The sequence below is a fragment of the Amphritea atlantica genome (assembly GCF_900111095.1).
GTDB lineage: Bacteria > Pseudomonadota > Gammaproteobacteria > Pseudomonadales > Balneatricaceae > Amphritea > Amphritea atlantica.
Map to the genome: position 1 here is coordinate 1 of NZ_FOGB01000010.1, position 57,671 is coordinate 57,671.

A 57,671-nucleotide genomic window follows, 5' to 3' on the forward strand; every position below is an offset into this window, starting at 1 on the left:
CTACTCTCCTGAGAGAGAGTGGTGGGTCGTATAGGATTCGAACCTATGACCAATTGGTTAAAAGCCAACTGCTCTACCAACTGAGCTAACGACCCGCTGTGGCTCCTCGAGCTGGACTCGAACCAGCGACCAATAGATTAACAGTCTACTGCTCTACCAACTGAGCTATCGAGGAACAACGTTCTCACTATGGCGGAGGGGCAGGGATTCGAACCCTGGGAGGGCTATCAACCCTCGCTGGTTTTCAAGACCAGTGCTTTCGACCACTCAGCCACCCCTCCAGTGAGGTCGCGTATATTAAAGGATTCCGTGTTTGTGTCAATACTTTAGAAGGGAAAAAATTAATTTTTTGCAGAATTTTATCGGATCGCAATCCCGGCAAATATCGTCAGCCATCAGCTCATTCCCAGACTGTACTTCTCACCATAGGTCTCACTGCGCCGATACTCCCCCGGTGTCATGCCGGTCCATTTTTTGAAAGAACGGAAAAACGCCGACGGCTCATCAAACCCCATCAGGGCTGCCACATCATTGATCGACAGTTGCGGCGAGTCCATATAGTTAATCGCCGCTTTCTTACGGCACTCATCCTTAATCTTCTGGTATGAGCTGTTCTCCTCCGCCAGACGGCGGCGCAGGGTTGATACCGACATATTCAGTTTAAAAGCCACCTCTTCCGCGCCGGGCAACTCGCGGCTGAAATCTTTACCCAGCATCGCTTTAACCTGCGAACGCAGACTCTGATCATTATCCACCATGACAATCAGCTGATAGGGGGCTGTTTGCAGAAACCCACGCAGGCTTTCATCACTCTGGATAATGGGATAATCAAGGTAGCGGGCCGGAAACACGATGGCATTGTCGTGCTGACCAAACTTTATCTCCGACTGAAACAGTGTCTCATAATGATAACTGTCGTCCTGCGGTGGAAAGGTAAAGTAAGCCGCCTTCAGATCAAGGCGTGAACCAATCAGCCAACTGATAAAGTGGTGCCACATCGACAGTCCGGTCCGCACTACTCCCGGCGCTTCGTTCTGAAGCATCTCGCGCACCTCTTTTTCGGGTACGGAACTGACCGGTGCAAAGGAGAGCTTGGCGTAGCGCCCCTTGCGCACCAGATAAGGCTTTACCTTAGTGCCGCGACAGATCTCATAAAAAGAGCTGCAGCGATAGATCGCCCGTTCCAGCGTCGGGCAGTGAATAATGGCATGGCACATCATCCGGAAAGTACCATTGGGCACCCGCCCTCCAGACACCATACCAAACGACTCATCCTGAGCAGTCCACATAATTCTCTGGTATAGCTGACCGAATTTGATAGCAGAAAACTCAGTTCGCTGCTCTATTTCAGTTGGATCTATGCCGACGACAGCCAGAAGTTCATCAAGATTATAGCCCTGCTTCTCAACCTGCGTCAGAAGGTAACGGACATAACCTGTTGGAACGGTGATGGTCTTTTCCATCGTTTTATCTCTGCTCTGCTAATATTTTTGTAATTTTAAGAACTTCAGATAGTATTCCTTTAACTTATATCATGAAAAACGAAAAAAATAGCCGAGACATTTTTTGTCAGTGAAAATGACAGCTATTGTTATTGAGCAAACAGGTTGAATTGAAGGATTATCTATTCTGCCTTAATTTCAGATGAAGCAAGCCTGAAGTCTGCAACCCGGTCCGAGGGACGGGCAGGCTGAACAAACAAAAATAACAAGTTACCGAGAAGGTGAACTAAATGGCAAAGAGATCGATAAGGACGTCAGCCCCCTGGCGTGCCACTCCTGTGCGCAATCAACTCGCGCGAAGTGTAACCCTTGCAATGCTGACAGCCTCAATCGCCGGACCGGCATCCGCTGTAGAATTTAACCTTGGAGAGATCGAAGGGCGATTTGATTCTCAACTGTCGGTTGGCTCGAGCTGGCGGATGAGCAACCCGAACGAGGGTCTGATCTCTAAGGCTAACGGTGGTACCAGTGCAGGCTCAGGTTCATACGATGATGGTACCCAGAACTATTCCAAAGGTGATGCCTTTTCGACTGTTCTAAAAGGCGTACATGATCTTCAACTGAGCAAGGACAATGTCGGCGTTTTTATCCGCGGTAAATACTGGTACGACTATGCCCTGAATGAAGGCAATGCGAACCACGGCAATATCCCAAATGGTTATGTGTCAAATACCCCACTGGATGACAACGGCTTTAATGATTATGCTCAGTTTTCCGGGGCAGAAATTCTCGACGCTTACGTTTTTGGCTCATTTGACCTCAGTGATAAGCCTCTCGACATCCGCCTCGGCCGTCAGGTCGTAAACTGGGGTGAAAGCACGTTCATACAGGGCGGCATCAACGTCATTAACCCATTCGACGTAAGTGCATTTCGCCGGGCAGGCGCTGAAGTAAAAGAGGGACTGTTACCGGTTAACATGGCGTTTGCCTCACTGGGTCTGACCGACAATCTTAGTGTTGAGGGTTTTTACCAGCTTGAATGGGAAAAAACCGCGATTGATGGTTGCGGCACATATTTCTCAACTAATGACTTCACCGCTGAAGGCTGTAACGGCATCCGCATCCGCAGTGATAACCCTGCGCTGGCAGCGACGAATAGCCCAGACTCTGTATATTTCAACACCTTTGACGGCAGCCCCCCTTTTAGTACCGATCTGGTGGTAAACAGAGCTGCAGATGGCATCAGAGAAGCCGATGACAGTGGTCAGTTTGGTGTTGCCTTCCGCTATTTTGCCGAAGAGCTAAACAGTACGGAGTTTGGTCTGTATCTGGCGCAATATCACAGCCGGCTACCGCTGATCAGTGGTATTAAGGCCGATCTTGTTTCACTGGGTACACTGGGCCAGCTGGGCGTCTTCCAGTCGCAGTATTTTGTTGAATACCCGGAAGATACCAAACTGATCGGACTTAGCTTTAGCACCAGCCTGGGTGATGTCGCCTGGTCGGGAGAGGTCAGCCATAAGATGGATGTCCCTCTACAAATGAATGGACCGATGCTGGTTGCCGCAATGCTTTCATTAGGTAACCCGGCAGTATCCGGCAACAACCCTGCCAACTCACTGGTAGCTTCAACCGGCTTCGGCGAAGATATTCATGGCTACAGTACTTTTGATATCACTCAGGTACAAACCAGCTTTGTAAAATTTGTTGATCAGGTGATGGGCGCCAGCCGGATGACACTGATTGGTGAACTGGGCTGGACCCATGTGCACGACCTTGATGAGAGTGCAACCGCACTGAAGTATGGTCGAAACGGTATCTTTGGTTATACTCCGGGGGATACTGAAGGTTTTGTAACCCAGGACTCCTTCGGTTACGTTGTCCGGGCAAATCTCACCTACCCGAATGCCTTTGCCGGGGTTAACCTCAAACCTGAAATCAGCTTTAAACATGGTATTAACGGTTATGGCCCTCAACCAGGCGCAGCCTTTAACGAAGGCGAAAAAACAGCCACTATCAGCCTGACCGCCGATTACCTGAACCAGTATCAGGTTCAACTAGGCTATACCAACTTCTTTGGTGGTGACTATAACCCGGTTGACGACCGCGACTTTCTGTCTCTCAGCGCTTCGGTCTCTTTCTAACAGTTAAGGATTACAGGAGAATTTTCTATGACGTTTAAATCGACTGCCCTGATCCTTGGCTCTGCCCTGGGATTAAGTTTAAGCCTGCAGACACTGGCCGCTGTTTCAGACACAGAAGCCGCCAAGCTGGGTGCATCATTAACCCCTATGGGGGCTGAAAAAGCCGGCAACGCAAACGGCACCATCCCTGCGTGGGATGGTGGTTTGCCCGCGGGTGGAGAGCGTTTTAATGACCCTTATGGTGATGAACAACCTCTCGCTACGATTACGGCGGCAAACGCTGCTGAATATAAACAACATCTGACGCCGGGCCAGTTAGCACTGTTTGCCAAATACCCGGACAGCTTCCGGATGAACATCTATCCAACCCATCGCAGTGCCTCCCTGCCCCAGTCTCAGTATGATCACGCCCGTCAAAATGCGGTGCAGTCGGAACTGGTAGACAATGGTAACGGACTGAGTGCAAATACCCTTGAGGGAATCCCTTTCCCAATTCCTCAGAATGGCCTGGAAGTTATCTGGAACCATATGTCCCGTTACCGCGGCGGAGCCCTTGAGCGCACCTTCGTACAGGTGCCGGTGCATGAGAATGGCAACTTTGTGCCGGTGAAGATTACCGAGAAGATGTCCTGGCCCAGCTACCTGAAAGAGGGGCGTACGGAGCAGGATGATAATATTCTGTTTTACTTTGTACAGGAGATTCAGGCACCCGCCCGACTGACCGGCAATGTGTTGCTGGTGCATGAAGCACAGAATCAGATCGCCAAACCCCGTCAGGCATGGATCTACAATGCCGGGCAGCGCCGGGTTCGTCGCGCTCCGCAGATCGCCTATGATGCACCGGGCACCGCTTCAGACGGCCAGCGCACCTCAGACAATCTGGATATGTTTAACGGCGCGCCCGACCGCTACAACTGGAAACTGGCTGGTAAGGAGGAGATCTACATCCCCTATAACAGCTATAAACTGGCGGACCGCAACCTGAAATACAACGATATTCTGAAACCAGGTCATATGAACCCGGACTATACCCGCTATGAGTTGCACCGGGTGTGGAAGGTTGAAGCGACCCTGAAAGAGGGGGCACGACATATCTATGCGAAACGGGTCTTCTATATTGATGAAGATACCTGGCAGGCAGCGATTGTTGACCACTATGATGGTCGGGGTCAGCTGTGGCGCGTCGGTGAAGCTCATGAGATGCAGTATCAGGATGCTCAGGTGCCCTGGTTAACCGCTGAAGCACTCTATGACCTGCAGTCCGGGCGCTATCTGGTGGGCAGTCTGACCAATGAGGAGGGCGATGGATTCGACTTTAAAGCGCGCTTTAAGCACAGCGACTTTACGCCACAGGCGATCCGCCGCATGGGCATTCGTTAATCCGCCTGCAGAAAGTAAAGAAGGAGCCCTCAGGCTCCTTCTTTTTTATTGTTATTATCTGCTGTCTGAACCATTAACCGTGACGATGCAGCGCTCGCGCCTGAACGGCCGCAGCGCTTCTTGCCCCCTGCTGCCAGGCAGCCAGAGCATCTTCACAACCACTGCACACGCCAACATTCAGTTCCCGGTCAACAATAATCCAGGTACATTTGCCATAATCGGTATCACAGCTGTGATGATCATCACAGCCGCAGCCGATACAATGGGCCAGCACCAGCTCACTCTGCTTCATGAGTTTCTCCCACTTTTTTGTTTTTATCCTTACTGCAAGCAGGTAATAATAGATCAAACCCGTTCCACTTTCCGTTCAACTAAGTAGTTAGTTGAGATGAAAAAGAATCAACTGCTGAGAGAATCATTGAACAGATCTACACTTCAGCCACAAAATCATGATCCAGATCAATACCTGTTGTGCGATGCAGCAAATAGCACGAATATTTTAGGGAGAAACCTTTGAACACCATTCCGGACAGTGACTATGCAGGGTACTGAGATCGCCCGCCATTTTGATGAGTATGGCCCGATCTACGTTTACGATGATGGCCCCTATCGTTACATGAGCTTTGGCTCCGGCGGTGAACAGAGCCGGATCGATCGTAGCCGTCCGGAATACCCGGTCTATCAATACCTGCAAGCGATGCTGCTGGGCCTGTTATACCAGCCCGACCCACAACGGGCACTGATGCTGGGTCTGGGGGGCGGATCACTGGTACACGCACTGCTGAGTTATTCATCCAACTTGTCGATCTGTGTTGCGGAACTCCGGCAACAGGTGCTGAATATCGCCTGCGAGCATTTCCTGTTGCCGGACACCGACCGCCTGAGCATCACCATCAGCGATGCCCTGGAATACCTCTGTCAAGCAACCACCCCTTGCGACCTGATCTTTACCGATCTGTTCAGCGATGCCGGTATGCAGCATCAGCAGTTGCAAAAAGAGTACCTTGAACAGTGCTACCGTCTGCTGACGGATCATGGAGTACTGGTGCTCAACCTGTGGGATGAGGGTAACGGTTATCATCCGCTGGCTAACCAGCAACTATCAGACCTGTTTGGTGATAACTGGCTCTGCTGTACCGTCGATAGCGGCAACCTGATCGCCTTTGCTTTCAAGAGCGGCAAGCCGGAATCAAACCCCAGAGTACTGCTTAATGGTGCTAAAAAGCTGGAGAAGCAGCTGGGGTTTCCCGCCCGCAAACTACTGAACCGGCTACAGGAGATCTGAACGGCGGGCGACACAAAAGAAATCCGGAGAAAGGGTTAATTTCCCAGCGTAATACTGGGATAATCGGCGACTATACTATGGTTATTCCTGTTATTTACCCAAGCGAGAGATTCAGACATGCCTCTGCTAGATAGTTTTACTGTTGACCACACCCGAATGAATGCACCGGCGGTTCGTGTTGCTAAAAAAATGACAACACCCGGTGGCGATACCATTACGGTTTTTGATCTGCGCTTCTGTCGTCCGAATGAAGAGATCCTGAGTGAAAAAGGGATCCACACGCTGGAGCACCTGTTCGCCGGCTTTATGCGCGATCATCTGAACGGCAACGGCGTTGAGATTATCGATATCTCCCCTATGGGCTGCCGCACCGGTTTCTATATGAGCCTGATCGGCACCCCGGAAGAGCAGAGTGTCGCTGGCGCCTGGCTGGAATCGATGGATGATGTACTGAAGGTTGAACAACAGAACCAGATTCCAGAACTGAACGAATATCAGTGTGGCACCTACCATATGCACTCTCTGGATGAGGCTAAAGCGATCGCTGACACTATCCGCCAGCGTGGCGTGGGCGTTAACAGCAATGATGAACTGAAACTTGATCCTGAGTTTCTGCAGTCTCACTCCTGATTAGCGCAGATTTCTGATCCGGAACGGAGCCAGGCTAAAGCGAGTATGGCTCCGTTTTTTATTGACTAAGAGGCAACACAAACCATGGCAATGATCGGCCGGTTCAACACTCTGGAAGTAACCAAGCAGGTTAAGTTCGGCGTTTATCTTGATGGTGAAGAACTGGGGGATATTCTGCTGCCTCAGCGCTATGTGCCCGATAACACTCAGCCAGGAGATCGACTGGAGGTGTTTATCTACCGTGATTCCGATGACCTGCTGATCGCCACCACCGAAACGCCAAAAGCACAGATCGGCGAGTTTGCCTGTCTCAAAGTGGTCGACCTGAACCGCACCGGTGCTTTTTTCGACTGGGGGCTGCCAAAAGATCTGCTGGTACCTTTCAGCGAACAGAAGAAAACCGTAGAGAAGGGTCAGGAACAGATCGTCTATCTCTATCTGGATCAGGAAACCGACCGCATTGCCGGCTCCACTAAGCTGAACAAATTTCTCGATAACTACCCGCACCGTTACGAGAAGGGCCAGCAGGTAGACCTGATCATCGAAGAACATACCCACATCGGTTACAAAGCGATTATCAACGGTCAGCACTGGGGCGTGATCTACGATGATGATCTGTTCAAGCCGGTGCGCTATGGTCAGCGCATGAAGGGCTTTATCAAACTGATCCGCCCGGATGGCAAGATCAACCTGAGCCTGCAGCAGTTGGGGTATGGCAAAACCGATGATCTGGGTAAACGTATCATGCACCTGCTGGAAGAGCATGATGGTTATATTGCCGCCAATGACAAAACCTCACCGGAAACGATAAAACGTCTGTTCAGCTGCAGTAAAAAAGCGTTCAAACTGTCGATCGGGCGCCTCTACAAAGAGCGCCGTATTGCGATAGAAGCGGATGGTATCCGCCTGCTGAAAAAGTAGTCAGCGAGGGGGATTCCTCATCTGGCGCTTACAAAATACAGGAAAACCCTGATAAGATAGCCTCCCCGACCCGAGGAGTAGCGCTATGACACAGGCCCTGATAATTGCCGCCGCAAAAACCGTAGATGCTCGCGGCTCTCTGAAGCACTGTCTGGATCTGGAAGCGACCCTGCATCAGCAGGGCATCCGCTTAACTGAGCTGATCATCGACCCGCTCAGCACTCCCTGGCACAGCGCACTGGAACAACATCACTACCGCAGCGGCTGCGGCCCGATTGAAGCACTGGCCGATGCCCGGCAGATGATTATCAGCGGCTCAACCGATGCCGTAGTGATCAGCGGTAAAGATATGCTGCGTAGCGGCTATGAGCGTCAGCAACGGCTTGATCTGATGGCAATTTATGGTGACGACTACCCCCTGACCACTGCCTATAATCAACTGGCGGAACAGTTTATCCACCGCCATGGCGCCGATGCTCAGCTATTTCAGCAACTGGCTCACCACCTGTTTGAAAACTATAAATGCAGTTACCGAAACGTAGTTTCAGACCAGTTATTAGCTGAACAGCTACCCGATGAGCGCTGGTATAACCATATCACTCCCCTGTTCAGAGGGGTCGATTGCGCCAATCCGCTGATCGATTTCTCCGGCCGGTTACTGCTCTGCAGTGCAGCGATCGCCCAACAGCTGGTGCCCCCTGAGGAATGCCTTGAGGTCGCCGGAGTCGGGTTGGGCTTCCTGCCCGCTGATGGTCAGCAGCATGTAGAAGACATTGTCAGTTACACCCATCTTGAAACCGCTTACAAAGCCGCCTGTGAACAGGCAGATACCGACTTCGCCCAACGGTTTCGCAATGGTGATGCCCTGTTGGAGGTTTACACCTGCTATCCGGTGGTGCCGATCGCCTTTTTACTGACCAGTGGGCTGGTCGACCTGCTGGAGCAGGTGCCCGCTTTTCTGGAACAGCATCTGATCACCATCACCGGCGGGATGAACCTGGCAAAAGGCCCGTGGAACAATCCAGCCCTCAACAGTCTGATCGAGATGCATCAGCAGCTCACCGCCAGCCCCGATCATCAGGTTGGCGCGGTTCATGGTAATGGCGGACTGGGGTATAAACAGGGCGTTGCGATACTTAAAAAGTGCCTCTGAAACGTGCAGAGCTGGTGTGAAAAGTTACCCACAGAATCTGTGCATAACCTCTGGGGAAAACTCTGCATAACCCACCTAATGGTTCGCCAGAGCCTGTCAGGCCGGGCCCTTTCAAAGCTGGTCAGGTTCTGGTCAGTGCTCATTGTCAGCTCTGGGATCAACCATCTGCTCAAGCTCAATATCGGCACAGGCGTAGAACAGGCAATCACTGAGCGCAATCGCCGGGTTAGTGGTTATCATAAACAGTTTAAGTTGCTGGGCAGAATAGAGCCCTGATGCCCGGCTGAGGAAATAGTGTGGCAGCAGGTTCTCCCCCGTAGCGCTCTGCACCCGGAATACCGACATCCCCTCAGAACCAAGCCAGCCCAACCGGGTCAGCGCCGGTATCGTACCAAAATTAAACCTCTCCACATCAGGAGGAACGGTCAGATCAGCCCCCGCAACCGGCTGCTCAGCAAAGGCTATCCGGCAACTGGGTAACAACTGCAGTCTCACTGCATCTTTATACAGATCCATTACCAGCCCGGATGGCGGATGTAACACCTGCTCATTGAACAGATATCGTTGTAACCCTTCCTCTGCCACCCGGTCCGACCCGGCTTGTCCGGCACCACCACACTCAATGGTTACGACAGGCATCTGTTGACAACTCAACTCCATCAGAGCCCCTAAACGCAGCTCTGTGACGATCATCCGCTGGGTAAACAGTGCCACCAGCGCTTCATGTTCAGGGTTTTCACTGACCACCACCCCAAAGGCGGGGCTCATGCCGGAGGTGTTATGGATATCCAGCAGAGCTTCTGGCTGATACTGCGCCAGCAGTTCGATGAAGTGCCGGGCAATATGTCCCGGATTATCCTCAAATGGAGGAGCAAAGCAGCGGTTTAAATCCCGCTGTCCCGGCATCTGGCGATGACAGAAAAGCGTCTCATGCAGGGCGGTCTGCACGGAAGCGATCAGGCAGATCAACCGAACCGCAGGACGCTCACCCGTGCGCAGCCATTTAAGCAGAGCTTTAACGCCGGAAGGCTCATTGCCATGCAGCAGGGTAGCAACAGCCCGGCAGCGGCTGTTATCCCGGCCATCCACCACAATCAGAGTGGGGCCACCCAGCCGCCTTAGAAACAGCTCCACCTCCGGTGGCAGAGAAGCCGGGTCTGGATTATGAATAAACTGTATCGGGTGTGATTGTCGTGGCATCAGATATCCTCCCATTCAGCCACCGGACGATTGTTGCCACAGTGATCAATATAGTGTTCCAGCATAGATCGCAACGCCCGTCGTTTTACCAGTGATGCTGATAACCGTTCAAACTGTCTTAACTGCCAGCAGGCGCCATTGGTTTTCGCCTGCAAACGCTGACGGATAATCCTCAGATAGTGATCAGCTTCTGCAGCATCGATTCCCGCCCTCAGTAAGCCTTTCCGGGCCACCGGCAACAGTGCAGCCACAATATCCACCGCCGCACGCCGGGTTAACTGTTCACGGGGGCCGCTGGGCCACATCAGTTGCGCGCCCATACCAAAGCGGGCGGCCTGATAAAAATTATACTCCAGGGTTTTGAAGGGCATCGCCGGAATAATCTCCTCGATGCGGCCACGCAGCCCTTCGGCCAGGCCGATAATCAGCGCCGCATTTGCCATCATATCGCAGGGACTGGGTCCCGCCGGTAATGAACGGATCTCAATACGCAGATGCCCGCCATCAACCGGATCGTACACCGGACGATTCCAGGGCCAGACGGTCCCCTGATGCAGCGTCAGTTCAAACAGAGAGTGGTTATCGGCATCTCCAACGGTCTTAGCAGTACGGCGATGGCCGCTTTCACACACCGGCAGAATTGGCTTATGCAGATAGACGGCTTCGGCAAACAGCTCATGAACCCCATGCCTGACCCAGCCATGACCAAAACTCACGCGCTCAGCCTCTCCGGTTTTCACCGAACAGTTACCGCTGCCATCGATAGCCTGTTTGAACAGTGGTACCCGGGTTTCATGCCAGAGCCGGTTGCCCAGCAGGAACGGTGAATTGGCTGAGATCGCCAGTACCAGAGGGGTGACCAGCTGAATCGCGTTATAGCTATCGGCAAACTGCTGAGGAGTAACACGATAGTGCATCTGCAGCGAAGTATTCGCCCCCTCCAGGGTGACGTCCGAAGCGCGCAGGGAGATCGGATCTTCACCATCGATGCGAATCGCGACGGTCTCTCCCCGCATCTCAGCCAGCGCCCGGGTCAGCGCATGATAACGGGACAGATCGGTCATCGCATGCAGTCCAAAGTCTTTTCGCTGCAGTGTCGGCAGAATACCGATCGGTAGCACCCGGCCATCGAAAGGTTGAGCGAGCTCATTGAGCCGTTCCAGTATTGTACGGATTTCAGCCTCGATAGCTGAAAATGGCCTGCCCTCTATCCCGACCGGGGTCAGATTATATTCAAGATTGTAACGATTCAGCTCCAGTGTCAGCTGCGGGTCTCCCAGTTGTTTCTGGACCTCACTGTTCACCGGTAGCGGCCGCCCCAGCTTATCAACGATGTAGAGCTCCAGCTCGGCCCCCAGGGTAGCCCCCCCCAGACCGAAACCAGGCTCACGTAGTAACTGTGCCAACTCATCCAGATTAGCAAACAGCCTGCGGGTAAAACGCTCATAGTCCTGCCGGGTAAATTCAGATTTCTTAATCTCAAGTCCCATTATCAGTTCCACTCCGGTGCCTGGTTACATTCAGTTAAGACGCAGCCCGGTTATTCTTCAATGTTAATACGCAACGACAGGATCAGTTTTTATCCCCGGTTTCTGTGGATATCCTTTGGGAAAACCTTTGCACAGCAACTTATAACTCCTCTCAGCCCCTGCAAAAACGGCAGTTGTGAGGCCGGGTCAGTTTATAAGCAACAAAACCAACAAATAATATTGATAGTCATTCTCATTTACATTAATATCAGCTCTGTCCGTAAGTACTGGCAGATGACTCTCACCTCACCGGTTATCTGTCTGCGGCGCAGAGACTGATTTGGCCAGTCCCTGCGTCTTGCTTACGGGCAATGATATGCAGCGATGGGATCATGTTTATGGTAAACGCTGGCCTTGCAGCGCTTACCAGCATGCCCGCTGGTAATATCAGGCTCTTGTTAATATTGACCGGGTGCAATCACCCGGTATTTTTTTCTTATCTCTGGCCATTTATTCGCTAATATATAGCAAACTTTTTTCACAGGCCGAGCACCGATGCAACAGGACCCTACCCCCGCCAGTAAACACCTGATCTTAATCGGAGGTGGACACGCCCACGCTATTGCCCTGCTCATGATGGCAATGAACAAGCCCGCTGGAGTGCGCATTACCCTGATCTCTAACCTGGTGCAGACACCCTATTCGGGCATGCTGCCAGGATTAATTGCCGGACATTACAGTTTCGATCAGGTGCATATCGACCTGGGCCGTTTCTGCCGCTATGCCGGAATCGACTTTATCGAAGACAGGGTGACCGGTATCGATCCGCTCAACCGCACTGTGCAGTGCCTTCACCACCCAGATTTCAGTTACGACCTGCTGAGTATCGACACCGGTTCAACCCCCGATCTGAGCACTATTCCCGGCGCAACAGAGTTCACCACCGGGGTTAAACCGGTTAAACCGTTACTGGATTACTGGGACGCATTGCAGAACCGTGTACTGCAGGGGGATGACCAGCAGGATATTCATATCGGCACAGTCGGTGGTGGTGCCAGTGCGGTTGAAGTGATGCTGGCGATGCAGTACAAACTGCACAAGTTACTCAGTAAAGAGCAGCGACGTACCAGCCATCTGCATTTCCATATTATTTGCGGCCCACAGCAGATTCTGACGGGCCACAATAACCGGGTAAAAAAACGCTATCTGAACGTGTTGAAACAGCGAAACATTGCGCTGCACACCGGGTTCCGCGTCGCTCAGGTAAAACAGGGGCGGGTGATCAGTGACACCGGAGAGGTTATCGAACTGGACGAGATAATCTGGGCAACCTCCGCCAGCGGTGCCCAATGGCCTGCCCGGGCAGGACTTGAGTGCTCTGATAACGGCTGTATCCGGGTCAATGACTATCTGCAGTCGATCTCCCATCCAGAGATATTTGCCACCGGTGATATTGCCGATATGGTTAACCACCCGCGCCCCAAAGCGGGGGTGTTTGCGGTACGTCAGGGAGCCCCGCTACTACGCAACTTGCTGGCCGCCCTCGCCGGGCAACCCCTGATCCGTTTCCGGCCACAGCAACAGTTTCTCAGTCTGATCAGCACTGGCGATCGCTATGCAGTTGCCTCCCGTGGGCCCTTCAGTTTTGCTGGTGCCTGGGTGTGGCGCTGGAAAGACCATATTGATCAGAAATTCATGCAACGTTTCAGCGATCTGACGCAACTGCCGGACCAGGTTCCCGGCGCTCAGCTGAAAATCGAAAATCCGGATATGCGTTGTGGTGGCTGCGGCGCCAAAGTGGGCCACAGTATTCTCAACCGGGTGCTGAAACAGCTGCCACCACCGTCCAACGACATTGAGATCGGTCTGAACCGCCCCGATGATGCTGCAGTGATAGCGGTACCGCCGGGCAAGCTATTGGTGCAGTCAGTCGATAGTTTTCGCCAACTGGTCAGCGACGATTATCTGTTTGGTCAGATTGCGGCAAACCATGCGCTGGGGGATATCTTTGCCATGGGGGCTATCCCGCAGAGTGCTCAGGCGATTGTCTGCCTGCCCTATGCCAGCGATGAGATTGTTGAACAGCGGTTGCGCCATCTGTTGCTCGGCGCCAGTAAGGTGTTTACCGAATGCGGCATCGGCCTGATCGGCGGCCACACATCGGAAGGTGCCGAACTGACGCTGGGCTTCACCATTAATGGGCTGGCCGAACGTCAGCAACTGCTCACCAAACAGGGACTGCAACCGGGAGACCGGTTAATCATCACCAAACCCCTGGGCACCGGCACGCTGTTTGCCAGCGACATGCGCAGCCAGGCGCAGGGACGCTGGATAAGTCAGGCGCTGCAACATATGCTGCACTCCAACTACCGCGCCAGCGAAATTCTCACCGCTGCCGGAGCGCATGCCTGTACCGATATCACCGGTTTTGGCCTGTTGGGTCATCTGCATGAGATGCTCGATGGCTCCAGCCTCGGTGCCCGGCTATGGCTGGAGAAGCTGCCGGTCATGGAAGGTGCCCTGGCCTGCCTGCGAGCGGGGCTATTCAGTTCTCTTCACCCTCAAAACCGAAAATTTTCGCCGGTCCTGGATAACCTGGATGAGTTCAGTGGTGACACACTAACTGAGCTGCTGTTTGACCCGCAAACCGCTGGCGGACTGCTCGCAGCGGTCAGTTCAGATCAGGCGGATGCGGTGGTTGCCGAACTCCAGGCAGCAGGCTACCCCGAAGCCTGCGCCATCGGCAGTATCAGACCCGAGGGCAACGGTTCGGTTACCCTGATGTAGAAGGATAAAGGCGTTTAACAGATAGCACGGAACCTAGTGGCGACAGACAATACCCGGATCAGAAATGGTCCCTGATAGACTCCAGTTTCAGCGCTGTAATGTAACGCAGAATCACATCACGATCAGCGGTAAACGCAACCCCCACCTGCTGATCTGCCACCGACAACGACATCACCCTGGAGTGCACTTCCGAGAGTTGCTCATCAAAGGGCAGCTGCAGCCTCAGAATACACTCCTGCTGTTCGCTACGGGCAGTCTGCAACAGTTCAGAATCCTCCAATGAGGTCAGTTTCAGCAGCCCGCCGCCGCTGCTAAAGTTGACCATAATGCCGCTGATACTGTTTTCACCAATCACCAGCTCAGCCGGAATCGCACAGGGATAGCGTGGTTCCTTGCGCAACAGCCGCGACTGAATCTTGTTTGGATAGGTTGTCATCAGCAACCTGCCGCCCTGCAGGAAGAGATCAACAACTTCGGTTTCAAAGGCATAAACCCGACCATGGGAGATCATCCGCATCACCAGCTTTCTTTTACTGGTAAACGTATCCCGGTAGGTCAGTTCATCGGTCCCCATACCGCTTTTCTTCAGCTGCGAGACCGCGGGTAAACGGGTGATCACCACCTTGCCATCAACACCAAAGAAACGGGAGATATATTTAAGACCTCCACCAGCATCACTAACCTGTATCACACATCCCTGTTCAATCGCTGGCAGTTCATCAAGGATGACACTCGCATTTCTACTTGGCATCAGTATTCCATTTATCTTAGTGCTTACAGGTCAATCAATACTACAGCACTGTTCAGGGGTCAAAGCAAACATCACCATTTTGGAATTTTCAGTTTGATTTCATTGCCCGGCGGTAGGCTTAGATCATTCAGTGTTTATGGAGTATTAGAACGATGAGAACAAAGATAGCGGTGTTTCTGGTCGCCCTGACGGGCATAACCGTACTCAGCGTAACCGCCGGTCCGGAGACCGTGGTGCGCGAAGATCTTGAACAACAGGGTCTGAAAGTCGCCACCTTTGCCGGAGGCTGCTTCTGGTGTACCGAAGCGGGCTTTGAAAAACTACCCGGGGTAGTAGAGGCGATCTCCGGTTACGCCGGCGGTCAGGCGATTAACCCAACCTATAAACAGGTCTCCTCCGGCACCACCGGGCACACAGAATCAGTGCAGGTCTATTATGACCCCAAAGTGATTACCTATGCTGGCTTACTGCAGTCCCTCTGGCGTCAGATGGATCCTACCGATGGCGATGGCTCATTTGTTGACCGGGGTAATCAGTACCGTCCGGCCGTGTTCTATCACAACCAACAGCAACGCCTGATTGCAGAAAAGTCGATGCAGGAGCTGGCAGCCTCTGGCCGCTATAGCAAACCGTTAGCAACAGAGCTGACCCCACTGACCCGGTTTTACCCGGCTGAGGAGTATCATCAGGATTATTACAAGCATAATCCCCTCAGGTATAAATACTACCGCTTCCGTTCCGGTCGCGATCAGTATCTGGAGAAAACCTGGGGCGATGACCTGCACCCGGACTTTACTCAGTTCGGCCGTGACCTGCCACAGGCATCAACCCCGATGAAAGATACTACTCAGAAGGCCGCAGTGGCCAGCCGTTTCGCGCAATTCAGAAAGCCCTCTGAAAAGCAGCTGCGCAACACCCTAACCGAACTGCAATATGAGGTTACTCAGGAGGAGGGCACCGAGCGGGCGTTTCATAATGAGTTCTGGAATGAGAAACGGGAGGGGATCTACGTGGATATCGTCAGCGGTGAACCCCTGTTCTCGTCCACAGACAAGTTTAAATCCGGTACCGGTTGGCCCAGCTTTACCCGACCGATCACCTCCACTGCGGTGACGGAGCATACCGATACTAAGTTCTTTATGACCCGTACTGAAGTGCGCAGCCAGTATGCTGATTCCCATCTGGGACATCTGTTCAGCGATGGTCCGCAACCCACCGGGCTGCGGTACTGTATCAACTCAGCAGCACTGCGTTTTATTCCGCGGGAGCAACTGGTTACCGAGGGATATGGTGAACTGCTCAGTCTGTTTAGCGAGTAATACAATGGATAACGCTCAGACAGTGACTATCATAGCTGAGCGATCGATAAAAATAGGATAAACTGCGCTAAAGACCTTCAACAGGAGCAGCAGTTTGTCCCACAGGCAACGGTATACCACGGGTTATCTGTCAGCGCTGGCGTTTGCTATGCTGCTGTCCATCTCCGGATCGGCCATCGCGATGCAACTGACCGATCCGCGATCCGCAGCCGTTTACATCATCAAGCTGCGGCCCCTGATCAACGCCTGCCGGCAGCAGGCTGATGCCAGCAACAATTTAACGACCCTCTGGAACAGCTCTGCCTGCCGACTGTTGTTGAATGAGGAACCCCAGTTTACCCGGGCCTGGCAACTGCTACTGCCGCAAGGCAACATCAACCCCCTCGCCGAGGTCCCTTATTCGTTGCGAAAAACCACTATCGACACCTATTCAGAGTACAAACAACTGGCGGAGCGGATCGCCCAGCTGAACCGCTGAGGGGATTTTTTTTAAACTTTTTTTCCAGCAGACGCTCTGCTCATCGGCTGAATAAACCATGAAATCAGTCAGATAGCCCGACTCATTTTTCTGTCTGAAAAAAAACAAAATTTCAAGTCTTACCTTTGCCTCCCGGATCTCTATAATACGCCCTCTTTTTGCCAGCGGTACCGGGTAATATCTTGATTATTTTCACCATCACCAACACAGTTTCACAACAGGTTTATGTCGGCTCCACCCGAAACGATATCGATAGCCACTGGGAGACATTGCTGATCGCAGCAGAGTCTGGCGTTGAGGCCGAACTTTATAATGACATTCGTAATGCCGGAGCCCACAGCTTCGCACTGAGCGAGTACGGTTTCGCTGAAAACCTCAGCGAGGCCCGCGAGCTGACCGCGGATGCACTGGAAACCTTCAACGGTAAAAGCCTGCAGGGTCTGATCACCAAACCCAAACCCAGCAAGGTGCATCGTCAGAGCGCTGAAGAGCGCAAAGCCGCACTCGCCCTGCTGGAAGAAGCAGAACAGAAAGCCTTGCTGAAAGGCGAGGTCGCCAAGCCCTCCGGTGAAGTTGACCTGAAACTGCTGGCCCAACAGCGGGATGCCGAACTGGAAGCACGCATCGCGCGTGAACGGCAGGAAACCAGGGCGATGAACAAGGTGCTTGCCGCAATGGACTCCCGTAAACGTGGTGGCGGCGCGAAAACAAAAGCAAAAAAAGCCGCCGTAAAGCCGGCCAGTCAGTCCACCGCTCCGAAGCTGGCAAGCGGTAAAGTAGCCTCCGCAAAACAGGAAAAACTGATCCGGGAAAAGATTGCCCTGGAGCGGGAAAATCGCGAAAGCAGCAAACTTTCAAAGCAAAAAGCGGAAGCTCAGGAGATGGCAGCAGTGATGGCGCGTATCGATGCCCGCGCTCAGGGGATGCGTAAAACCGCGCCCAAAACCAAACCCAAATCAGCGATCCGCAGTAGTCTGAGCCTGACACCGAAGAAACCGGCGGAAGCCCTCCGCGATAGCCGGCTGGAACTGGACCGGGATAGCGTTAAAAGTGCCGAAATTGCCCTGTTACAGCAGGAAAAAAATCGCGCTACGACAGCGCTCTCTCTGACACAGAAACAGACCACTCCCGCCCGTCTGAATGCGCGCCCCGGTCTTAACAAAGAACAAAAGATAGCCCATACCATTGCCCGTTACCGCAATACTGCAGAACCTGCAGTTAGCAAAACAGGGCATGGTCAGCAGGAACTGATCAGTACTCTGCAGGCCAGATTAGCCCAGCGCAACCGCTAAAGGGCAGCCAATCTGTCAGTTCCCGGAGTCGATCAGCGGTGATGGGAACTGTTGCACCAGATCTGCAAAAAAGACACTGAAGCCCGCTTCAAACCGGGGATAATGGCGTTCAAGCTCCTCCCCCACTCCGGTAAACTGATTGCTAAACCTGATCCGTCCGGCAATCCGGTCAAGCGCGTAGCTCACCCCGTCCAGGCGCTCATAGCTGCCAAACCAGTCAGACCCGACGATACGCTGGGTGACCTGTTGCATTCGCGGTGGCATCAGCGACTGTCCGGCAATCAGATCGTCATACAGAGTATCGACCACCCGGGTCTTAGACTGAGAGCTGAACTGCTGCCAGTGATTCAGCAGGTAGTGATCGAACAAAACATCCAGTGCGATACCGGCAAACCGACGCCGCTGTCGACTAAACAGACGCTTCATCTGCTGTACCTCAGCATGCTGATCGGTAAACTGATCGACCCGACGATGATTAATCAGCCCCTGCAGAACCTCCGCGGGCAGCATCTGCTGATCGATGCCACGGGCAAAGTCCCCCAGCAGATTGCCTACCCGGGACTCCACCGTTGTGTCAGCCAACACCAGATGCGCGAAAAAATTCAAATAAAAAACCCCGGATCATGTAACACCAGGTCACAGTATCCGGGGTTTTATCAGCAGCGGCAACCACCGCTGCCGCGGTGATCAGTTGAGTCGTTCAAATACGGTCGCGATCCCCTGCCCCATACCGATACACATGGTTGCCAGTCCCAGGCTACCATCATTCTGCTCCATCACATTCAGCAAGGTGGTAGAGATCCGGGTACCGGAGCATCCCAGAGGATGGCCCAGGGCGATGGCGCCGCCATTCAGGTTAACTTTCTCCTCCATCTGATCAATCAGTTTAAGGTTTTTCAACACCGCCAGTCCCTGAGCAGCAAAGGCTTCATTCAGCTCAACATAATCGATATCTTCGATTCGCAGACCAGCCCGTTTCAGCGCCTTCTGAGTAGCAGGTACCGGCCCGTAACCCATGATAGAAGGATCACAGCCAGCCACCGCCATTGAGCGAATCTTCGCCCGGGGCTTCAGACCGAGCGCCTGAGCCCGGGCTGCCGACATCATCAGCATCGCCGATGCACCATCGGAGAAGGCTGAGGAGGTGCCGGCAGTGACGGTACCTACCTTGGGTACAAAGACCGGCTTCAGTGTTGCCAGCGTTTCTGCGGTTGTTTCCGGACGGATAACCTCATCCTGCTCAAGCAGAGATTTGAAACCGTTTTCATCGTGTCCTTCAACGGCCACAATCTCATTATCAAAACGACCTTCACGGCGGGCCTCATCAGCCAGACGATGAGAACGGGCACCAAAGGCATCCTGCTCTTCACGACTGATCATGTTCATCCGCCCCAGCATCTCTGCGGTCAGGCCCATCATCATCGCAGCCTTAGCCACCTGCTTACTCATCTGCGGATTGATATCGATACCGTGAAGAATGTCCAGATGCCCCATGTGCTCAACCCCGCCAACCATAAACAGGTCACCGTTGCCACTCATGATCGCCTGGGCCGCGGTATGCAGTGCCGCCATAGAGGAACCACACAGGCGATTAACAGTCTGCGCTGCCACACTATGGGGCAGCCCTGCCAGCACCGCTGCATTACGGCCGATATTAAAGCCCTGCTCTTTGGTCTGGTTAACACAGCCCCAGATCACATCTTCAATCTCTGCCGGATTGACATTGGGATTACGCTCCAGCAAAGCGTTCATCACCCTGGCAGACAGCTCCTCAGCCCGCACATTACGGAAGGAACCCCCTTTTGACTTGCCCATCGGGGTGCGCACCGCATCGACGATGACTACATCATTTGGATTCAGACTCATCTTCGATTCCTCCTTAGTTAGCGTGCTTGTTTGATTGAGCGTTCAGGTAGGTGGCACCACTGGCCGCCATCTGCTGCATCGTTTCGGTTGGCTGATACAGCGGTCCCAGCTCAGCATACTTATCAGCCATCTCACAGAATGCGGCCAGCCCCATCTCATCCAGGTAGTGGAAGACTCCGCCCCGGAACGGCGGGAAACCGATACCATAGATCAACGCCATATCCGCTTCTGCCGGTGAGGCAACAATCTGTTCCTCCAGACAACGAACCGTTTCGATACACAACGGGATCATCATCCGTTCAATGATTTCCTGATCCTCAAACGACCTGGCACTGCCAACAGCCCCCTGCAGCAACTGATCGACGTCCTCATCAGCAAGCTTGGCAGGTTTGCCCTTGCGATCCAACTCATAACGGTAGAAGCCCTTGCTGTTCTTCTGACCATAACGCTCCAGACTATACATCCGGTCAATCACCGACTCACCTTCGTGCGCCATGCGCTCCGGGAAGCCCGCGGCCATCACCTGATCCGCATGGTGGGCGGTGTCGATACCGACCACATCCAGCAGATAAGCGGGGCCCATCGGCCAGCCAAAGCCTTCCATCACTTTATCTACCTGACGGAAATCCGCACCATCCTGTAACAGACCATTAAAACCGCCAAAGTAGGGAAACAGCACCCGGTTTACCAGGAACCCAGGGCAATCATTCACCACAATCGGCGTTTTCCCCATCGCAGTAGCATACGCCACGGTGCGGGCGATGGTTGCTTCAGAGGTTTTCTCTCCGCGGATCACCTCCACCAGCGGCATCATATGTACCGGGTTGAAGAAGTGCATACCACAGAAGTTTTCCGGCCGTTTGAGCGATTTGGCCAGTTCGGTAATAGAGATCGTTGAAGTGTTTGACGCCAGCACCGCATCGCTGGCGATATGTTGTTCGGTCTCTGCCAGCACCATCCCCTTCACTTTTGGATTTTCAACCACCGCCTCAACCACCAGATCGACGGTGTTGAAATCACCATAGCTGAGGGTCGGACGAATCCGGTTGATCGTCTGCGCCATCTTCGCCGCATCGATGCGACCCCGTTTCAACTGACCACCCAGCAGCTTGTTAGCCTCATCCAGGCCCAGTTGAATCGCCGCTTCGTTGATATCCTTCATCAGAATCGGCACCCCTTTTGAGGCCGACTGATAGGCAACGCCGCCGCCCATAATACCAGCCCCCAGAACAGCCGCCTGGGTCACCTTTTCAGCCTTCGCTTCATAGCCCCGGCTGACTTTTTTCACATACTGGTCCTTCATGAACAGGCCGACCAAGGCTTTCACCACGGGTCCGGAGGCCAGTTTAGCAACGCCCTCAACCTCAGCCTGAATCGCTCTGTCACGATCCATACCGCAGGACTTCTGAATCGTTTTCACTGCCTGTAACGGCGCAGGATAGTGAGGCCCAGCTTTGGCACCAATCATCCCTTTAGCCGTTTCAAAGGCCATCATCTGTTCAATCTGATTCAGTTTCACCGGACTCTGTTTTTCAACACGTCGGGCAGCATAATCGAATTTACCTTCGGCACACTGGCGCAGCAGATCAAGCGCCGCCTCACGTACCCGGTCCTGGGCTACAACCGCATCCACTGCACCATCTTTCAGTGCCGCATCGGCGCGTTTTTCGGCACCGGTACAGATCCATTCATTGGCATTGTCGATCCCGATAATCCGGGGCAGGCGCACAATACCGCCCCAGCCTGGGTTGATCCCCAGCTTCACTTCCGGCAGCCCCACTTTGGCTTTTTCGCCCATCACCCGATAATCGGTGGAGAGGCACAGCTCAAATCCCCCTCCCAGCGCCAGACCATTAATCGCAACAACCGTCGGACAGGGCAGATCTTCCACCGCGTTGAAAATCCCGTGAGTTTCCAGCAGTTTAGCGATCAGTCCCGCCTCACCCTGTTCAAACAGCGAACTGAACTCTGTAATATCGGCACCGACAATAAAACTCTCTTTGGCACTGCTGAACAGCACACCCTTAATGTCTTCAACCGCACTCAGCTGGGTCAGCGCATCTTTCAGCTCCCCCAGGGTGAGTTGATTAAACTTATTCACCGGTTCATTGCTCAGATCAAAACACAGCTCATACAAGCCGTTGTCGATCTCCCGAACCTGAATAGCCTTTCCTTCAAATTGCATGGTGCACTCCATACTCAGGATAATTATTGTTCGTCATAGTAAACATCTGACTCTTTCTCTGTACGCCGGACTGCCAAATCAGAAACAGGGAGATAACACTGCGTACAGTACAGACTTTTTAATACTAGTCGCGGGGGATTTTCCAGCAATAACAAAAATAGCCTTTATCAGTAACAAAATCGTCTATATTTAATTTATATCGTTTAAAAACAAAAGATTACAAGAAACAACTGAATCACAATTATGAGCAAAAAAATGATCGGCTACGGCTTTTATAGTGTTTCTCGATCAGTAATGCGGGACAGCCGCCAACGGACTAAAGGGTTGTTACGTATCAGACAGGGACAATTAACATTACAATAACGTCAAAACAGCGACACTTTCAGATATCTCATGCACTCGACTATTTTTGACAATCCGGTACTACAACCCGCGCTGCGCTGGGTTTCCCGCAAATTTCTGAAGATGAACAAGTGGCAACTGGATTTTAGCGCCATTCAGGGGATCGATAAGTGCGTGCTGATCGGAGCTCCCCATACCAGTAACTGGGATCTGCCCTACGCACTGATGCTGGCGTTCAGCCAGGAACTTCCCATCTACTGGATGGGCAAGGTACAGATATTCAGATTTCCCTTCCGTCACCTGATGATGTGGCTGGGTGGAATTCCCATCGACCGTTCAAAATCCCTCAATGTGGTCTCCCAGGCAGCCGCTCAGTTTGACCATGCGGATCAACTCTATCTGGTGATCGCTCCCGAGGGAACCCGCTCGCAGGTCGACGAGTGGAAAACCGGCTTCTACCATATCGCCCATCAGGCCGGGGTTCCGGTTCTGACCGCCTATCTGGACCTGCGAGCCCGTAAAGCCGGTATCTACTGCAGCTATACAACCAGTGGTGATATCGATAAAGACCTTGAGGAAATTAAAGCTCTGTATGGCGACCTGTTATTACGCCATAAGGGAAATCAGTAAATCATAACGCTTTCGCGTGAACTCACCTGACAGACGCTCCTCAGAAACGGGAAAAATCCGCTTCACGCTTCTCTATAAACGCCTGTAACGCTTCGGCAGCTTCGGCTGAACCCAACCGGGCAGCAAACTGTTCAACCTCCGCCACCATTACCTCCTCCAGCTGAGACTGGGTATAGCTGCGCAGCATCGCCTTACTCTGCCGTACCGCTTCAGGTGCCAGACCCGCCAGCTTCTCCGCCTGCAACATTGCCAGATCCTCTAAACTGTGATGCATAACCACCTGATTGATCAGCCCCAGATCCCGGGCGGTTGCGGCACTGAAAGACTCGCCCATCACTAGCAGTTCAAATGCCCGACGATGCCCCACCAGTTGCGGTATCAGCAAGCTAGAGCCACCTTCAGGCACCAACCCCAAACGGGCAAAGGGCAGCTGAAAACGGGCCTGATCACTGGCGATCACCAGATCACAATGCAGCAACAGAGTAGTACCGATACCGACCGCAGCACCGGGCACCACGGCAATAATCGGCTTTTTCAGGGAAGCGATAGTATGCAAAAACAGCAACGGTATCTTAACGGCATCCGGACGCCCTGCTGCCGCGATAAAATCAGCAATATCGTTACCGGAGCAAAAGCTGTCGCCAGTGGAACCCAGCACGATGACTCTGACATCAGGGTTCTCATCCGCACTGATCAGTGCTGTAGTTAACCCCTCATACAGCGGTAGCGTGAGGGCATTTTTCTTCTCGGGACGGTTCAGGCGAATATGACACAGATGCCCCTGGGTGGTGATACTCAGCAGTTCACTCATAGCCGACTCCTGTATAGTCAGAATCTGATTTCGACAATATTTCAGGCAGCATGACTACCGGGCTTCTCGTTGCGCAACATACGCCGCAGCACTTTGCCCACATTTGATTTGGGCAGCTCATCGGCAAACTCGACGATCTTAGGCACTTTATAAGGGGTCAGGCGCTCTTTACACCAGTCGCGAATCTCTTCGCTGGTGACCTTTTCTTTCGTCACCACAAAAAGCTTTACGATCTCGCCACTGTGAACATCAGGCACTCCCACTGCAGCGCACTCAACCACCGCAGGATGCAGAGTGACGACATCCTCAACTTCATTGGGATACACATTAAAGCCGGACACATTGATCATATCTTTTGCCCGGTCAACGATTCGCAGATAACCATCCGCCTCAATAATCGCCACATCACCGGTAATAAAGAAGCCATCATCGGTAAAACAACTGCGGGTAGCCTGCTCTTTCTGCCAGTATCCCAGCATCACCTGAGGCCCCTTAACACAAAGTTCCCCTGGCTCGCCGACACCCAGAGCCTGGCCCTCAGCGCCGACAATTTTTACCTCGGTCTCCGCCACCGGTGGGCCTATTGTGCCCACACGGATATTTCGCGGCGGGTTCATCGCCACCGCCGGCGACGTTTCCGTCAGGCCGTAAGCTTCCAGCACCTGGCAACCGGTCAGCTTCTCCCAGGCCTTCGCCGCAGCTAAGGTCAGCGCCATACCGCCGGACAGAGTGACTTTAAGATGGCTGAAATCGATCAGATGGCTGTCTTTATGATTACAGATCGCAACAAACAGGGTATTCAGTCCGATAAACGCCGATACCGCATGCTTTTGCAGCTCTTTGACAAAGCCAGATATATCACGGGGGTTGGCAATCAGCAGGTTATTACCGCCCAGCTCAAGCACCGCCATGGTGATAGTAAAGGCATAGATATGATAAAGCGGTAACGGCGCGACCACCATCTCCGCCCAGTGCTTATCGGCATCTGAGATCAGCTTAACCCCCTGAAGGAAGTTGGAGATCAGGTTGCCATGGGTCAGCATTGCACCTTTGGAGACACCGGTAGTGCCGCCGGTATATTGCAGCACCGCAATATCGCTGCAGTTCTGAGGCACCACCTGGGGCTTCTGACCTGCCTTTTGCTTTAACACATGCCGCAGTTCGATCGCCTGGGGCAGATGGTACGCAGGTTCCATCTTCCTGATATATTTCACCACCGAGTTGATCAGCAGCCGTTTTAAAGGCGGGTGCAGATCGGCAATCTGGGTGGTAAAAACATATTTTATCGGGGTGTTAGCAATAATTTTATCAACATTATGTGCAACCCCTTTGTAGACCACCAGCGCTTTAGCGCCCGAGTCATTAAACTGTTTTTCCAGCTCCCTGGGAGTGTACAACGGGTTCGTATTCACGATGATCAGGCCCGCTTTGAGCGCGCCGAACAGCACCACCGGATACTGATTCAGGTTCGGCAGTTGAATCGCAATACGATCACCCGGTTGCAGATCGGTTTCCTGCTGCAGGTAAACGGCAAACGCATCCGACAACTGCCCCAGTTCGGCATAGCTCATCGCATTGCCAAAGCTGGTAAAGGCGGTTTTAGAGGCATATTCGCTGACGATTCGCTGGATAACATCGGTCAGCGTGTTATAGCCTTTTGGATTCAGACTTTCTGGAATCCAGCTACCGCGTACTTTTTGATCCATATTCAGATCCCGTCTACTGTCATTGTTATTGTTGTTAAGCTGTTTTTTATACCGGGTGCAGCGTTAAACCCGTTGCTCTCAGCATAAGTGCTCAGAGGAAAAAGTCTAATATAATCAGCAGTAACCGTGACGCAGTACTGCTGATTTACGGATTAACCGGCAGGAAACAGGGCTTCCAGGCGGGTTGCCAGCATCACATCGCCTTCAGCACGGATGCGACCAGCCATAAACGCCTGCATACCGTTCGTTTCTCCCTCCAGCACCTCTTTGAAGGTCTCGCTGTCCATCATCAGAACCACACTGGGATTATCATGCAGCCCTTTATCCAGCGCACACTCCCCACCTGAAATAGCCACATAATAGGCATCGCCTTCATCCAACTTATACTGAAACACCGCCTCCAGGCCTGCCGCGGCATCGCTGTTAAAGCGCCCGGCCATGGTTTCAAACAGCCCCTGAATCTCTGACATATCCCTCTCCTCTGTTGCTTTTAGCTGCGACGACATGCGTGAACCCTGACGCCGCACGCGATGATTAACTCTGATCAGACCGGTCAGTAATGCCTGACCGGCTTTGCTTCGTACCAACTTGGTGGCAAATAGTTTCATTGTTATTTCAACGGCCCGGTTCAGCAGGAAAACTCTGCTTCATCCATCGCCAGCAGATTATCCGCACCGGAATCGATGGTCGCTTCCAGGGTTTTCGTCCGGGGCAGAATCCGCTCAAAGTAGAACCTAGCGGTTTTCAGTTTCGCCTGATAGAAGCTCCGGTCGCCTTCACCGGCATCCAGTTTCTGCTGCGCAGTGACGGCCATTCTGGCCCACAAATAGGCCATCGTTGCATAGCCGGAATACATCAGGTAATCCACAGAAGCGGCACCGACCTCTTCCCGGTTCATCATCGCTTTCATGCCGATACGCGTGGTCAGATCACCCCACTCTTTATTCAATCGGGCAAGCGGACTGATAAACTCCTGCATGGCACGATTCTCAGCCTGGGACTGGCAGAACTTATGTACCACTTTGGTAAAGGATTTCAGGGATTCGCCCTGAGTCATCAGCACTTTACGGCCTAACAGATCGAGCGCCTGAATCCCGGTGGTGCCTTCATACAACATCGAGATACGACTATCACGAACGTTTTGTTCCATCCCCCACTCACTGATATAACCGTGCCCACCAAAGATCTGTAATCCCAGATTGGCTGATTCAAAGCCGGTTTCAGTCAGAAACGCTTTAGCTATCGGTGTCAGGAAAGCCAGCTGAGTGTCGGCCTGCTGCCGCTCATCACTATCGGTGGTCAGGTTAACTCTGTCTACCAGCTGCGCGCAGTAATAGATCAGCGCCCGTCCGCCTTCAGCAAAGGCTTTCTGGGTCAGCAGCATGCGGCGCACATCAGGATGAACAATAATCGGATCAGCAGGCTTGTCGGGACAGGCAGGGCCATTCAGCGCCCGCATCTGCAAACGGTCCCGGGCGTAAGCCAGTGAGTTCTGATAGCCCCACTCCGCATGGGCCAGCCCCTGCAGCGCGGTACCCAGACGTGCGGTATTCATAAAGGTGAACATACAGTTCAGGCCTTTGTTTTCCGGTCCGATCAGATAGCCGGTAGCGCCATCAAAGTTCATCACACAGGTAGCGTTACCATGAATCCCCATCTTATGTTCCAGTGAACCACAACTCAGGTTATTCCGTTCACCGACATTACCATCACTATTGGGCAGAAACTTGGGTACGATAAACAGCGAGATACCTTTGGTCCCCTGGGGAGCATCCGGCAGACGGGCCAGCACGATATGAACGATGTTATCTGCCATATCGTGCTCACCAGCGGAGATAAAGATCTTGGTGCCGCTGATTTTATAGCTGCCGTCGGCCTGGGGTTCCGCTTTGGTTTTCAGCATCCCCAGATCGGTACCGCAATGGGATTCGGTCAGACACATAGTACCGGTCCACTCGCCACTGATCAGCCGGGTCAGGTAGGTCTGTTTCTGCGCTTCTGTACCATGAGCTTCAATGGTATTCATCGCCCCGTGGCTCAACCCCGGGTACATACTCCAGGACCAGTTGGCGGAGCCAACCATCTCATTGAGTACAATACCGATCGATTCCGGTAACCCCTGCCCACCCCATTCAGGATCATGGGCCAGAGAGGGCCAGCCCCCTTCAACAAACTGCTGATAGGCCTCTTTAAAACCGGTAGGCGTTTTCACCTCGCCATCCGTTAGTTGACAGCCTTCCCGGTCACCCACCTGATTCAGGGGTGCCAGCACCCGCTCAGCAAACTTTGCCCCCTCTTCCAGAATAGCGGCCACCATATCCGGGGTCGCCTCTTCACAGCCCGGCAGGCTCTGGTAGTGCTGTTCACTGTGCAGCATTTCGTCCAGTACAAACTGTATATCTTTTAAGGGCGCTTTATATTCCGGCATGATGACACCTCGACAGATCCTGTATCGCACCTGCATCAGGGACACAGGTATCTTGTGTTAATTATTGTATGCCATGAGGATCTATCAAATACCCCACATTACCAATAACAAAACCTTCCATTATCACTAACACAAAAAATCATATCGATATTTAAAACCATTTAATCCTTATTTTTCATAAACTTAAAAAATAATAGATAGGTATTTTTTATTAACAAAAAAGCCCGGATAAACCGGGCTTCTGGACTGAAGTCTATTTACTGCTGTAACACAGGAACCACCTGATCAGACAACCCGATCCGCAGTACCAGAATATCGCAATCCAGCCGCGGCAATATCCGTTCGGCAGTATTCCCGATCAACGCCCCCTTTAAGCCGCCGCGGGCCCGGGTACCGATCACCACCAACCGCGCAGACTGCTTCGCTGCAGCTTCAGGAATCCAGTATTCAGCAGGCCCCTCTCCTACAGCAACATCCTGTGCCTGCAACTGCAACCGGCTTAACTGTGCTTCAAGAGCCTGATGCGCTTTCTTCTGAATCAACTCCTCTGACTGCATCACAGGATCAGCGCCCATCATCGCAGAGGGGCAGGCAACCGCAGCGGCTAAGGTTGATCCGGTCGCCAGGGCAATCTGAGCTGCAACTTTAAGGACATCATCATTGAGTCGTCGCTGGTGAGCATCATTAGCCAGCGAGTTAACGGCGGCCATCACCACGCCATCCTGCCAGAGCAGATCTCGCTTAACCATCAATACCGGACAGGGAAGTTCCCGCAGAATCTGACCATCCACCGAAGTCATAAAGCCTTTACTGCGGGGATCACAACTCTTTATTAACAAGCCAAAAGGCTGCTGTTGCAGAAACTTAGCCAGTAACTTTAAGAGCTTATCTCTGGCGACGACATGAAGCGCCACAGAGATGCCATCACTCTCCAGCTGCTGCACAGCGGCTTCCGCTTTTTCAATGCTGTCGCCAAGCCAGATCAGGGTTACCTGACTATGCAAACGTCCGGCGATCAGACGACAACGCTGCAATGCATTGCACGACTGATCCTGCTGATCCAGCACCAGCAACAACCGTTTATTTAACAACATTTTTTACCTCCGGAGGGGTTGTAACAGTAGCTTTCGCTCCACAGTTAAGCAGACAGGCAAGCGCGGGCAGCAACACCAGAGCACCCAGCATATTCCAGAGGAACATAAAGGTGAGTAACACGCCCATATCCGCCTGAAATTTAATCGGAGAAAAGACCCACAGCACCACGCCAATCGCCAGCGTTAAGCCGGTGAAAGCCACCGATTTACCGGTTGTTTTAAGCGTATTAAGATAAGCCTCCTGCAACGGCATCCCCTGCACCAGATAGGTATTGAGTTTGGAATAGATATAGATGCCGTAATCGACACCAATGCCTACCCCCAGAGCAATCACCGGCAGGGTCGCTACTTTGACGCCGATACCAAAGCTGGCCATCAAGGCCTGACAGAGAATCGAGGTCAGCGCCAGCGGTGCAATGATACACACCAGAGTCTTCAGTGACCGGAAGGTCAGCAGACAGAGCAAACCCACCACCGCGTAAACCCAGGCCAGCATCTGATACTGAGCAGTACCGATCACCTCATTGGTGGCGGCCTCAAAACCGGAGTTGCCGGCTGCCATCTCAAACTGTATCCGGTCCGAACCATACTCCGCGGCAAACGACGCGATCTGGCGGGTCAGGTTATTCAGGGTTGCGGCCTTATGATCATCAAGAAAGATGATCACCGGCAACAATGAACAGGAGGGGTTCATAAGTCCCGCGGGCACGTAGGAGAGAGAGGCGTTGATCACCAGTTGATTACGGCTCACAGTACGCCACTTCAGGCTGCCCTCATTGAGCCCGGATGTCACCCGTTTGGACACATCCACCAGCGATACACTGGACTGCACCCCGGCAATATTGGTCAGGTAATACTGAAACCGGTCCACCAGCGACAGCGTGGAAAAGCTGGAGCATTGATCTTTATCGGTACTGACCATCACCACAAAGATATCGCTGGAGGTCGAATAGTGCTGAGTGATAAAGCGGTTATCAAGATTATATCTTGAATCCGGACGCAGCTCCGGAGCACCGCTATCAAGATCACCGATCTGTAGCTTCTGCCCCTGATACACGCCACCCAGCAACATCATCAGCGCAATCACCACAGCAACCCGGGCACCGGAGGGGGTCGCAAACCAGGTCAGCAGCTGCCAGCCACTGTGCTGTTTCTGCTCCGCTTCCCGGGCTCTCCGGGTCGCCGTTTCGCCAATACCTAACAGCGACATGATAACCGGCAACAGAAACAGATTGGTGAGAATAATCACGGCAATCCCGAGCGATGCAGCGATCGCCAGATCCTGAATTACCCGGATCTCAATCACCATCAGGGTGACAAATCCGATACCATCCGATAACAGCGCCGTCAGGCCCGGAATATACAATGCCCGGAACGCCCGCCGTGCTGCCAGCCATCGATCTGCGCCCCGGGCACTTTCCAGAGCGATAGTATTAACGATCTGTACTCCGTGGCTCACCGCAATAGCAAATACCAGAAACGGCACCAGCATCGAATAGGGGTCCAGCCCATAACCCAGCAGCTTTAGCAGCCCTAACTGCCAGATCACCGCTATCACAGAGCAGGCCAGCGGCACCAGCGTGCCGGTAATACTGCGGGAATAGAGATACAGCAGTACCAGGGTGATCAGCAGGGCGATAGCAAAAAACACCGCCACCTGCGCGGCACCCTCGATAAGATCCCCCACGATCTTGGCAAAACCGGTGATATGAATGCTGATATTGTCAGACTGATAACGGTCCCGTATCAGGGTTTCCAGCTGTTGAGACAACACCTGATAGTCGAGTTTTTCACCGGTATCCGGATGCTTATCAAACAGCGGCACCTGCACAATCGCCGAGCGGAAATCGTTCGCCACCAACCGGCCTACCTGCCCTGAACGCAGAATATTCAGCTTAATCTGTTCAAGACTCTCGGGCGAGCCATCATAATCCGGCGGAATCACCGGACCACCCACAAACCCCTCTTCGGTGACTTCGGTCCAGCGGACATTGGGGGTCCAGATTGAGGTCAGTGCCGCCCGGTCAACGCCGGGAATAAAGAACAGCTCATCGGTAATCTTTTGCAGTGTCTGCTGAAACTCAGCGGTAAAGATATCCCCCTCTCGTACCGCGACCGCAACCCGGACACTGTTACCCAGTCCGGCAAGGTCATCCCGGTTTTTGAGATAGTTCTCAACGTAGGGATGAGAGGTCGGAATCATCTTCACAAAACTGGCATCAGGACGGATCTGCACCGCCTGCCAACCGAGGAACAGGGTCAGGGCCGCAAACACCAGCAATACCGGTAACCGGTGGTGAAACAGAAATCGTTCAGCGAACTCTTCAGAACCTTTGATCGGTGCTAACAGGAGCCGGGAGAGCTTATTCATGGGCCACCTCCAGCGTATGCAAACCGCCCTCACCTACCAGAATATACCCTCCATTCAACGCCAACCCGGCACTCAGAGAGTGCCGTCCACCACTGGGCAGCTGCGAGAAATGCTGACCATCGGCACTCTGCAGGATCAGCCCCCCCTGCCCCAGTAATACCAGTTGCTGCGCCTGAGTCACCGCGCTGACCAGAGTTGCTGCATGCCCGGTCTCCACCGGCAGCCATTCCAGCCCGTCGGTCGAACGAAAGAGGTGGCCTCGCAGCCCCATCAGATAGAGTTGGTTGTTGAATTCGGTGATGCCGAAAAAAGAGCCATCATAAGGAGTCTCTATACGTTGCCAGTGATCGCCGCCATCCTCTGAGCGAAACAGCAACCCGGCCTCACCCACGATGTACAGATTTCCCCGATGATCCGCTCTCATAGCGTTCAGGTGAAAGTTATCCGGATTGTCCAGCCGATCACCCCAGTATGCCCAGCTGTCACCACCATCCTCGGTTTTCAGTAACAGGCCATAGCCTCCCAGAGCAAAGCCGCGCTGAGAGTCGGCAAACCAGATATCCAGCAGCGGCACCCCCGCCCCATCATCCACCGCCGCAGCAGCGTCACCCGCCTGCCAGGACACATTGTCCAGCTGCTCAGCCAGTTGGGCATTATCCGGCTGGGCATCAAGCGCTGCCTGTAACTCTGCCATCTTCTGTTGCAACCGCTGCAAGCGCAGCTGATTGATCTGATTACCGTCCAGCAACAAGTGCCAGTTGACACCACCATCGTCGGTCTCGGCCAGCAGGCCATCGTGCCCGGTCAGCCACCCATGTTGAGCATCAGCAAAGCAGACCGACGTCAGCATCACGCTGAACGGAGTTGACTGCTGCTGCCAGCTTTGTCCCTGATCGGTTGAGCGCATCACCACGCCCTGATCACCCACAGCAACCAACTGATTACCGCTGGCGGCTATATCCAGCAACAGCGTCTGAGCAGCACGATAGGAGGGTAAAGCGGGGGTAGTAAGCCGATCCACTCCAGATTGCGCCGCAGCAGCGCCCGCCATCAGAGTAGCCGATACTATAATAAAGCCAGTGAGTGACCGGATCAGATCCATACGTTTCCCAGTTATTATCATTATGCAGGAATTAATTTTTTCTCCGACGCCCGCATCCTTCAGCAACCGTCCGAAATAAATCGCTTAGGCTGGAATCATTAACAAAAACGGTCAGATGCTCAATAACAAATAGTGGCAATTTCGTTAACACTTTCGCCACAGCACAGAGTAAAGCATTCCAGATCAACATAAATGTATAAAAGTCCTCTGCTTAGATTGCAATTTGTAGACGGCCAGAGGTAGAGTTAGCCACTGCGACAGAGGTAATAACATCTGTGAACAGACCCGAATTCAATCAACAACCGGCTGTTCTCAGATGGTGCACTCAAAAACCTCTGCAAAGAACAATAAATGGAGATTAGCTCGATGAATCAATTCCGCAAAACATTGCTCGGTCTGAGCACCGCCGTATGCATAATGGGTTTAACCGCTGCTGCACAGGCCGACACCCTGAAAATCGCTCTGGCCGGCCCGGCGACAGGCCCTGTCGCCCAGTATGGTGATATGCAAAAAATCGGTGTTATGGCAGCGATTGACGATATCAACAAAGCAGGCGGTGTGAACGGTATGATGCTGGAAGGCGTTATCTATGACGATGCCTGTGATCCCAAACAAGCCGTCGCCGTTGCGAACAAAATTGTCAATGATGGTATCACTCAGGTGGTTGGCCATCTGTGCTCCTCCTCCACTGAACCTGCCGCAGATATCTACGAAGAGGAAGGCGTATTGATGATTACCGCCGCGTCCACCTCACCTTCGATCACCGAGAAGGGCTACCAGATGGTTTTCCGCACCATCGGCCTGGATAGTCTTCAGGGCAGTATGGCCGCTCAGTACATCCTTAATACAGCTAAGCCGGCCCGTGTTGCCGTTATCCATGATAAGCAGCAATACGGTGAAGGACTGGCAACAGCGGTTCGCGATCAGCTAGCTGAAAACGGCGTCAAAGCGGTTATGTTTGAAGGTGTCACCCCCGGCGACAAAGACTTTTCCGCCCTGATTGCCAAGCTGAAAAAAGAGAACGTTGATTTTGTCTACTACGGTGGCTACCACCCAGAGCTGGGTCTGATCCTGCGTCAGTCTGCTGAAAAAGGCTTCAATGCACAGTTTATGGGCCCCGAAGGCGTAGTTAACTCCGATCTGGCTAAGATCGCTGGCGACGCAGCTGAAGGCGTGCTGGCCACAGCACCGAAGAGCTTTGACCAGAACCCGGTCAACGAAGCACGCGTTGCGGCCATCAAGGCCAAAGGCGAAGACCCAACCGGTCCGTTTGTTTTCACAGCTTATGCTGCGGTTGAAGTAATGACCGATGCGATGGAAGCGACAAAATCGACTGATTCTGAAGCGTTGGCTGACTATATCCGCAGCCACGACTTCGATACAGCCATCGGTAAAGTAAAGTATGACGAGAAAGGCGACCTGACGGAGTCAACTTTCCTGGTATACCGCTTACACAAGGATGGCTCTAAGACTCCTGCTGAGTAAATTACTGTAATATCAATAGATTATCGAACTGCAACGCACCCTGTTGCAATTCGTCAATCCCGATTCCCTGATGCCGCGATCCGGCATCGGGGATTCGTTTTATATGGTCCCTGCAAATGTCAGAATTCTCGCTTTATCTGTTGCAACAGCTCATTAACGGGCTAACCATCGGCTCTACCTACGCCCTGATCGCCATCGGCTATACCATGGTTTATGGCATCATCGGCATGATCAACTTCGCCCACGGCGAGATCTACATGATCGGCTCCTACGTAACCTTTATTGTTATCGCAGGTCTGCTGGGCATGGGTATGGTAAGCCTGCCAATCATCCTGATAATCGCCCTCGTGGTCGCCATGTTTATCGCCAGCACCTATGGCTGGACGATTGAGCGGGTCGCCTATCGCCCCCTGCGGGGCTCAAACCGGCTGATTCCACTGATCTCCGCGATCGGCATGTCAATTTTCCTGCAAAACTTTGTCGTCCTGTCCCAGGGTTCCCGGGATGTTGCCCTGCCTCCGCAGATTACCGGTGGCTGGAACTTTGGTGACCCCAGTGTCTTTGAGGTTTCCCTTTCCTATATGCAGGTACTGATCTTCATCATCACCTTTATCAGCATGACTCTGCTGACGCTGTTTATCTCCCGCTCCCGCATGGGTCGCGCCTGTCGCGCCTGTTCAGAGGATCTGGGGATGACCAACCTGCTGGGGATCGATACCAACAAGATTATCGCTCTCACCTTTATTGTCGGCGCCGCCCTGGCTGCCATCGCAGGCCTCTTGCTGGGGCTCTACTATGGAGTGGTCAACCCCTTTGTTGGTTTTATCGCGGGTCTCAAAGCATTTACTGCAGCGGTACTCGGAGGGATCGGTTCAATTCCCGGCGCAGTGCTCGGTGGCCTGATCCTCGGCGTTACCGAAGCGATGACCTCCGCATTCTTCCCCTCAGAATATAAAGACGTTGTCTCATTCGGTCTGCTGGTGCTTATCCTGCTATTCCGTCCAAGCGGACTCCTGGGCAAGCCGGAGGTAGAAAAAGTATGAATTCCAGTAAGCTTTATAATGCAGTTTTTGCCGCCGGTATCTCCTTCATCCTCGCCTGCCTGATGATCGGCGTTAAACTGGATACCGACAGTACCGTACTGGCTGTCAAAGGCGCCACCGCCGAACAGTGGGCATGGATTATTGGCGGTATCGCGGTGGTATTTCTGTCGCAACTGTTCAGTACCCAGGTTGACGCCCTCTTCCGCGCCATTCCCAAACCTGATATCCAGGCGCTGCTGCCGCAACAGCAAAAGTTTGCCACCCTGAAGCCCTGGCTGATCGCAGCGATCATTGTCGTAATGATGATCTGGCCATTTATGGTTTCCCGAGGGTCGGTTGACCTGGCAACCCTGACACTGATCTACATTATGCTGGGGCTGGGACTGAATATCGTGGTGGGCCTTGCCGGCCTGCTGGATCTGGGCTTTGTCGCTTTCTACGCGGTTGGCGCCTACACCTATGCCCTGCTATCCCAGTATTTCGGTATGTCGTTCTGGGCCTGCCTGCCAATATCAGCGGGGCTGGCGGCCACCTTTGGCTTCCTTCTGGGCTTTCCGGTGCTGCGTCTCAGAGGTGATTACCTGGCAATTGTCACCCTCGGTTTCGGTGAGATAATCCGCATTCTGCTAAACAACTGGACCTCCCTGACCGGCGGACCCAACGGGATCTCAGGCATCGCCAAACCGACCCTGTTTGGTCTGGAGTTCAACCGCCGAGCCAAAGAGGAAGGCGCGATGACCTTCCATGAATACTTTGATATGGATTACTCCAGTTCCTACAAAGTGATCTTTCTCTATCTGATCGCAGTCTTGCTGGTGATCTGTGTCATCTATCTGATCAACCGTCTGATGCGGATGCCGATTGGTCGCGCCTGGGAAGCGCTGCGGGAAGATGAGATCGCCTGCCGTTCTCTGGGACTGAACCGCACCGCCATCAAGTTATCAGCGTTCACTCTGGGGGCATCAACAGCAGGATTTGCAGGCTGCTTTTTTGCCGCCCGGCAGGGCTTTATCAGCCCGGAATCATTCATATTTATCGAGTCAGCCATCATTCTGGCGATTGTGGTACTGGGCGGTATGGGCTCGCAGATGGGCATCATCTTCGCCGCCATTATTATGACTATTCTGCCGGAACTGGCACGGGAGTTCTCTGAATACAGGATGCTGCTGTTCGGCCTGCTGATGGTAGTGATGATGCGCTGGCGCCCTCAGGGACTGGTACCGATGAAACGACCGAATCTGGAGTTGAAACAACAATGAGTCAGTTACTGCTGGATGTAAACGGTCTGACCATGCGCTTCGGCGGCCTGGTAGCGGTAAACGGGGTAAACCTGAAGGTAAAAAATCGCCAGATCGTTTCAGTTATCGGCCCGAACGGTGCCGGGAAAACAACCGTTTTTAATTGCCTGTCCGGTTTTTATATTCCCACGGAAGGCAGTGTCATGCTCAAAAATGAGCAGATTGCCGGCCTGAAAGATTATCAGATTTCACGCAAGGGTCTGGTACGCACCTTTCAGCATGTCCGTCTGTTTCAGAAGATGACCGTGATTGAGAATATGCTGGTTGCACAGCACCGGCATCTGAATACCAACCTGTTCTCCGGTTTGCTGAAAACGCCGAACTATCGTCGCCTTGAAAAAGACGCGATGGAACATGCCGCACACTGGTTGAAAGAGGTGGGACTGCTGGAATATGCCAACCGGGAAGCGGGCAACCTCGCTTACGGGCAGCAACGCCGCCTTGAGATTGCCCGTTGCATGGTAACCCAGCCCGAACTGCTGATGCTGGATGAGCCCGCCGCAGGTCTGAACCCTAATGAGACCAAAGAGCTGGACGAGCTGATCATTAAGCTGCGTGATGAGCATGAGATCTCGATCCTGCTGATTGAGCATGATATGAGCCTGGTTATGGGCATCTCCGATCACATCTATGTGATTGCCCAGGGCACCCCTCTGGCCAACGGAACCGCCGAGCAGATCAAAGGCAACCCCGATGTCATCAAAGCTTATCTCGGAGAGGAATAAGATGCTGCAGATCGAAAATGTAAACACCCATTACGGGCAGATTCAGGCACTTCATGATGTCAGCATTGAGATCCGTCAGGGGGAGATCATTACGCTCATCGGTGCCAACGGCGCGGGCAAAACAACCCTGATGATGACCATCTGCGGCGACCCCAAAGCCTCATCCGGCAAGATTGTTTTTGAAGGGGAGGAGCTGGAACACTGCAACACCCCTGAGATCATGCGCAAAGGGCTGGCAATCGTCCCCGAAGGACGCCGGGTGTTCAGCTCGATGACGGTAGAAGAGAACCTCTCAATGGGGGCCTATTTTCGCACCAAAGAGCAGGCTGAAGAGACGGTTCAATATGTTCTTAAGCTGTTCCCGCGTCTCGAAGAACGGTTTAAACAACGGGCAGGTACCATGTCGGGCGGCGAACAACAGATGCTTGCCATTGGCCGGGCACTGATGAGCAGACCCCGCCTACTGCTACTGGATGAACCCTCTCTGGGGCTGGCACCGATCATCATCAAACAGATTTTCGATATTATCGAACGTCTGCGGGATGAGGGGGTCACCATCTTTCTGGTGGAGCAGAATGCTAACCAGGCTTTACGAATCGCCGACCGGGCCTACGTTCTGGAAAATGGCAGAATCGTTAAAACCGATACCGGGGCTAACCTGCTCACCGATGAATCGGTTCAAAAGGCCTATCTCGGGGGCTAGAAGCGTCTCCAAAAAGATACAAAACCAGCCTGTTGGCTGGTTTTTTTTCGTTCTTTAGTCGGAGAAATGTTCAGAATCACCCTAATAAACTGACTAAAATCAACCAAAACAGCAATTTTTGCTTACACTACAGTGATTTACGTCAACATTTTTAATCCATCATTATTGTGCTAATATAAGTCGCATATAAACGACACAAAAACACTCTTCTGAGACTGTTTTTTGTCACACAGAAGCAACAGAAACACAGCAAGTACTGTTAAGGATTTTGAAGTAAACGTCCAGAATACAGTTTTGAGGTAACACACATGAGATGTCTATGCCCACAGTGCAAGTCACTACTGGAACATCAAAGCATCAGTCTCCACAGTGGCTTGGTTGAAGTTAAGCACATACACAACAACACCCTCTATATCTGCAAAGACTGCTCAGCGCAGATTGGGCTGGTAAGCGTGCCTCACAGCTGGCAACTGATGCCGTATACCGAAAATCAGCGCGTCGCCTGATTTTTTATTTTGAGCGCCAGGCCTGGCGCTCGAACAGGAGTCTTACAGCGGCTCTGCCATTCAGCAGTAAAATCTGGCACACTGGTGTGTACATGTCCCTGCGCGCATACCTGCGTACATCTAAGTATAAGTGCCGATACCGATGAGCCAGCTTGAAACCCTCATTAACAGCAGCGACGAAAACCTGCTTACCCTGCTCTCCAGCCTCTGCCAGGGCGCTATCGCCATCGATCAGCAATGCCGGGTTGTCTGGCTAAGCGAACAATACCGGGAGTTTCTTAACCTCCCCTCGGATGCACCTCTTACCGGACAACCGGTTGAAGAGATTCTGCCTACCACCCAGCTTCCCCGTGTAGTGAAAACTGGTCAGCCAAGCTTTCTGGATCTGATGCAGATTAATAATCGCTGGTGCGCAGTCACCCGCCTGCCGCTGAAAAATCCCGATGGCTCAGTGTTTGGTGCTATCGGCTTTATCTTCTATGACAATCTGAACAATCTGCAACCGTTGTTTGATAAATTCGCGCGCCTGAAAAAGCAGTTGGTCTCGGAAAATCTGTTGCGTACCAGTAAGTATGAACTGGATGATCTGGTGGGGGATTCAGTCCCACTTCTCAAAGTCAGACGCCAGGCACTGCGGGCAGCGCAACTGGATACCACCATTCTGCTGCTGGGAGAGACCGGTACCGGCAAAGAACTGCTGGCTCAGGGCATTCACAACGCATCGCCCCGCAGGGACGGCCCCTTTGTCGGGATCAATATGGCGGCACTACCGGAAACACTAGTGGAGTCTGAACTGTTTGGTGCCGTAGCCGGCGCCTTTACTGGCGCGACAAAAAGCGGTCGGCAAGGCAAAATACAGCTGGCTGCTGGCGGCACCCTGTTTCTCGATGAGATCGCCGACATCTCTGCTGCGATTCAGGCAAAGCTGTTACGGGTGCTCCAGGAGCGGGAGGTGGAAGCGCTGGGCTCCAACCGCTTAGAGAAGATTGATGTCAGAATTATCGCCGCGACCTCACGCAACCTCAAACAGCTGGTTGATCAGGGACGCTTCAGGGAGGATCTCTACTATCGGTTAAATGTTCTGCCGCTACGACTCCCGGCGCTACGGGAAAGAAGATCCGATATCCCGGCACTGTGCAGCCATCTGCTGCAGAAAATCGCCCGGGACTCAGGCCTGCCTGCACAGGAGCTCAGCAGTGAGGCGATCACCTGGCTGCAGCAGTACCACTGGCCCGGCAATGTCAGAGAGCTGCACAACCGGCTGGAACGCGCCTGCGTTATGGCGGAACAGAATGCGATCTACCCGGATGACCTGGGTGCCGATGATATTGCCCAGACCACACCGGCGTTTTCAGCTAACAGCCTGTCTCAGATTCGCAGCCAGGCAGAAGTGAGCTCTCTGCAACAGGCACTGCAGCAGTGCCAGCATAATAAAACCCAGGCCGCTAAACTACTGGGCATCTCCCGTGCGACACTTTACAACCGGATAAAGCGTCTAAAACTGTAAAATCATAAAACTCAAAATAGACATATCTTTACACTTTGTTTAAAAATATAGACAAATCTATTATCAATCTTTGATATAAATCACTATAAATAATTGATTAAAAAGAGCTTTAAAGCTATGGCCCAGCGTTTGCTATATATCTGTCTATATTAAAAAAATAACAACGTCAGGATCGATTTATGTCTAAGCAGATCAGTGCAGAACAAGCCGCGCAACTTATCCCAGACAACGCAACCATCGCCACCGGAGGTTTTATTGGCATCGGCTTCGCTGAAGCGATCGCCAAAGCAGTAGAGCAGCGCTTTATCGCTTGCCAGCAACCGCAGAAACTTGCACTGGTTTACGCTGCGGGCCAGGGAGATGCGCAACACCGGGGACTGAATCACTTTGCTCACGAGGGGATGGTCAGTAAAGTTATCGGCGGTCACTGGGGATTAGCGCCGGGCCTCGGTAAACTGGCAACGGATAATCGCATCGAAGCCTACAATCTGCCTCAGGGCGTGATCTGCCACCTGTTCCGGGATATTGCCGCAGGCAAACCCGGCACGCTCACCAAAGTAGGCCTGCACACCTTTGTTGACCCTCGCCTGGGGGGCGGTAAGATCAACAGCCGCAGCCGCAGCCGCACCGATCAGGTTGAACTGATCAGCCTCCATGGCGAGGAGTACCTGTTCTACAAAGCTTTCCCTATCGATATCGCCCTGCTGCGCGGCACGACAGCCGATGCAGATGGCAATATCTCCATGGAACGGGAAGCTCTGCCGCTGGAAGCTCTGGCGATTGCCCAGGCGACCCATAACAGCGGCGGAAAAGTGATTGTTCAGGTGGAACGCACCACCCACCAGCACCATCTGACACCCGACCGGGTTAAAATACCCGGCATACTGGTCGATCATTATGTCGTTGCAGACCCGGCTGACCATCCCCAGACATTTGCCGAGCCCTTTAATCCAGCTTATTGTGGCGATGTTGTTGCCCCGGCCAGCCAGGAAACAGAGCCACTATCTTCGCGAAAAATCATCGGCAGACGAGCGTTGATAGCCCTGCAAAAACACGCGGTGGTAAACCTCGGTATCGGCATGCCGGAAATGGTTTCAGCCGTGGCAGCGGAAGAGAAGATGCTCAATGATTTCACCCTGACAGTGGAGCCTGGCGGTATCGGCGGGCAACCAGCCAGCGGTCTCAGCTTTGGCGCCGTCAGCAATGCCGCGGCGGTGATCGATCAGCCGGCACAATTTGACTTCTACGATGGCGGCGGCCTGGATCAGGCTTTTCTGGGGCTGGCAGAGACCTGTTCTGAGGGGCATGTTAATGTCAGTCGTTTTGGTAACAAACTGGCTGGCGCCGGTGGCTTTATTAACATTACCCAGAACACTCGTGACCTTTACTTTCTCGGCACCTTCACCTCAGGACCTCAGCAGATTGAGATCAATGACGGTCAGCTACAGGTCATTAAAAACGGGCCGGTGAAAAAATTTCTGCGGCAGGTTCAACAGATCACCTTCAATGGTGAGTATGCGGTAAAGCAGGGCCATTCCGTCACCTTTATTACCGAGCGGGCGGTTTTTAAGCTCACCGCCGAAGGACTCCGGCTCACCGAAATTGCCCCGGGGGTCGATCTGCAAAGCGATATTCTCGACCAGATGGAGTTCCAACCCGTTATCGACGATAACCTGGTGCTGATGGACCCTCGTTTGTTTAATGAAGGGCCGATGAACCTGCAACATAGTGGCAGCCACCCAGCCGGTCATATGCGCAAGCTCTGGTCGCAGCTGGTCACCGGCGCAGAGGAGCAAACCCGGGAGCTGGACAGTTGTATTGCCAGTTAGCGGTTAGCTTTTCTATCCAGCTTAGTTAATACTGAGGTTATCATTCCCGCAGTTTAAGGACAGTTTATGAAAATGCTGACGCTGGTACGGCACGCTAAATCAAGCTGGGAAAACCCCGAACTGTCCGACTTTAACCGCCCGCTCAACAAACGCGGCAAACGGGACCTGCCCCTGATGGCATCCCGTTTGCTGGCTATGGGGATTGAACCTGACCTGATCCTCAGCAGCGGCGCCCGCAGAGCGATCACCACGGCCGAACAGATAGCTACAGCGCTGGAGTATCCAGTCAGCAAGATCATTGAAGTGCCTGAACTGTATCACGCCCGGGTAGAGACCCTGATCAACCTGTTACAGGGGCAATCAGATCACTACCGCCATCTGATGGTGGTGGGACACAACCCGACACTGGAGATGACCGGCCACTACCTCACCGATGAAAATATCCCCCACTTCCCCACCAGTGGGGTGATGCAGATCGCGCTGAGCATTACCTGCTGGGAAGAACTCTCGGAATCCTGCGGCAGCCTCGAAGCCCTGGATTATCCGAAACTGCATCAATAATCCCCTCCTCTCTGGAGAGCAACTGCAGCATAGGTGATATACTGTCTCAACACCGACATCTCTCTACCCGTGAAATGGAAACATCCCGTTGAACCTTTATATTGATACCCTGTTATTCACCAGTAACATTGTGGCACCGATCTTTTTTATTGTCTCACTGGGCTATCTGCTGATGCGGCTGAGGATTATTGATCAGGGCTTTATTGATACCTCGTCAAAGCTGGTGTTTACCATCACCCTGCCGGTTCTGGTGTTTATGAGCATATCCCGGATGGATTTTCAGGCCGTGTTCAATCCACAACTGCTGGGCTACTTCATCATCAGCACCCTAATCAGCGTTGCGATTCTCTGGCAGACAAGTAAATATTTCATCAAAAAACCCGAAGACCTGGGCGTTTTTATTCAGGGTTCATTTCGGGGCAACTATGGCATTATCGGGTTGGCGGTCAGCTTTAACATGTTCGGCAACAGCGGTCTGGCGCTGGCATCTCTGTTGCTGGTCTGCGTGATCCCTCTGTACAATATTCTCTCAGTGCTCGCACTTTCACTGCCGACGCAGCAAACCAGTGGCGCCAGCATCACCCGCCCGATCAAAGAGATTGCCCGCAACCCACTGATTATCGCGGTATTGCTGGCATTGCCTTTTTCCTATTTTGGCTGGGGACTGACAGCGGTGGGAGACAAGATCGGCAACTACTTCGCCAGCCTGACGTTACCGCTGGCCCTGTTGGCGATCGGCGGTTCGCTCAACCTGAGAAGCCTCAGAGATACCTCTGGCCAGTCTAGTTGGTCAACCCTGATTAAACTGGTCATCATGCCGCTGGTGCTGACCACAGGAGCCTGGCTATATGGCTTTAAAAGCCAGGAACTGGGAATCCTGTTTGTTCTGTTTGGCTGCCCAACTGCGGCAGCAAGCTTTATTATGGCCAAAGCGATGGGTGGTAATGCCCAACTGGCCGCCAATATCATTCTGACCACCACCCTGGGTTCGGTGATCACCCTGAGCAGCGGCATCTATCTATTACGTTTATGGAACCTGATCTGATTCTGATAACATATCCAGTAGTCAATACAGAGGGACTGTGATGCTGCAGGAATTTTTCGACAATCTACTGGACCTTTTTCTGGATACGGCAATCTGGCTGCTGTTAGGCCTGGTTCTGGCTGCGATACTCAAAGGCTGGATCCCATCCGCACTGGTCAGAAAATGGCTTAGCGGCAAAGGGCCAGGCGGCGTCATCCGGGCAGCCTTTATTGGCGCGCCACTACCGCTCTGCTCCTGTGGCGTACTACCCACCGCCATAGGCCTGCGTCGCTCCGGCGCATCCAAGCCCGCCACGGTCTCCTTTCTGGTTGCCACACCGGAAACCGGGGTTGACTCAATTTCGGTAACCTACGCCCTTCTTGGCCCGGCCATGGCGATCATCCGACCGGTATCAGCCATCTTCAGTGCTATTGTCAGCGGCATTATGATCCTTATGTTTGATCGTGATGATAGCGCACCGCAACAGACAACCGACACCAAACCCACGAGCAGTTGCTGTAGCAGCAAAGAAAAAGCCCTGTCTGGCTGTTGTAGTCCTGCGCAAGAGAGCGTCTCCAGCTGCTGTAGCAGCAAAGAAACAACCATCAGCAGTGCCTGTGACGAAGAGAAAGCAGTGAGCAAAAGTTGCTGCAGCAAACCAGCAAAAACCGAAACCAGCTGCTGTAGCGCCCCATCGGAAACAACTGACAAACTCGAAACTGCTGGGAAAACAGGCTGTTGCGGCGAGCAAACCACAGTGCCGGAGCAAGCAGGGATTCTGGCCGGACTGCAGTTTGCAATGGTCGATATCCTCGATGATATTTCTAAATGGCTTGCCTTTGGCCTGGTGCTGGCGGCGGTCATTGCGACACTGGTCGAGCCTGCCAGCCTGAGTCAGTGGGGCAGCGGACTGACGGGGATGCTGCTGATGCTGGTTGTTGGCCTGCCACTCTATATCTGCGCTACCGCCTCCACACCGCTGGCAGCAGCACTGCTGGCTGCTGGCATGTCGCCCGGTGCGATTCTGGTATTTCTGCTGGTAGGCCCTGCCACGAATATTGCATCGCTGGGCATTCTTACCCGGGAACTGGGTGCCAGGGCGGTGGTTATCTATCTGTGCGGAATCAGTGTTTGCGCGGTCGCCTTAGGACTGGCAACCGATGCGATCCTGACCAGTCAGTCACTCACCGTTGGCGTTGCCATGGAGCATCACGATTCTCAGGCTTATGTAGCGATTAAGTGGATCGCTGCGATCATCCTGTTTCTGCTTGCCGTTAAACCCCTGCGGCAGATTTTCTGGAAAACAGAGGCAGCAACCTGCACATGAGTTTTTTTACCCGTCGCAGCCTCAACAAACTCCAACAAGCCGTCATCTCGGGCGACCTCACTCTGCTGAAAAAGCAGTTTACTAAACTGGATCAGACGCTGTTGACTGAACACAGATTCAACTATGACAACAGCGTCTGTAACTTGCCAGAACTGGCGATCCGCTCGGGACAGCCAAAGTCACTGGCTCACCTGCTACAGGCCGGCTGTACTCGCCAATCGACTCACAGTGACCCACTGCTCTATCAGGCACTGCAACACCCGCAACAGAGTCTGGCATTGATGACGGTGCTGCTTCAGGCTGACGCCCCTGTTGACTACCCGGATAACGACCCCGGGTCGGCTCTGTTTGCCTGTTTCAGATATTGTTCTGACGACACACTGATGCTGCACCTGAGTCGCCTGAATGAGTACGGCGCGGATCTGAATAGGCGCGATGCTGAGGGTAAAACACCGCTTTTGATGGCGCTGCAATCTGACTATAAAGCACTGGTTCAGATGTTGATAAACAGTGGAGCCGAGCTGCCGGATGAAATTCCGCAGGGCTGTTGTAGTGAAGAGATCATCGGCTACGCCAGAAGACTGGCCGATGACCTTAAAATCAGACAGATGATGCTGGGCTAATCAGCATGCGCAGGCTTAATTACTTTTTAAGCGCTGCGATAACGGAGACTTCCACCAGCAGTTCGGGCCGTGCCATACGGGCTTCAACACAGGCACGGGCAGGCGCATGACCCTCCGGTACCCAGTTATCCCACACCTCATTCATATCCGCAAAGTCTTTCATATCACGAATATACAGGGTCGCTGAAAGGATATGTTCACGATCACTGCCCGCCTGTTGCAGCAGTGCATCAACCTTTTCCAGCATGGTGGAGGTTTGTTCTTTAATTCCGGCAGTGGCATCTTTAGCCACCTGACCACACAGATATACCGTATCGTTATGGATCACGATACGGCTCATCCGCTGGCCGATCTCCTGGCGTTCAATTGACATCAGTATTCACCCTTTATGTAAACCGGATATTGTAGTGAATCACCATGGAGACACCAGCCAGATGCCCCTGAATTCAGGAGCATCGACGGAAAAAAGAGAGGAAGTCGAAAAAATATCAGAAAATAATACTACAGCTAACCCCAAAACCTGCCTGTCGGCTCAGAGACGGGGAATCTCAATCGCAGGACAACGGTTCATGACCACCTGCAAGCCGGCCGCCTCTGCTTTCTCTGCCGCAGGCTCATTGATCACGCCCAGTTGCATCCAGACCGCTTTGGCTTTCACGGCAATCGCTTCGTCGACCACATCGCCCGCTTCAGCCGAGTTGCGGAAGATATCCACCATATCGATCGGTTCTTTAATATCCGCCAGCGAGGAAACCACCTCCCGACCGCAAATCTGCTCACCCGCTTTGAGAGGGTTCACCGGAATCACGTTATAACCTTTGGCCAGCAGAAAATGCATCACCTGATTGCTGGCACGGTGTGACTTAGGGCTTGCTCCCACCATCGCAATAGTTTTGGTATTGGTTAATATCTGACGAATTGTGTCCATGAAACACGGTACCTCTTATTTATTTTTATCGCCGCAGCAGGGGCACTCAGGATCCCGTCGCAGCTTCAGTGTTCGCCAGTCCATATGGCGACCGTCCAGCAGTAATAACCTGCCCACCAGCGGCTCACCCAGATCCGCCAGTACTTTTAATGCTTCCATCGCCTGCACCGAGCCGATAATACCAACCAGCGGTGCCAGCACGCCACTTTCGGCGCAGGTCAGATTTTCATCATCGCCATCCCGATAGAGACAGCGATAGCAAGGGGCATCTTCACGACGGGGGTCAAACACCGCCACCTGCCCTTCGAGGCGTATCGCCGCCCCTGAAACTAGAGGAGTCTGATGCTTTACACAAGCAGCATTCACCGCAAAACGGGTAGTAAAGTTATCACAGCAATCGACCACCAGATCGCATTCAGCCACCTGCTTTTCCAGCGCAGCCTGATCCAGCCGGGTGTTGATTGCCACCACCTCAGTATCGGGGTTGAGCCCGGCAATGGTCGCTTTCGCCGAATCAACCTTGGCCATCCCAATGGTCGCCGTACGGTGGATAATCTGCCGCTGAAGATTGGTTAACTCAACCTGATCGTCATCCACCAGCACCAGACGACCGACACCCGCTGCAGCCAGATACATCGCCACCGGACTGCCCAGCCCTCCCAGGCCGATAATCAGCACAGAGGCGGTTAACCAGGACTCCTGTCCGGCGATATCCACCTCAGGCAGCATAATCTGGCGACTGTAGCGCAACAGCTGATCATCATTCAGCATCACATCTCTTCTCTTGTTTCACTGATTCTGTCCAGCGGGCCCAGGTGATGCGGTCATTTGCCCCATAATCCTGTGCCGTTCCGATCTCGTGGTAGTGCAGATCAGCGAGCAGCTGCTGCACCTTCACCGCCTGATCATAGCCATGTTCAAACAGCAGCCAGCCACCATCCACCAGATAATTGCGCGCTTCGCTGGCGATATAGCGAAGATCTGCCAGCCCATGATCCTCTGCAATCAGCGCACTCAGCGGTTCAAAGCGTACATCCCCCTGCCCCAGATGTGGGTCATCAGGATCGATATAGGGCGGGTTGCTGACAATCAGCTCAAACCGCCCAGCAACCGGCTCAAACCAGCTACCCTCTGATACTATGACATTCTCCAGCCCGATTCGTTGCCGGTTTTTTTCTGCCAGGGCAACAGCCTCCGGCACCCGGTCAACGGCAACCAGACTCCAGGCGGGGCGTTCCGATGCCAGCGCCAGTGCAATGGCACCGGTTCCGGTGCCCAGATCCAGGACTCTGGCAGCCTGCGACGGCAGCAGTTCCAGCGCTTTTTCTACCAGGCACTCGGTATCGGGACGGGGGATCAGGGTAGTGGCATTCACCTCCAGGTCCAGTGTCCAGAAGCCGCGACTGCCAGTCAGGTGCGCCACAGGCTCCCCCTGAATACGGCGCTGAATCAGCCGTTCAAACGTTGCCTGCTGCTGTGCAGTCAGGGGATCGTCCCGATGGGTAAACAGAAAGGTACGACTGCATTCAAGGGTATGGCAGAGCAGCAGTTCAATATCGGCTGCCGGACTATCGCTGGTCGCGGCAAGCTGCCCGGCACAGGCCTGAGCATCACTGATCTTCATCATCAGCTTTCGTCAGACAGGGCACCCAGTAACTCCGCCTGGTACTCGCTGACCAGAGGATCAACCACCGCACCCAGAGCACCTTCCATCACTTCCTGAAGTTTATACAGGGTCAGATTGATACGGTGATCGGTAATCCGCCCCTGCGGAAAGTTATAGGTGCGAATCCGTTCAGAGCGGTCGCCGCTGCCCACCAGTGACTTACGGGTGCTGGCCTGAGCCGCAGCATGTTTTTCCTGCTCTGCCGCCTGCAAACGTGACGCCAGCAGAGACATCGCTTTTGAGCGGTTCTTGTGCTGTGAACGCTCATCCTGACACTCAACCACGACGCCAGTGGGAATATGCGTAATACGGATCGCAGAATCAGTTTTGTTGACGTGCTGTCCACCGGCCCCCGAGGCGCGGAAGGTATCAACTCTCAGATCAGCCTTATTGATCTCAATATCACTGACCTCATCCATCTCAGGCATCACCGCCACGGTGCAGGCGGACGTGTGAATCCGCCCCTGGGATTCGGTTTCCGGGACCCGCTGCACCCGATGCGCACCGGATTCAAATTTCAGGCGCGAATACACATCTTTACCAACTATGCGCGAAATAACCTCTTTATAACCGCCGTGTTCCCCCTCGCTGGCGCTGATAATCTCCAGTTTCCAGCCCTGATTTTCTGCATAGCGGGTATACATTCGCAGCAGATCGCCAGAGAAGATAGCAGCCTCATCGCCACCGGTTCCCGCCCGCACTTCAACAAACACGTTACGGGAGTCATTCGGATCTTTCGGCAACAGCAGAATCTGCAGTTCCTGCTCCAGCGTCTCAATATTCTCCTTCGCGGCGGAAAATTCCTCCTTCGCCATCTCCCGCATATCCGGATCACTATCATCCAGCATCACCCGTGCTTCTTCCAGATCGGCTTCAGCAGCCTGGTATGACTGGAAGCATTTAACCACCGGTTCCAGCTCAGAATATTCCATAGAATAAGCACGAAACTTATCCTGATTAGAGATAACCCCGGCATCCCCCAGCAACGCCGCCAGCTCTTCATAACGGTCGGCCAGGCTTTCCAGTTTATGGGCAATCGATTCTTTCATCACTAATCAGTCTTCTTTTACATTATGAGACAGCTGAAACAGATCCTGCGCCATCTCGAGATAGTCATCACGCCCCTCGGCGCTGGCTTTACGCAGCTGTACGGTGGGGCTGTGAATTAATTTATTGGTTAAACCACGCGCCAGATTGTTGAGCACCATTTGCGCATCTTTGCCATTGTTCAGTTGCCGTAGCGCTTTTTCCAGCTCGACATCGCGCAGCTGTTCTGCCTGCTGGCGTAACGACATCACGGTTTCTACGGCCCCCAGAGCGCGCAGCTGACGCATAAACTCCGAGGCACCCGCCTCTACCAGGGTTTCCGCTTCCTGCGCGGCGGTTTCACGGCTGCGCACATTCTCTTCGATCACCTCTTTCAGGTCATCAACGGTGTAGAGATAGACATCATCCAGCTCAGCAACTTCGTGCTCAATATCCCGGGGAACCGCGATATCCACCATAAAAATGGGACGGTGTTTGCGCTTTTTCAGCGCTGACTCAACCGCCCCCTTACCCAGAATCGGTAGCTGGCTGGCGGTCGATGCAATAACAATATCGGCATCTTCAAGCGCGTCAGGAATATCCCCCAACAGAATAGCCCGGGCATTAAACTCTTCCGCCAGCGCCTCGGCCCGTACCAGCGTCCGGTTGGCTACGGTCATCTGTTTAACGCCGGCTTCGGACAGATGCCGGGCGACCAGTTCAATGGTTTCCCCCGCACCGATCAACAACGCTTTACTCTGGCTCAGATCGGCAAAGATATGCTGCGCCAGACTCACCGATGCATAAGCCACCGAGACCGGGTTCTCACCAATCGCCGTATCGGTACGGACTTTCTTAGCCACGGCAAAGGTCTGCTGAAACAGCCGATCCAGTTCCGCCCCCACCACTCCGGCATTCTGTGACACCGCATAGCTGGACTTAAGCTGCCCGAGAATCTGCGGTTCACCCAGCACCAGAGAATCCAGACCACTGGCTACCCGCATCATGTGCTGAGCAGCTTCCTGCCCCCAATGGGCATAACTGCAGCGCTGCAACTCATCCGGATCAAGACTGTGATAACTGCCCAGCCACTCTAACAGCGCACGGGTTCCTTCCAGCTCTGTGGAGCAGTAAAGCTCAGTTCGATTACAGGTCGAGAGAATTGCCACCTCTTTCAGATGCGCCAGTTCACAGGCCTGCGCCAGTGCATCGGCCATCTGCTCTGGCGCAAAAGCGACCTTCTCCCGGACCGAGACCGAAGCTGTCTTATGATTGATGCCTAATGCGAGCAAAGCCATAAAGGAAAATATCACCCAGATTGAAATAGCGCGTAATAATACACTTTATTCACTGAAAGGTTAAAATACCCGTGCCGCATCAGGTCAATTTTTTACGATTTACTTCCATATATGACAACACCCCTGCGATTCATCTATAGTGGAGCCATCAATCTCTTTGCGACAGATAAAATCAGCAAAATGAAAGCACCTACTCTTGTAAAAACAGCCGCAACATCGGTTGCCGTTACCTTAATAGCCGCACTGATGACGTTAAGTGGCTGCACCGGCAAGTTTAGCAAACCTGGACCCGACACTGAGGTTCCCCCTCTCGCCCCGGTGGAATACCATCCGGGAGAGCTCAACCGGGAAACCCTGTACGAGCTGATCGTGGCGGAAATTGCCGGACAGCGAAAGGAGTTTGATCTGTCGCTGAACAACTACCTGCATCAGGCACAGATGACCGGCGATCCGGAGATCGCCAAGCGCGCGACCTATATTGCCCAGTACCTGCAACGGGATGATCAGTTGCTGGAAGCCAGCAAACTCTGGCAAAAAGCAGAGCCGGACAACCCCGAGCCCTACCTGATCTCTGCCAGTCTGTTACTGCGCAAAGGCGATTTCACCGCTGCCCTACCGCTGCTGCGCAAAGCGCTACACCACTCCGATAAACAGACACTGATGATCATCAGCGCCCAGGCTGACAAGTTCAGTCCGGAAGAAGCCGACGCCTACATTAAGCTTCTGGAAGAGCACGCCAGCAAGGAGACCGATGCCACCCTGCTGACAACCCTGGGGATTCTCTACGGAGTTCAGGGCAACAATATCAAGGCCTTACAGCGCTTTAACGCGGCCATCGCTGAAGACCCGGATCACCAGGAAGCGGTGATACAGAAAGCGGAACTACTGCGGTCACAAGGGGATTACCGTCAGGCGATCAAAGTGCTTGAGCCACAGCTGGCCGCCGATCAGCCTGATCAGCAAATCTTCACCCTCTATGTCCAGCTGCTGTTCCAGTCAAAACAAACGAAAAAAGCGGTAAAACAGGCCCTGCTACTGGTGGATACTTTCCCGGATGAACCGCAGCTAACCTTCTACACCGCCCTGCTCCTGCTGGAAAACGAACAGGTGGAACAGAGCCGCAGCATTATGCAGGACCTGCTACAGCGCTACCCGGACAATACCACGCCCCACTACTATCTGGGCTTGATTGAGCAGCATGAAGGCAATACAGAAGAGGCGATCAGCCATTTCCTTAAAGTCAAAGACCCTAACAATATCCTCCAGGCTTACCGGCGTATCGGGGCGTTGCTCGACCACCCCAACAACCGCACCCGACTGCAGAATATTCTGCAGGATGCACGCGGCAGCATGCCCGAAATCGATATTCAGCTATACGTCATGGAGGCGGAATGGCTCAACCTGCATGATTTTAAGGATGCCGCGCTGAGTATTCTTGATGAAGCCCTGCAGCTGCATCCGGATGATGCCAACCTGCTCTACACAAGGGCGATGACCCTTGATCCCCAGGATATCAGCCTGATTGAGAAAGATCTGCGACAGGTACTGGCGCTGGAACCGGACAACAGTATGGCACTGAACGCGCTGGGTTATACACTGACGCTCTACACCGACCGGTTTGATGAAGCCTTTGAGCTGATCAGCAAAGCCTTAGCGCTTACCCCGGACGATCCGGCAATCCTCGACAGCATGGGCTGGATACTGCTGAAACAGGGCAAAGCCGCTGAAGCGGTGGGCTTCCTGCAACAGGCCTACGACGAGTTTCCCGATCCGGAGGTCAGCGCCCATCTGATTCAGGCTTACCATGCCGCGGGACAGCAGCAACAGGCGCTGCAGCTATTAAAACAGGAGCAACTGAAGCACCCGGATAATGAGTTCTTAATCGAAGCGGCCACCTCTATTAACGCTCCTCTGGATTAAGATCTGGATTAAGCTCTGGAAAAAGTGACCGGATAACACCATGCGATTACGTTTACTGATCTTAGCCGCGGTCCTGCTACTGAGCGGCTGTACCGGACTGACACCTAAAGACCAGGTGGCGCCTACAGAACGTCCCTGGGAGGAGCAATACCCCGCTCTGTTAGCAGCGGACAGCTGGCAACTGAAAGGCAAAATCGCGATCCGTACCGCCCGTGAGAACAACAACGCCAGCCTGTTCTGGCAGCAGCTGCAACAGCACTATCAGATTGAGCTGACCGGCCCACTGGGTCAGGGAGGCGCCCGCATCGAAGGTGACGATGATGGCATCACCATCGATATCGCCGGAGAGGAGCCTCTCTGGGCCGCGACCCCTGAACAACTGATGGAACAAACTCTGGGGTGGCAGTTCCCGGTGCGGGATCTGCCCTACTGGATCAGGGGAGTTCCCGCACCGGGTCACCCCTTCGAACTCAGTATGAAGCAGCAACATCTGCAAAAACTGCAGCAGAACAACTGGGAAATCAACTACTTAAGATTCACCAACCAGAACGGATATATGCTCCCGGAGAAGCTGACTATCAGCCGCAACGATCTGCGACTGACCATCATCGCCAAAGAGTGGCAGATACAACTCTGAAATTACCGATTTTAAGCGCCATATGTTTGACTTTAACTTCCTGTTCCGGGAAAATGTGCGCCTCTTTTACGGGCTCAGCTCGTAGATTTGGGTTACTGGGGTATCGCCAAGCGGTAAGGCAACGGGTTTTGATCTCGTCATGCGGAGGTTCGAATCCTCCTACCCCAGCCAACTTTAACCTGCCCCTGACCGGGGGTGTTAAAGAACCTGGCCGGGCAACGGCTCCTGACCCTTTTTAATGAGGTTTAAGTAGAGTGGAAGCCCCGTCACAAACAAAGTACGAATCTCAATTTAACGACTGCAGATCCGAGAAGGTAGACACTGTGCCTAAAATGATGGTCTTCACTGGCAATGCAAATCGCCAGCTGGCTGAGAAAGTTGTAGAGCGCCTGGATATTCCCATGGGCGAAGCCTCAGTAACAAAATTCAGCGATGGTGAAATCAGCGTTGAGATTCTCGAGAACGCCCGTGGCAAGGATGTATTCATCCTCCAGTCCACCTGCGCGCCAACCAACGACAACCTGATGGAACTGATCGTCATGGCTGACGCACTGCGTCGCGGTTCTGCCAGCCGGATTACAGCGGTGATCCCCTATTACGGCTACGCCCGTCAGGACCGCCGGCCTCGTTCCGCCCGGGTTGCGATCAGCGCCAAAGTGGTTGCCGATATGCTGGCCGGTGTAGGCATCGACCGGGTACTGACCGTCGATCTGCATGCGGACCAGATTCAGGGTTTCTTTGATATCCCTGTTGATAACGTTTATGGATCTCCGGTACTGCTGGATGAGATCGCTCGTCAGAGCTATGACAACCCGATTGTTGTCTCGCCTGATGTTGGCGGTGTGGTACGAGCCCGAGCGGTTGCCAAGCAGCTTGGTTGTGACCTGGCGATTATCGATAAGCGTCGTGAGAAGGCCAACGAGGCGCAGGTTATGAACCTGATCGGTGATGTGCGCGGTCGTACCTGTATTCTGGTCGACGATATGTGTGACACCGCAGGCACGCTGTGTAAAGCCGCCGGAGCCCTGAAAGCGAATGGCGCCGAGAAGGTAGTTGCTTATGCAACCCACGCCGTACTATCCGGCGCAGCAATCAGCAATATCTCAGGTTCTGATCTTGATGAACTGGTTGTCACTGACACCATCCCGCTGAGTGAAGCGGCAGCAAACTGTTCACAGATCCGCCAGCTGACTCTGGCACCGATGCTGGCAGAAGCGGTACGCCGCGTCTGCAACGAAGAATCTATCAGCGCAATGTTCCGTTAAGGCCGCGATCTTAACGGTAGCTGATACATATCCCAAACGGGAAAACGTGCCCATTATGGGCTTACTGAAATAACTGCAAGTACCTGGTCGCAAGGTGTTTGCAGTTTTGTTTTTACTGAAGGTATTAAAATGACCGATTTTGTATTGAATGCACAGCCTCGTACTGACGAAGGGAAAGGTGCGAGCCGCCGCCTGCGTCATACTGGTTTTGTTCCTGCTGTAGTTTATGGCGGTGACAAGCGTAAAAAGCCTGTGTCTATCTCCCTGGAAAACCGCGTTCTGGTTAAACAGATCGAAGATCCAAGCTTCTTCTCCTCTATTCTGACTCTGGAACTGGAAGGTAAAGAAGAAAAAGTGATCGTTAAGGACCTGCAACGTCACCCGGCTAAAAGCTCTGTGATGCACGTTGACTTCCAGCGCGTCACCAAATCTACGCCTATCGAAATCATCGTGCCGCTGAACTTTGTTAACTTCAACCAGTCTCCAGCCGGTAAAGCGTCAGGTAAATTCACTATCCAGCAAAACACTGCGAAAGTTCTCTGCCTGCCAGAAAACCTGCCAGAAGCACTGGACGTTGATCTGTCTGGCGTTGCGATGGACCAGGTTATCCACCTGTCTGACATCACTCTGCCAAAAGGTGTTGAGATTGTACAACTGCGTCGTGGTGCTGACCGTGACCAGGGTATCGCTCAGGCTTACGCACCTCGCGCAGCTAAAGCAGGCAAGTAATAGCTGACCACAGGCTCCGGTATGCAAGACCAGATACAACTGATCGTTGGCTTGGGCAATCCAGGCCAGAAGTATGACCAGACCCGTCACAATGCCGGAGCCGACTTTGTCGGGCAGCTTGCTGCCCGACACCTTATCCAACTCAAGCCCGAAACGAAGTTTCACGGCCTGTATGGCAAGATCACACTGAATGGCAACCCCGTTCACCTGCTGATCCCAACCACTTTTATGAATCTCAGTGGCCAGGCGGTTGCCTCTCTGGCTAATTTTTATAAGATTCCTGCTGAACAGATACTGGTCGCCCATGACGAACTCGATCTGCCCCCCGGTGTTGCCCGCTTTAAACAAGGCGGAGGTCACGGCGGACATAACGGGTTACGCGACATTATCAGCAAACTGGGCAACAACAAGAATTTTTATCGCCTGCGCATCGGCATCGGACACCCCGGCAGCGCAGGCGAGGTCACCGGCTTTGTCTTGAAAAAAGCCCCCGCGTCCGAGTTCAGCATGACCCAAGCGGCTTGCGATGAAGCAATGCGGGTACTGGAACAGGCCGCCGGTGGCGACTGGCACAAAGCGATGACAACCTTACACTCTTTTAAGCCGAACAACTGACGACAGGATTACAGCCATGGGTTTCAAATGCGGCATCGTTGGCTTGCCAAACGTAGGCAAATCGACTCTGTTTAACGCCCTGACCAAAGCGGGCATTGGCGCGGAAAACTTTCCTTTCTGCACGATTGAACCCAACGCTGGCGTTGTTCCTATGCCAGACCCCCGTCTGGATGCCCTGGCAGAGATCGTCAAACCTGAGCGGGTTCTGGCAACCACCATGGAGTTTGTCGATATCGCCGGTCTGGTAGCCGGTGCCTCCAAAGGCGAAGGACTGGGCAATAAATTTCTCGCCAACATCCGCGAAACCGACGCCATCGCACACGTGGTTCGCTGTTTTGAAGATGAAAACGTGATTCACGTTGCCAATAAGATCGATCCGATCGATGATATTGAGATCATCAATACCGAACTGGCACTGGCAGATCTTGAATCAGTTGAAAAACAACTGAATAAGGTGATGCGGGTTGCCAAAAGCGGCGATAAAGATGCGCTGAAATCCAAAGTAATCCTGGAAAAAATTCTGGCGCAGCTGGAACAGGGGAAACCGGTTCGGGCGCTGGACCTGGATGAGGCAGAGCAGGCAGAGATCCGTCAGTTCCACCTGCTGACCGTTAAACCAACCATGTATATCGCCAATGTTGCCGAAGATGGCTTTGAAGACAACCCTCATCTGGACAAAGTGATCCAGCTGGCCAAAGAGGAAGGCGCTGAGGTGGTTATCATCTGCAACAAGATGGAAGCCGAGATCTCCGAACTGGAAGATGAAGAAAAGCTCGAGTTCCTGCAGGAGATGGGCATGGAAGAGCCAGGTCTTGACCGGGTAATCCGTGCCGGATACTCCCTGCTGGGGCTGCACACCTACTTCACCGCCGGTGTTAAAGAGGTGCGTGCCTGGACAGTCAAACAGGGAGCAACGGCGCCTGAAGGTGCTGGCGTAATCCACACCGATTTCCAGAAGGGTTTTATCCGCGCCGAAGTGATTGGCTATGATGACTTCATTCAGTACAAGGGGGAAGCGGGTGCCAAGGATGCCGGTAAGTGGCGTCTTGAGGGTAAAGACTACATCCTCAAAGATGGCGATGTAGTTCACTACCGCTTTAACGTTTAATACGAAAACAGGAGAGTATTTACGACTCCTCCCCTGTTTTTCGTACAAAAAATAGCCATTCTGAAGTCATTCAGGATGGCTATTTTTTTGCCTGACAAAAGGCAGCGAAATTGACCGGTTTTTTCCCGCCAATTGGTTGACATGATTGGTAAAAAAGAGAATAATTCGCGGCCTTGATAAGTGCTAAGGCAATATAGCTCAGCTGGTTAGAGCATCGCATTCATAATGCGAGGGTCGCAGGTTCGAGTCCCGCTATTGCCACCATTCACTTATCAGGTAATGCTGGGGTATCGCCAAGCGGTAAGGCAACGGGTTTTGATCTCGTCATGCGGAGGTTCGAATCCTCCTACCCCAGCCAATTTATATAACGGTTATTAAACCCACTGTTATATAGATGGCAATATAGCTCAGCTGGTTAGAGCATCGCATTCATAATGCGAGGGTCGCAGGTTCGAGTCCCGCTATTGCCACCATTCTTTTGCTGGGGTATCGCCAAGCGGTAAGGCAACGGGTTTTGATCTCGTCATGCGGAGGTTCGAATCCTCCTACCCCAGCCATTCTTTTGTTTCTCTGCAATGTTCAACAAAACTCCCTGACTTCCAGTTTGTACGAGAACCTCGAGGTTCGACAAATTGCGCAGCAATTTGAGACGAGCGCCAGCGAAGCCCGCAGGGGACTTAGCGTCGAAGACGTTAAGGATCAATCCTCCTACCCCAGCCATTCTTTTCTGGCTTCAAGCTACTCAGTTCTTAAAATAATCCCAAGTCCACACAACCACCTGGCACATAAACGATAAGTGGCTAGTTGTTAGTAGCTAGGAAAAGCAAATAATTGATCCTGCCAGACAGATAGAATAACTTTCTTACAAGGCTCTTACTCCTTCAATCATCACATATTCAACTAAGAAGGCTTTTCCGAGCAACGAACAAGTCACGCTCTTTGTGACGTCGAGCAACGAGCGACGGCTCTTATCACCTTCAAGATAAGCTACGAGCTACTGTTTTTTAACAGCCTTCCCGCTGACAGATCAACTCAAAGCGGATACACTCAGAGATCCATAGA

Annotated in this window: 49 protein-coding genes and 8 tRNA genes; 33 read left to right on the plus strand and 24 right to left on the minus strand. The window is 53.0% G+C overall.

Translation table 11 applies throughout. The annotated features are described in order from the left end of the window. Positions 1 to 19 precede the first annotated feature (19 nt). From BMY09_RS15300 to BMY09_RS15315, 4 genes are all read right to left on the minus strand, one after another. Positions 20 to 95, minus strand: a tRNA-Lys gene (locus BMY09_RS15300). A gap of 4 nt (positions 96 to 99) precedes the next feature. Beyond that, positions 100 to 175, minus strand: a tRNA-Asn gene (locus BMY09_RS15305). A gap of 15 nt (positions 176 to 190) precedes the next feature. Further along, positions 191 to 281, minus strand: a tRNA-Ser gene (locus tag BMY09_RS15310). 114 nt (positions 282 to 395) lie between these two features. Next, the gene (locus BMY09_RS15315) at positions 396 to 1,463 is read right to left on the minus strand and encodes an AraC family transcriptional regulator (RefSeq protein ID WP_091360088.1); all 1,068 of its coding nucleotides are present in this window, start codon (positions 1,461 to 1,463) and stop codon (positions 396 to 398) included. Between the two features lie 269 nt (positions 1,464 to 1,732). Between BMY09_RS15315 and BMY09_RS15320 the strand changes: the two genes are divergently transcribed. Then, positions 1,733 to 3,586 carry a DUF1302 domain-containing protein gene (locus BMY09_RS15320; RefSeq protein ID WP_091360089.1) on the plus strand — a complete coding sequence of 618 codons (1,854 nt, stop codon included), beginning with the start codon at positions 1,733 to 1,735 and terminating at the stop codon, positions 3,584 to 3,586. Positions 3,587 to 3,613: 27 nt separating this feature from the next. Then, the gene (locus BMY09_RS15325) at positions 3,614 to 4,966 is read left to right on the plus strand and encodes a DUF1329 domain-containing protein (protein WP_091360091.1); all 1,353 of its coding nucleotides are present in this window, start codon (positions 3,614 to 3,616) and stop codon (positions 4,964 to 4,966) included. A gap of 73 nt (positions 4,967 to 5,039) precedes the next feature. Here BMY09_RS15325 and BMY09_RS15330 read toward each other — a convergent pair whose 3' ends face one another. Further along, positions 5,040 to 5,258, minus strand: coding sequence for a hypothetical protein (locus BMY09_RS15330; protein WP_091360093.1), 219 nt, complete (start codon positions 5,256 to 5,258; stop codon positions 5,040 to 5,042). Between the two features lie 246 nt (positions 5,259 to 5,504). Here BMY09_RS15330 and BMY09_RS15335 point away from each other — a divergent pair, with 246 nt between their 5' ends. The 4 genes from BMY09_RS15335 to BMY09_RS15350 all read left to right on the plus strand — a co-directional run bounded on the left by BMY09_RS15335 (position 5,505) and on the right by BMY09_RS15350 (position 8,955). Beyond that, positions 5,505 to 6,251: a fused MFS/spermidine synthase gene (locus tag BMY09_RS15335; protein ID WP_091360095.1), complete on the plus strand. Its 747-nt coding sequence runs from the start codon at positions 5,505 to 5,507 to the stop codon at positions 6,249 to 6,251. Between the two features lie 117 nt (positions 6,252 to 6,368). Beyond that, the gene (gene luxS, locus BMY09_RS15340; protein WP_091360097.1) at positions 6,369 to 6,881 is read left to right on the plus strand and encodes an S-ribosylhomocysteine lyase; all 513 of its coding nucleotides are present in this window, start codon (positions 6,369 to 6,371) and stop codon (positions 6,879 to 6,881) included. Between the two features lie 84 nt (positions 6,882 to 6,965). After that, positions 6,966 to 7,802 carry a CvfB family protein gene (locus BMY09_RS15345; RefSeq protein WP_091360099.1) on the plus strand — a complete coding sequence of 279 codons (837 nt, stop codon included), beginning with the start codon at positions 6,966 to 6,968 and terminating at the stop codon, positions 7,800 to 7,802. Positions 7,803 to 7,887: 85 nt separating this feature from the next. Continuing rightward, on the plus strand, positions 7,888 to 8,955 hold the full coding sequence (locus tag BMY09_RS15350) for a hypothetical protein (protein ID WP_091360101.1): 1,068 nt from the start codon (positions 7,888 to 7,890) through the stop codon (positions 8,953 to 8,955). 132 nt (positions 8,956 to 9,087) lie between these two features. Here BMY09_RS15350 and BMY09_RS15355 read toward each other — a convergent pair whose 3' ends face one another. Next, positions 9,088 to 10,155: a M14 family metallopeptidase gene (locus BMY09_RS15355; protein WP_091360103.1), complete on the minus strand. Its 1,068-nt coding sequence runs from the start codon at positions 10,153 to 10,155 to the stop codon at positions 9,088 to 9,090. Beyond that, a complete protein-coding gene (locus tag BMY09_RS15360; protein ID WP_091360269.1) occupies positions 10,155 to 11,645 on the minus strand; it encodes a glutamate-cysteine ligase family protein in 1,491 nt (496 codons plus the stop codon). Before BMY09_RS15360 ends, BMY09_RS15355 begins: the two co-directional genes overlap by 1 nt. A 534-nt stretch (positions 11,646 to 12,179) precedes the next feature. Between BMY09_RS15360 and selD the strand changes: the two genes are divergently transcribed. Then, entirely contained in the window at positions 12,180 to 14,411 is a 2,232-nt protein-coding gene (gene selD, locus BMY09_RS15365) for a selenide, water dikinase SelD (protein ID WP_091360104.1), read from the plus strand. A gap of 58 nt (positions 14,412 to 14,469) precedes the next feature. On the opposite strand, the gene BMY09_RS15370 is transcribed toward selD, so the two are convergent. Continuing rightward, on the minus strand, positions 14,470 to 15,162 hold the full coding sequence (locus tag BMY09_RS15370) for a PilZ domain-containing protein (protein ID WP_091360106.1): 693 nt from the start codon (positions 15,160 to 15,162) through the stop codon (positions 14,470 to 14,472). A 152-nt stretch (positions 15,163 to 15,314) separates the two neighbouring features. On the opposite strand from BMY09_RS15370, the gene msrB reads away from it, so the two are divergent. The 3 genes from msrB (at position 15,315) to BMY09_RS15385 (ending at position 18,251) form a co-directional block, all read left to right on the plus strand. Then, the gene (msrB, locus tag BMY09_RS15375; protein ID WP_091360108.1) at positions 15,315 to 16,481 is read left to right on the plus strand and encodes a peptide-methionine (R)-S-oxide reductase MsrB; all 1,167 of its coding nucleotides are present in this window, start codon (positions 15,315 to 15,317) and stop codon (positions 16,479 to 16,481) included. A gap of 94 nt (positions 16,482 to 16,575) precedes the next feature. Beyond that, positions 16,576 to 16,959 (plus strand): hypothetical protein, encoded by a 384-nt coding sequence (locus BMY09_RS15380; protein WP_091360110.1) that lies wholly within the window; start codon positions 16,576 to 16,578, stop codon positions 16,957 to 16,959. 182 nt (positions 16,960 to 17,141) lie between these two features. Beyond that, a complete protein-coding gene (locus BMY09_RS15385) occupies positions 17,142 to 18,251 on the plus strand; it encodes a GIY-YIG nuclease family protein (RefSeq protein WP_139203202.1) in 1,110 nt (369 codons plus the stop codon). A 15-nt stretch (positions 18,252 to 18,266) separates the two neighbouring features. On the opposite strand, the gene BMY09_RS15390 is transcribed toward BMY09_RS15385, so the two are convergent. The 3 genes from BMY09_RS15390 to fadB all read right to left on the minus strand — a co-directional run bounded on the left by BMY09_RS15390 (position 18,267) and on the right by fadB (position 22,302). Then, entirely contained in the window at positions 18,267 to 18,857 is a 591-nt protein-coding gene (locus BMY09_RS15390) for an acyl carrier protein phosphodiesterase (protein ID WP_091360114.1), read from the minus strand. 81 nt (positions 18,858 to 18,938) lie between these two features. Then, entirely contained in the window at positions 18,939 to 20,117 is a 1,179-nt protein-coding gene (fadA, locus tag BMY09_RS15395) for an acetyl-CoA C-acyltransferase FadA (RefSeq protein WP_091360116.1), read from the minus strand. Positions 20,118 to 20,130: 13 nt separating this feature from the next. Beyond that, positions 20,131 to 22,302, minus strand: coding sequence for a fatty acid oxidation complex subunit alpha FadB (gene fadB / locus BMY09_RS15400; protein WP_091360117.1), 2,172 nt, complete (start codon positions 22,300 to 22,302; stop codon positions 20,131 to 20,133). Between the two features lie 393 nt (positions 22,303 to 22,695). On the opposite strand from fadB, the gene BMY09_RS15410 reads away from it, so the two are divergent. Beyond that, positions 22,696 to 23,274, plus strand: coding sequence for a 1-acyl-sn-glycerol-3-phosphate acyltransferase (locus BMY09_RS15410; protein WP_091360119.1), 579 nt, complete (start codon positions 22,696 to 22,698; stop codon positions 23,272 to 23,274). A 40-nt stretch (positions 23,275 to 23,314) separates the two neighbouring features. On the opposite strand, the gene BMY09_RS15415 is transcribed toward BMY09_RS15410, so the two are convergent. The 7 genes from BMY09_RS15415 to BMY09_RS15445 all read right to left on the minus strand — a co-directional run bounded on the left by BMY09_RS15415 (position 23,315) and on the right by BMY09_RS15445 (position 32,786). Beyond that, positions 23,315 to 24,085: an enoyl-CoA hydratase gene (locus tag BMY09_RS15415; protein WP_091360121.1), complete on the minus strand. Its 771-nt coding sequence runs from the start codon at positions 24,083 to 24,085 to the stop codon at positions 23,315 to 23,317. Between the two features lie 41 nt (positions 24,086 to 24,126). Then, complete coding sequence (locus BMY09_RS15420; RefSeq protein WP_091360122.1) at positions 24,127 to 25,791, minus strand: AMP-binding protein; 1,665 nt, start codon at positions 25,789 to 25,791, stop codon at positions 24,127 to 24,129. A 152-nt stretch (positions 25,792 to 25,943) separates the two neighbouring features. Beyond that, entirely contained in the window at positions 25,944 to 26,399 is a 456-nt protein-coding gene (locus tag BMY09_RS15425; protein ID WP_245756606.1) for an SCP2 sterol-binding domain-containing protein, read from the minus strand. A 20-nt stretch (positions 26,400 to 26,419) separates the two neighbouring features. Beyond that, positions 26,420 to 28,219 (minus strand): acyl-CoA dehydrogenase C-terminal domain-containing protein, encoded by a 1,800-nt coding sequence (locus BMY09_RS15430; RefSeq protein ID WP_091360123.1) that lies wholly within the window; start codon positions 28,217 to 28,219, stop codon positions 26,420 to 26,422. 257 nt (positions 28,220 to 28,476) lie between these two features. Then, entirely contained in the window at positions 28,477 to 29,313 is an 837-nt protein-coding gene (locus tag BMY09_RS15435; RefSeq protein ID WP_091360124.1) for a universal stress protein, read from the minus strand. After that, a complete protein-coding gene (locus BMY09_RS15440; RefSeq protein WP_091360125.1) occupies positions 29,300 to 31,684 on the minus strand; it encodes an efflux RND transporter permease subunit in 2,385 nt (794 codons plus the stop codon). Before BMY09_RS15440 ends, BMY09_RS15435 begins: the two co-directional genes overlap by 14 nt. Continuing rightward, positions 31,677 to 32,786 carry a WD40/YVTN/BNR-like repeat-containing protein gene (locus BMY09_RS15445; RefSeq protein WP_175483560.1) on the minus strand — a complete coding sequence of 370 codons (1,110 nt, stop codon included), beginning with the start codon at positions 32,784 to 32,786 and terminating at the stop codon, positions 31,677 to 31,679. Before BMY09_RS15445 ends, BMY09_RS15440 begins: the two co-directional genes overlap by 8 nt. Before the next feature lie 366 nt (positions 32,787 to 33,152). Here BMY09_RS15445 and BMY09_RS15450 point away from each other — a divergent pair, with 366 nt between their 5' ends. From BMY09_RS15450 to BMY09_RS15500, 11 genes are all read left to right on the plus strand, one after another. Beyond that, positions 33,153 to 34,271, plus strand: coding sequence for a high-affinity branched-chain amino acid ABC transporter substrate-binding protein (locus tag BMY09_RS15450; protein ID WP_091360273.1), 1,119 nt, complete (start codon positions 33,153 to 33,155; stop codon positions 34,269 to 34,271). 116 nt (positions 34,272 to 34,387) lie between these two features. Then, on the plus strand, positions 34,388 to 35,314 hold the full coding sequence (gene livH / locus BMY09_RS15455) for a high-affinity branched-chain amino acid ABC transporter permease LivH (protein ID WP_091360129.1): 927 nt from the start codon (positions 34,388 to 34,390) through the stop codon (positions 35,312 to 35,314). Then, a complete protein-coding gene (locus tag BMY09_RS15460) occupies positions 35,311 to 36,573 on the plus strand; it encodes a high-affinity branched-chain amino acid ABC transporter permease LivM (protein WP_091360131.1) in 1,263 nt (420 codons plus the stop codon). Before livH ends, BMY09_RS15460 begins: the two co-directional genes overlap by 4 nt. Then, positions 36,570 to 37,337 (plus strand): high-affinity branched-chain amino acid ABC transporter ATP-binding protein LivG, encoded by a 768-nt coding sequence (gene livG, locus BMY09_RS15465; protein ID WP_091360133.1) that lies wholly within the window; start codon positions 36,570 to 36,572, stop codon positions 37,335 to 37,337. The genes BMY09_RS15460 and livG overlap by 4 nt, the downstream gene beginning before the upstream one ends. A 1-nt stretch (position 37,338) precedes the next feature. Continuing rightward, entirely contained in the window at positions 37,339 to 38,040 is a 702-nt protein-coding gene (locus tag BMY09_RS15470) for an ABC transporter ATP-binding protein (RefSeq protein ID WP_091360135.1), read from the plus strand. 648 nt (positions 38,041 to 38,688) lie between these two features. Beyond that, positions 38,689 to 40,053 (plus strand): sigma-54 interaction domain-containing protein, encoded by a 1,365-nt coding sequence (locus BMY09_RS15475; RefSeq protein ID WP_091360136.1) that lies wholly within the window; start codon positions 38,689 to 38,691, stop codon positions 40,051 to 40,053. Positions 40,054 to 40,232: 179 nt separating this feature from the next. Next, positions 40,233 to 41,882 carry an acyl CoA:acetate/3-ketoacid CoA transferase gene (locus BMY09_RS15480; RefSeq protein ID WP_091360138.1) on the plus strand — a complete coding sequence of 550 codons (1,650 nt, stop codon included), beginning with the start codon at positions 40,233 to 40,235 and terminating at the stop codon, positions 41,880 to 41,882. Positions 41,883 to 41,948: 66 nt separating this feature from the next. Continuing rightward, positions 41,949 to 42,443, plus strand: coding sequence for a SixA phosphatase family protein (locus BMY09_RS15485; RefSeq protein WP_091360140.1), 495 nt, complete (start codon positions 41,949 to 41,951; stop codon positions 42,441 to 42,443). 88 nt (positions 42,444 to 42,531) lie between these two features. Continuing rightward, positions 42,532 to 43,488: an AEC family transporter gene (locus tag BMY09_RS15490; protein ID WP_091360142.1), complete on the plus strand. Its 957-nt coding sequence runs from the start codon at positions 42,532 to 42,534 to the stop codon at positions 43,486 to 43,488. Between the two features lie 40 nt (positions 43,489 to 43,528). Continuing rightward, positions 43,529 to 44,794 (plus strand): SO_0444 family Cu/Zn efflux transporter, encoded by a 1,266-nt coding sequence (locus BMY09_RS15495; RefSeq protein WP_091360144.1) that lies wholly within the window; start codon positions 43,529 to 43,531, stop codon positions 44,792 to 44,794. After that, positions 44,791 to 45,417, plus strand: a complete 627-nt coding sequence (locus tag BMY09_RS15500) for an ankyrin repeat domain-containing protein (protein WP_091360146.1) — start codon at positions 44,791 to 44,793, stop codon at positions 45,415 to 45,417. Before BMY09_RS15495 ends, BMY09_RS15500 begins: the two co-directional genes overlap by 4 nt. Positions 45,418 to 45,436: 19 nt before the next feature. Here BMY09_RS15500 and BMY09_RS15505 read toward each other — a convergent pair whose 3' ends face one another. The 6 genes from BMY09_RS15505 to hemA all read right to left on the minus strand — a co-directional run bounded on the left by BMY09_RS15505 (position 45,437) and on the right by hemA (position 50,335). After that, positions 45,437 to 45,790, minus strand: coding sequence for a RidA family protein (locus tag BMY09_RS15505; RefSeq protein ID WP_175483561.1), 354 nt, complete (start codon positions 45,788 to 45,790; stop codon positions 45,437 to 45,439). A 159-nt stretch (positions 45,791 to 45,949) separates the two neighbouring features. Next, complete coding sequence (locus BMY09_RS22220; protein ID WP_175483562.1) at positions 45,950 to 46,345, minus strand: CoA-binding protein; 396 nt, start codon at positions 46,343 to 46,345, stop codon at positions 45,950 to 45,952. 15 nt (positions 46,346 to 46,360) lie between these two features. After that, positions 46,361 to 47,116 (minus strand): HesA/MoeB/ThiF family protein, encoded by a 756-nt coding sequence (locus BMY09_RS22225; RefSeq protein WP_175483563.1) that lies wholly within the window; start codon positions 47,114 to 47,116, stop codon positions 46,361 to 46,363. Further along, complete coding sequence (gene prmC, locus BMY09_RS15515) at positions 47,106 to 47,972, minus strand: peptide chain release factor N(5)-glutamine methyltransferase (RefSeq protein ID WP_338024079.1); 867 nt, start codon at positions 47,970 to 47,972, stop codon at positions 47,106 to 47,108. The genes BMY09_RS22225 and prmC overlap by 11 nt, the downstream gene beginning before the upstream one ends. Beyond that, complete coding sequence (prfA, locus tag BMY09_RS15520; protein WP_091360149.1) at positions 47,972 to 49,060, minus strand: peptide chain release factor 1; 1,089 nt, start codon at positions 49,058 to 49,060, stop codon at positions 47,972 to 47,974. Before prfA ends, prmC begins: the two co-directional genes overlap by 1 nt. A gap of 6 nt (positions 49,061 to 49,066) precedes the next feature. Then, positions 49,067 to 50,335 (minus strand): glutamyl-tRNA reductase, encoded by a 1,269-nt coding sequence (gene hemA, locus BMY09_RS15525; RefSeq protein WP_091360150.1) that lies wholly within the window; start codon positions 50,333 to 50,335, stop codon positions 49,067 to 49,069. Positions 50,336 to 50,515: 180 nt separating this feature from the next. On the opposite strand from hemA, the gene BMY09_RS15530 reads away from it, so the two are divergent. The 11 genes from BMY09_RS15530 to BMY09_RS15580 all read left to right on the plus strand — a co-directional run bounded on the left by BMY09_RS15530 (position 50,516) and on the right by BMY09_RS15580 (position 57,166). Continuing rightward, the gene (locus BMY09_RS15530) at positions 50,516 to 52,255 is read left to right on the plus strand and encodes a tetratricopeptide repeat protein (RefSeq protein ID WP_175483564.1); all 1,740 of its coding nucleotides are present in this window, start codon (positions 50,516 to 50,518) and stop codon (positions 52,253 to 52,255) included. 40 nt (positions 52,256 to 52,295) lie between these two features. Further along, positions 52,296 to 52,892 carry a lipoprotein insertase outer membrane protein LolB gene (lolB, locus tag BMY09_RS15535; RefSeq protein ID WP_091360154.1) on the plus strand — a complete coding sequence of 199 codons (597 nt, stop codon included), beginning with the start codon at positions 52,296 to 52,298 and terminating at the stop codon, positions 52,890 to 52,892. A gap of 96 nt (positions 52,893 to 52,988) precedes the next feature. Then, positions 52,989 to 53,063 (plus strand) — tRNA-Gln (locus BMY09_RS15540). A 152-nt stretch (positions 53,064 to 53,215) separates the two neighbouring features. After that, positions 53,216 to 54,157 carry a ribose-phosphate pyrophosphokinase gene (locus BMY09_RS15545; RefSeq protein WP_091360156.1) on the plus strand — a complete coding sequence of 314 codons (942 nt, stop codon included), beginning with the start codon at positions 53,216 to 53,218 and terminating at the stop codon, positions 54,155 to 54,157. 129 nt (positions 54,158 to 54,286) lie between these two features. Beyond that, positions 54,287 to 54,886, plus strand: a complete 600-nt coding sequence (locus BMY09_RS15550; RefSeq protein ID WP_091360157.1) for a 50S ribosomal protein L25/general stress protein Ctc — start codon at positions 54,287 to 54,289, stop codon at positions 54,884 to 54,886. Between the two features lie 21 nt (positions 54,887 to 54,907). Next, on the plus strand, positions 54,908 to 55,501 hold the full coding sequence (gene pth, locus BMY09_RS15555; protein ID WP_091360159.1) for an aminoacyl-tRNA hydrolase: 594 nt from the start codon (positions 54,908 to 54,910) through the stop codon (positions 55,499 to 55,501). A 16-nt stretch (positions 55,502 to 55,517) separates the two neighbouring features. Next, positions 55,518 to 56,609 (plus strand): redox-regulated ATPase YchF, encoded by a 1,092-nt coding sequence (gene ychF / locus BMY09_RS15560; RefSeq protein ID WP_091360160.1) that lies wholly within the window; start codon positions 55,518 to 55,520, stop codon positions 56,607 to 56,609. 187 nt (positions 56,610 to 56,796) lie between these two features. Continuing rightward, positions 56,797 to 56,873: transfer RNA gene (locus BMY09_RS15565), tRNA-Met, on the plus strand. Positions 56,874 to 56,892: 19 nt separating this feature from the next. After that, a tRNA-Gln gene (locus tag BMY09_RS15570) sits at positions 56,893 to 56,967 on the plus strand. A gap of 38 nt (positions 56,968 to 57,005) precedes the next feature. Next, positions 57,006 to 57,082 (plus strand) — tRNA-Met (locus BMY09_RS15575). A gap of 9 nt (positions 57,083 to 57,091) precedes the next feature. Next, a tRNA-Gln gene (locus BMY09_RS15580) sits at positions 57,092 to 57,166 on the plus strand. The last annotated feature ends 505 nt before the right edge of the window (positions 57,167 to 57,671 follow it).

Excerpts from the sequence above, each read along its gene's own strand:
- BMY09_RS15315 (WP_091360088.1), bottom strand. The coding sequence starts at position 1,463 with ATGGAAAAGACCATCACCGTTCCAACAGGTTATGTCCGTTACCTTCTG.
- BMY09_RS15320 (WP_091360089.1), top strand. The coding sequence starts at position 1,733 with ATGGCAAAGAGATCGATAAGGACGTCAGCCCCCTGGCGTGCCACTCCT.
- BMY09_RS15325 (WP_091360091.1), top strand. The coding sequence starts at position 3,614 with ATGACGTTTAAATCGACTGCCCTGATCCTTGGCTCTGCCCTGGGATTA.
- BMY09_RS15330 (WP_091360093.1), bottom strand. The coding sequence starts at position 5,258 with ATGAAGCAGAGTGAGCTGGTGCTGGCCCATTGTATCGGCTGCGGCTGT.
- BMY09_RS15335 (WP_091360095.1), top strand. The coding sequence starts at position 5,505 with ATGCAGGGTACTGAGATCGCCCGCCATTTTGATGAGTATGGCCCGATC.
- luxS (WP_091360097.1), top strand. The coding sequence starts at position 6,369 with ATGCCTCTGCTAGATAGTTTTACTGTTGACCACACCCGAATGAATGCA.
- BMY09_RS15345 (WP_091360099.1), top strand. The coding sequence starts at position 6,966 with ATGGCAATGATCGGCCGGTTCAACACTCTGGAAGTAACCAAGCAGGTT.
- BMY09_RS15350 (WP_091360101.1), top strand. The coding sequence starts at position 7,888 with ATGACACAGGCCCTGATAATTGCCGCCGCAAAAACCGTAGATGCTCGC.
- BMY09_RS15355 (WP_091360103.1), bottom strand. The coding sequence starts at position 10,155 with ATGCCACGACAATCACACCCGATACAGTTTATTCATAATCCAGACCCG.
- BMY09_RS15360 (WP_091360269.1), bottom strand. The coding sequence starts at position 11,645 with ATGGGACTTGAGATTAAGAAATCTGAATTTACCCGGCAGGACTATGAG.
- selD (WP_091360104.1), top strand. The coding sequence starts at position 12,180 with ATGCAACAGGACCCTACCCCCGCCAGTAAACACCTGATCTTAATCGGA.
- BMY09_RS15370 (WP_091360106.1), bottom strand. The coding sequence starts at position 15,162 with ATGCCAAGTAGAAATGCGAGTGTCATCCTTGATGAACTGCCAGCGATT.
- msrB (WP_091360108.1), top strand. The coding sequence starts at position 15,315 with ATGAGAACAAAGATAGCGGTGTTTCTGGTCGCCCTGACGGGCATAACC.
- fadA (WP_091360116.1), bottom strand. The coding sequence starts at position 20,117 with ATGAGTCTGAATCCAAATGATGTAGTCATCGTCGATGCGGTGCGCACC.
- fadB (WP_091360117.1), bottom strand. The coding sequence starts at position 22,302 with ATGCAATTTGAAGGAAAGGCTATTCAGGTTCGGGAGATCGACAACGGC.
- BMY09_RS15410 (WP_091360119.1), top strand. The coding sequence starts at position 22,696 with ATGCACTCGACTATTTTTGACAATCCGGTACTACAACCCGCGCTGCGC.
- BMY09_RS15415 (WP_091360121.1), bottom strand. The coding sequence starts at position 24,085 with ATGAGTGAACTGCTGAGTATCACCACCCAGGGGCATCTGTGTCATATT.
- BMY09_RS15420 (WP_091360122.1), bottom strand. The coding sequence starts at position 25,791 with ATGGATCAAAAAGTACGCGGTAGCTGGATTCCAGAAAGTCTGAATCCA.
- BMY09_RS15425 (WP_245756606.1), bottom strand. The coding sequence starts at position 26,399 with ATGAAACTATTTGCCACCAAGTTGGTACGAAGCAAAGCCGGTCAGGCA.
- BMY09_RS15430 (WP_091360123.1), bottom strand. The coding sequence starts at position 28,219 with ATGCCGGAATATAAAGCGCCCTTAAAAGATATACAGTTTGTACTGGAC.
- BMY09_RS15435 (WP_091360124.1), bottom strand. The coding sequence starts at position 29,313 with ATGTTGTTAAATAAACGGTTGTTGCTGGTGCTGGATCAGCAGGATCAG.
- BMY09_RS15440 (WP_091360125.1), bottom strand. The coding sequence starts at position 31,684 with ATGAATAAGCTCTCCCGGCTCCTGTTAGCACCGATCAAAGGTTCTGAA.
- BMY09_RS15445 (WP_175483560.1), bottom strand. The coding sequence starts at position 32,786 with ATGGATCTGATCCGGTCACTCACTGGCTTTATTATAGTATCGGCTACT.
- BMY09_RS15450 (WP_091360273.1), top strand. The coding sequence starts at position 33,153 with ATGAATCAATTCCGCAAAACATTGCTCGGTCTGAGCACCGCCGTATGC.
- livH (WP_091360129.1), top strand. The coding sequence starts at position 34,388 with ATGTCAGAATTCTCGCTTTATCTGTTGCAACAGCTCATTAACGGGCTA.
- BMY09_RS15460 (WP_091360131.1), top strand. The coding sequence starts at position 35,311 with ATGAATTCCAGTAAGCTTTATAATGCAGTTTTTGCCGCCGGTATCTCC.
- livG (WP_091360133.1), top strand. The coding sequence starts at position 36,570 with ATGAGTCAGTTACTGCTGGATGTAAACGGTCTGACCATGCGCTTCGGC.
- BMY09_RS15470 (WP_091360135.1), top strand. The coding sequence starts at position 37,339 with ATGCTGCAGATCGAAAATGTAAACACCCATTACGGGCAGATTCAGGCA.
- BMY09_RS15475 (WP_091360136.1), top strand. The coding sequence starts at position 38,689 with ATGAGCCAGCTTGAAACCCTCATTAACAGCAGCGACGAAAACCTGCTT.
- BMY09_RS15480 (WP_091360138.1), top strand. The coding sequence starts at position 40,233 with ATGTCTAAGCAGATCAGTGCAGAACAAGCCGCGCAACTTATCCCAGAC.
- BMY09_RS15485 (WP_091360140.1), top strand. The coding sequence starts at position 41,949 with ATGAAAATGCTGACGCTGGTACGGCACGCTAAATCAAGCTGGGAAAAC.
- BMY09_RS15495 (WP_091360144.1), top strand. The coding sequence starts at position 43,529 with ATGCTGCAGGAATTTTTCGACAATCTACTGGACCTTTTTCTGGATACG.
- BMY09_RS15500 (WP_091360146.1), top strand. The coding sequence starts at position 44,791 with ATGAGTTTTTTTACCCGTCGCAGCCTCAACAAACTCCAACAAGCCGTC.
- BMY09_RS15505 (WP_175483561.1), bottom strand. The coding sequence starts at position 45,790 with ATGTCAATTGAACGCCAGGAGATCGGCCAGCGGATGAGCCGTATCGTG.
- BMY09_RS22220 (WP_175483562.1), bottom strand. The coding sequence starts at position 46,345 with ATGGACACAATTCGTCAGATATTAACCAATACCAAAACTATTGCGATG.
- BMY09_RS22225 (WP_175483563.1), bottom strand. The coding sequence starts at position 47,116 with ATGCTGAATGATGATCAGCTGTTGCGCTACAGTCGCCAGATTATGCTG.
- prmC (WP_338024079.1), bottom strand. The coding sequence starts at position 47,972 with ATGATGAAGATCAGTGATGCTCAGGCCTGTGCCGGGCAGCTTGCCGCG.
- prfA (WP_091360149.1), bottom strand. The coding sequence starts at position 49,060 with ATGAAAGAATCGATTGCCCATAAACTGGAAAGCCTGGCCGACCGTTAT.
- hemA (WP_091360150.1), bottom strand. The coding sequence starts at position 50,335 with ATGGCTTTGCTCGCATTAGGCATCAATCATAAGACAGCTTCGGTCTCG.
- BMY09_RS15530 (WP_175483564.1), top strand. The coding sequence starts at position 50,516 with ATGAAAGCACCTACTCTTGTAAAAACAGCCGCAACATCGGTTGCCGTT.
- lolB (WP_091360154.1), top strand. The coding sequence starts at position 52,296 with ATGCGATTACGTTTACTGATCTTAGCCGCGGTCCTGCTACTGAGCGGC.
- BMY09_RS15550 (WP_091360157.1), top strand. The coding sequence starts at position 54,287 with ATGACCGATTTTGTATTGAATGCACAGCCTCGTACTGACGAAGGGAAA.
- pth (WP_091360159.1), top strand. The coding sequence starts at position 54,908 with ATGCAAGACCAGATACAACTGATCGTTGGCTTGGGCAATCCAGGCCAG.
- ychF (WP_091360160.1), top strand. The coding sequence starts at position 55,518 with ATGGGTTTCAAATGCGGCATCGTTGGCTTGCCAAACGTAGGCAAATCG.